Below are 57,285 nucleotides of genomic sequence, written 5' to 3'. Positions count from 1 at the left end.
TTGTCGCGCACTGCGTCCATGAAGATGGCGCCCGACATGACGAGCGCTTCCTTGTTCGCGAGCAGAATGCGCTTGCCGGCGCGCGCGGCTGCGAGGGTCGGTGCAAGCCCTGCCGCGCCGACGATCGCCGCGACGACCGTATCGCAGCCTTCGCTTGCCGACACGTCGACGAGCGCCTGCGGTCCGTGCAGCACTTCGGTATTGCAGCCCGCGGCGCGCAGTTTGCCCGCGACCTGTTGTGCGGTGGCGGCGTCGCCGACCACGGCCACTTCGGGCCTGAAGTGCAGGCATTGTTCGACGAGCTTGTCGCCGTTGCGGTGCGCGCAGAGCGCATAGACGGAAAACCGCTCGGGATGACGCGTCACCACGTCGAGCGTACTGTCTCCAATCGAGCCGGTGGAACCGAGCAGGGTCAATCGTTTCTTCATGTCTCTTTTCTCTAGCCGAGCAGCAGCATGGCGAGCGGCAGCACGGGCAACAACGCGTCGATGCGGTCGAGCACACCGCCGTGGCCCGGCAGTAGGCCGCTCGAATCCTTGACGCCTGCCTGGCGTTTCAACATCGACTCGAACAGATCGCCGACCACGCTGAACGCGACGAGCAGCGTCAGCGCAATGAACGCACGAATGGAACCGAGGTGTTCCAGCAGCGCGTAAAACAGGGTCGGCTCGAAGGCGTGGGTCAGCACCGCGAGCGCGGCCACGATCATGACTGCGAGCCAGCCGCCGATCGCCCCTTCCCAGGTCTTGCCGGGGCTGATGGCCGGTGCCAGCTTGTGCTTTCCGAAAGCCTTACCGGCGAAGTATGCGCCGATATCGGCCAGCCAGACCACCAGCAGCAGGGAAAGCACGAATGCGACGCCGGCGAGGCGCGCGGCCACAAGCGCGTGCCAGCACGCGGCAAACGCGACGATGCCCGCCACGAGCAGGAACGCGCGCCAACCGCCTTCGGCAAGCACAGGCTTACGAATCAGCACGAACGGGCCGACCAGCACCCAGAAAATCGCCGCCGCCTCGAATAGCGGCCGCGGCGCGACAAGCCCGACGCCGAGCTTCGTGCTCGCGACGAGCGCAAGCGCCGCGACGATCGCGTAGACGATCGGCCCCGCACCCGCCAGCTTCAGAAGCCGCGCCCATTCCCACGCGGCAAACACGACCACGAACGCGATCAGCGCGCCGAATGCGCCGATCGGCGCAAACAGCGTAACGGGCACGAGCACCGCCAGCAGAACGATCGCCGTGATGACACGGGTCTTCAGCATGAAAGCGAATCGGCGTTCTGCGACTGCGACGTCTGCGTCTCGAGCTGGGCGCTGGTGCGGCCGAAACGCCGCTCCCGCTCGGCATACGACGCGATTGCGCGATTCAGCGCGTCGGCGTCGAAATCCGGCCAGAACGTGTCCGTGAAGTAAAACTCGGTGTAGGCGAGCTGCCACAACAGGAAGTTCGAGACGCGCTGCTCGCCGCCCGTGCGGATAAAGAGATCCGGCTCCGGCGCGTAAGCCATCGCGAGGTGCTCGCTGAAAGCTTCCTCGCTGACTTCGACCGGACGGCCCGTGAGCGCCGCCTCGGCGACGAGCTTGCGGGTAGCTTGCATGATGTCCCAGCGGCCGCCGTAGTTCGCGGCGATCGTCAGCGTCAGGCGTGTATTGCGTGCGGTTTTAGTCTCCGCGCGGCGGATCAGATCCTGGATGCGCCGGTCGAAAGCCGACAGATCGCCGACCACGCGCAGCTTGATGCCGTTCGCATGCAGCTTGCCGATCTCGCGTTCGAGCGCCGTCACGAACAGGCGCATCAGGAACGAGACTTCGTCTTCCGGGCGCCGCCAGTTTTCGGAGCTGAATGCGAACAGCGTCAGGTATTCGACGCCGCACCGCGCGCACGCTTCGACGGTCGCGCGCACCGCGTCGACACCGCGCGAATGGCCGGCCACGCGAGGCAGCCGGCGCTGCGTCGCCCAACGGCCGTTGCCGTCCATGATGATCGCGATGTGGCGCGGCACAGCCGAGACATCAGGCACGAGAACGGTTGAGCTGGTATAGGTCATGGCCGTCGGAAGTAACTCTGCAAATAAAGAAGTGAAGAACTTGAAGGTGCCGATGCCGCGCGGCATCAGACCGTCATGATCTCGGCTTCTTTCGTCTGCACGAGCTTGTCGATTTCCGCGACGAATTTGTCCGTCAGCTTCTGCACGTCGTCACTCGCGCGACGCTCGTCGTCTTCGGAAATCTCTTTGTCTTTTACGAGCTTCTTCAGTTGCTCGTTCGCGTCGCGGCGCAGATTGCGCACTGCAACCTTGGCGGTTTCGCCTTCGCTCCTGACGACCTTCGTCAGTTCGCGGCGGCGTTCCTCGGTCAGCGCAGGCATCGGCACGCGGATCACGTCGCCTTGCGCGGCCGGATTCAGGCCGAGGTCCGATTCGCGGATGGCCTTTTCGACCACCGTGACCATCTTCTTTTCCCACGGCTGAACGCCGATCGTGCGCGCATCGACGAGCGTCAGATTCGCGACCTGCGAAATCGGTACGGGCGAGCCATAGTAGTCGACCTGGATATGGTCGAGCAGCCCCGTGTGCGCACGGCCCGTGCGGATCTTCGACAGATCGTTCCTGAACGCGTCGATCGAGCGCTGCATTTTCTGTTCAGCGCCCTTCTTGATGTCAGCCACAGACATGATTAAACCTCCGAACCTTCAAAACGATGCGAGCCGGCCAGCAGGCGAATCGCCGCGGCCTCTTCTCGCGCTCGAGCCCAGCTGATGTGACAGGGAGTTTACACGTGCACGAGGGTGCCTTCGTCTTCGCCCTGAATAATGCGCTTGAGCGCTCCGGGTTTGACGATCGAAAACACCCGGATCGGCAGCTTCTGATCGCGGCACAGCGCGAACGCGGTCGCGTCCATGACCTGCAGATTGCGGCCAATTGCCTCATCGAAGCTGATTGTCGTATAGCGCGTAGCCGACGCGTCCTTGCGCGGATCGGCCGAATAGACGCCGTCCACCTTGGTCGCCTTCAGCACGACTTCGGCGCCCACTTCCGAGCCGCGCAACGCGGCGGCCGTGTCGGTCGTGAAGAACGGGTTGCCGGTGCCGGCCGCGAAGATCACGACCTTGCCCTCTTCGAGCTGACGGATCGCGCGCGGACGGATATACGGTTCGACCACCTGATCCATGCGCAGCGCCGACTGGACGCGCGCCTCGATGCCCGCATGGCGCATCGCATCCTGCAGCGCGAGCGCGTTCATCATTGTCGCGAGCATGCCCATGTAGTCGGCGGTCGCGCGGTCCATGCCGGCCGCGCCGCCCGCGACGCCGCGGAAAATATTGCCGCCGCCGATCACGACGGCGAGCTGCGTACCGAGCCGCACCACCTCGGCCACGTCCGCCACCATTCTTTCGATCGTCGCGCGATTGATGCCGAAGGCATCGTCGCCCATCAGAGCTTCACCGGAGAGTTTCAGGAGGACGCGTTTGTAGGCAGTGGGCATAGAGATATCCAGATCGCGCAGTAGACAACAACGTGGAACTGTAGGGGTGAAATGCCGGTTCGGGCAAGCGCCGCCAAATTCATTGGCTATCCGCGCAGGACACCGGGAAGGCGCGCGGCGCGGATTGCAACGCACACCAGCCCCGATGCCGCGATTGGCCTTGCGCCGGAACCCCGCGAAGCGACGGAGACCAGGCGGTGCCCAACCGTATCGGGCGGCGCTGCCGGCCCGCGGCGGCATACTACGCTGCCGCGGGTACTACGGTGAAGCGTGAAGCAAATAAAAAATGAAACTGTCTGCTACGTGCCTGCTACCTTAGCGTTTATTGCTGCTTTGCAGCAGCCACTTGTGCCGCCACTTCGGCCGCGAAGTCGTCCTGACGCTTCTCGATGCCCTCGCCGACCACGAACAGCGCGAACTTCTGCACGCTCGTGCCCGCCGCCTTCAACATCTGCTCGATCGTCTGCTTGTCGTTCTTCACGAACGGCTGGTTCAGCAGAGACACTTCCTTCAGGTACTTCTGCACGCTGCCGTCGACCATCTTCGCGACGATTTCAGCCGGTTTGCCCGATTCGGCCGCCTTTTGTTCGGCGATGCTGCGTTCCTTCGCGATCAGATCGGCCGGCACTTCGTCTGCCGACAGCGACACCGGCTTCATGGCCGCGATGTGCATCGCGACGTCCTTGCCGACCTGCTCGTCGGCGCCCGTGTACTCGACGAGCACGCCGATACGCGTGCCATGCAGATACGAAACCAGCTTGTTCGACGTCTCGAAGCGCGCGAAGCGGCGAATCGACAGGTTTTCGCCGATCTTGCCGACGAGCGCGAGACGCACCGCGTCGACCGTTTCGCCGTTCAACGTCAGTGCCGACAGCGCCGCGACGTCAGCCGGGTTTTTCGTTGCGACCAGTTCCGCGACCTGCTTCGAGAACGCGATGAAATCGTCGTTCTTCGAGACGAAGTCGGTTTCGCAGTTCAGCTCGACGATCGCGCCCGCGTTGCCGCCGATGAACGATGCGATCACGCCTTCAGCCGTGACGCGCGATGCAGCCTTGCTGGCCTTGTTGCCGAGCTTCACGCGCAGCAGTTCTTCCGCACGCGCCATGTCGCCGTCGGCTTCGGTCAGCGCCTTCTTGCATTCCATCATCGGCGCATCGGTCTTCGCGCGCAGTTCTGCAACCATGCTTGCGGTAATTGCCGCCATCATTCGCTCCTTGAGTCTGTACCTGCCGCCGGCCGTGCTTCCCACTGCGAGCCGCACCGCCCACGGCATCGATTCGTTTCGCCCGACGCGCGCCGCTCGTGCCCGATGCGCGCCGCACTCTTCACCTGACGCCGGCTTAAAAAAAGGGGGCCTCTAGCTAGCCCCCTTTTTTGCCGGACCCAGGTCGCCTGAGCCGCCTCAGGCTTCTCCGTTGACCTCGACGAACTCGTCGCCGTCGTCACCGCCGCGCGCCGCCTGCACGACTTCGTTGACCGCGTTCGCGCGGCCTTCGAGGATCGCGTCAGCCACGCCTTGCGCGTACAGCGTCACGGCCTTGCTCGCGTCGTCGTTGCCCGGGATCACGTAATCGACGCCTTCCGGCGAGTGGTTCGTATCGACCACCGCGATAACGGGCACGCCGAGCTTGTTCGCTTCGGTGACGGCAATCTTGTGGTAGCCGACGTCCACGACGAAGATCGCGTCCGGAATGCCGCCCATATCTTTCACGCCGCCGATCGACTTCTGCAGCTTCGCGATTTCGCGTTCGAACAACAGCGCTTCCTTCTTGCTCATCTTTTCGAGCTCACCCGCCTCGACCGCCGTTTCCATGTCCTTCAGACGCTTGATCGATACCTTCAGCGTCTTGAAGTTGGTCAGCATGCCGCCGAGCCAGCGTGCGTTCACGAACGGCATGCCCGCGCGCTGCGCCGCTTCCGCGATCGTGTCGCGCGACTGGCGCTTCGTGCCGACGAACAGGATCGTGCCGCGGTTCGCTGCCAGTTGACGCACGTACTTCAGCGCGTCGTTGTACATCGGCAGCGTCTTTTCGAGGTTGATGATGTGAATCTTGTTGCGATGGCCGAAAATGAACGGGGCCATCTTGGGGTTCCAGAAGCGCGTCTGGTGACCGAAGTGGACACCGGCTTCCAGCATCTGACGCATGGTAACTGCCATGGATTGAATCTCCGCGAGGGTTGGGTCTTAAGCCGGCTGCCGTATCCGTGGCGCGAACCTTACTTCCAATACCTCGAAGAAGGACGCCGCGGACACCCTGGGTGCACCGGCTTGCGAGTTAGCCGCCTGCCTTGTTGCCTCGAGACTGCCCTTGAGGTTGCCCTAGGTTGCCTTGGGTTTGCCTTGGGTTTGCCTTGGGTTTGCCTTGGGTTTGCCTTGGGTTTGCCTTGGGTTTGCCTTGGGTTTGCCTTGAGGCTGCCATGAGGACTGCCTTGGCGAGCGACTTAGCCGAAGATTATAGCACGCGACTGTTGCACGGCTCAACCCGGCCGGCTCATTCGCGAAGCTGCGCCCTCCTCGCCCCCGCCCACCTTGCAAAAGCCTGCGGCAGCGGGAAGATGGTGCGATAATTCGCGGATAAATTCGCATTTCGGTCCCGCTTGCAGGTTCGCGCTTGCAGGTTCGAAAGACGGGCCCGGAAATGCAGGCCCAACGCCGGGTCAAGTTCCAGGTCAAATTTCAGGTCAACCCGAGGTTCACTCTGGAACAAGGCTGCCTGGCTTTCTTCAAGGCCCCATTCAATGACTATTACGCTCAGAAACGAACAGGACATCGAGCAGATGCGCGTCGCCGGCCGACTCGCAAGCGAGGTGCTCGACTACATCACGCCGTTCGTCAAGGTCGGCGTCACGACGGGCGAGCTCGACCGTTTGTGCCACGAATACATGGTGAACGTGCAAGGCACGATCCCCGCGCCGCTCAACTACCAGCCGCCCGGTTATCCGCCGTATCCGAAATCGGTTTGCACATCGGTGAACGACGTGATCTGTCACGGCATCCCCGGCGACAAGATACTCAAGAACGGCGACACGCTCAATATCGACGTCACCGTCATCAAGAACGGCTTTTTCGGCGATACGAGCCGCATGTTCGTCGTCGGCGATGGGTCGATTCTCGCGAAGCGTCTCGTGCAGACCACCTACGAATGCATGTGGCTCGGCATCGAGCAGGTGCGCGCGGGCGCCCATCTCGGCGATATCGGCCACGCCATCCAGAAGCACGCGGAATCGCAAGGCTATAGCGTCGTGCGCGAATACTGCGGGCACGGCATCGGCACCGTGTTTCACGACGAGCCGCAGGTGCTGCACTACGGTCGCCCCGGCACCGGCATCGAACTCGAAGCGGGCATGATCTTCACGATCGAGCCGATGATCAATGCAGGCCGCCGCGACATCCGCACGATGCCCGACCAGTGGACCGTCAAGACAAAAGACCGTAGCCTGTCCGCGCAATGGGAACATACGATTCTCGTCACACCGACCGGTTACGAAGTGCTGACTGTTTCCGCCGGCACGCCCGCGCGTCCGCAGATCGTCGCCGCCGCCACCGCCTGATTGCGCCCCGTCTCCCGCACCCCACCGCCTATGAGTAGCGTTGCAGCCGCCCAGTCCGAAGCCACGTCCCTGAGGGCGGACTACAAGATGGCCAAAAATCCGTTGCTGGAGCGCTTCAAGACGGCGGCCAGCGTCGACGCGCCGATGCACGCGCTCGCGCAGATCACCGACGACGCGCTCAGGAGCGCGTGGTCCGCGTGCGAGTTGTCTTCGTCGTTTGCGCTTGTCGCCGTGGGCGGCTACGGGCGCGGCGAACTCGCGCCGCACTCCGATATCGACATCCTCGTGCTGCTGCCCGACGAGCCGGTACCGGGCAGCGAAGCGTGCATCGAGAAGTTCATCGGCCTCGCGTGGGATCTCGGGCTCGAACTCGGCAGCAGCGTGCGCAGCATCTCGCAGTGTCTCGAAGAGGCCGCGAACGACGTCACCGTGCGCACCTCGCTGCTCGAAGCGCGGCGCATTTGCGGCAGCACCGCGCTGTTCGAGAACTTTGCGCTGCGCTACCACGATGCGCTCGATCCACGTGCGTTCTTCCAGGCAAAAGTGCTCGAAATGCGGCAGCGCCACGCGAAATTTCAGGACACGCCGTACGCGCTCGAACCGAATGTCAAGGAAAGCCCGGGCGGCCTGCGCGACCTGCAGCTCATCTTGTGGGTCACGCGCGCGGCGGGCTTCGGCAGCAGCTGGCGCGAACTCGAGGCACGCGGGCTCATCACCTCGCGCGAGGCGCGCGAGTTGCGCCGCAACGAAGGGTTTCTAAAGACGCTGCGTGCGCGGCTGCACGTACTCGCCGGACGCCGGCAGGACATTCTCGTTTTCGATCTGCAAACGCCGCTTGCCGAGAGCTTCGGCTACAAGGCAACCTCGACGCGCCGCGCCAGCGAACAGCTGATGCGCCACTACTACTGGGCCGCGAAGGCAGTCACGCAACTTGCGACCATCCTGATCCAGAACGTCGAAGCGCAGTTGTTCCCGAGCACGAGCGGCATCACGCGCGTCATTTCGGAGCGCTTCGTCGAAAAGCAGGGCATGCTCGAAATCGCCACCGACGACGTCTTCGAGCGCCATCCGAACGCGATTCTCGAGGCGTTCCTGCTGTATGAAGAAACACCGGGCGTGAAGGGGCTGTCGGCGCGCACGCTGCGCGCGCTCTACAACGCACGAGACAAGATGGACCAGCGCTGGCGGCGCGACCCCGAGAACCGGCGCCTCTTCATGGCAATCCTGAAGCAGCCGGCCGGCATCACGCATGCGTTTCGCCTGATGAACCAGACGAGCGTGCTCGGCCGCTACCTGCTGAATTTCCGCCGCATCGTCGGGCAGATGCAGCACGATCTGTATCACGTCTATACGGTCGACCAGCACATCCTGATGGTGCTGCGCAACCTGCGCCGTTTCGCAATTGCCGAGCACGCGCACGAGTACCCGTTCTGCAGCCAGCTGATCACGAATTTCGAGCGGCCGTGGGTGCTGTATGTGGCGGCGCTCTTTCACGACATCGCGAAGGGCCGCGGCGGCGACCACTCGAAGCTCGGCATGGCCGATGCGCGGCGCTTCTGCCGCGAGCATGGCATGGACGACGAAGACACCGCGCTCGTCGTGTGGCTCGTCGAGCAGCATCTGACGATGAGCCAGGTCGCGCAGAAGCAGGACACGAGCGACCCCGAAGTGATCAGAAGATTTGCAAAACTGGTCGACAACGAGCGGCGCCTCACTGCGCTGTACCTGCTGACGGTGGCCGATATCCGCGGCACGAGCCCGAAGGTCTGGAACACGTGGAAGGGCAAGCTGCTCGAGGACCTGTACCGCGTGACGCTGTCGGTGCTTGGCGGCGCGCGGCCCGATGCGCATGCCGAGATGCAGACGCGCAAGGACGAAGCGCTTGCGCTGCTGCGGCTCGAAACCGTGCCCGAATACGCGCATAAAGTGCTCTGGGACAAACTCGACGTCGGCTATTTCCTGCGTCACGATCCGGCCGATATCGCATGGCAGACGCGCGTGCTCTATCGCCACGTCGAAACCGAGACGCCGATCGTGCGCGCGCGGCCCTCGCCGGTCGGCGAGGCGCTGCAGGTGCTCGTCTACGTGAAGGACCGCCCTGACCTGTTCGCCGGCATCTGCGCGTACTTCGACCGCAACGGCCTGTCGGTGCTCGATGCGCGCGTGAGCACGACGCAGCACGGCTACGCGCTCGACAACTTTATCGTGGCGCACACCGAGCAGGACGTGCACTACCGCGACATCGCGAACCTCGTCGAGCAGGAACTGACGCTGCGCCTTTCCGGCGCAGCCGGCACGCTGCTGCCGGAACCGTCGAAGGGGCGGCTCTCGCGGCTGTCGCGCACGTTTCCGATCACGCCGCGCGTCGACCTTCGGGCCGACGAACGCGGCCAGTACTACATCCTGTCCGTGTCCGCGAACGACCGGCCGGGCCTTCTTTATTCGATCGCGCGCGTGCTGGCCGAGCATCGGGTCGGCGTCCACGCGGCGCGGATCAATACGCTCGGCGAACGCGTCGAGGACGTGTTCCTGCTCGATGGACACGGCCTTTCCGACAACCGGCGTCAAATCCAGGTTGAAACCGAATTGCTGCGCGCGATCGCAGTGTAAAGCGCAGCCTCCATTTTTATGCGAACCAAGTTAACAGCGAAGCATCCGCGGCCCGCTTCGGCCGAGCGCGCGCCGGTGCGGCCGGGCAGCGCAAACGCACGCAAGCCGGTGGTGCGTCAGGCACCGGTCAAAACGGACGGTAAGGCAGGCGGCAAGGGCACGTCCGATCGCGCGCGCGCGGCGGGTGCGAAATCGGGTGCGGCCGAGGGCGGCGCCCGCGCGAGCAAGCCAAGGGTCGGCGACCGGTCGTCGAACGCCACGTTTGGCGCTGCGCGGTCGACGGAACGGCCCGCGAGCGAGGCGCGGCGCGCCTCGGCGCCCGGTGCCCGTGATGCCGGCGATCGAACCGCCGGGCGTGTTCGCGGCGACTCGGAACGCACCCCGCGACGGCCGTTTTCGGAGCGCGCACCGCGTTCGGGTGCTTCGACAGCAGACGGCGCGCGACCTCGCACTCGTGGCGACGCCGAAGGTGCACCGCGACGGCCGTTTTCGGAGCGCACACCGCGCTCGGGTGCTTCAACAGCAGACGGCGCGCGCCCTCGCACTCGTGGCGACGCCGAAGGTGCGCCGCGACGGCCTCTTGCCGAACGCACGGCCCGCGGTTCATCGTCGGCTACGGCTGCGCCGCGGCGCAGCGAAGGCGGACGCGCCTTCGACAAACGCGAGACGCGCGCCATGCGCGACCGCGATGATCGCCCGCGCCGCTCATCCGACGACGCGCCGCAACGCCGGCCGTACAGCGATGCGCGTGGAGCAGGCGAAGCGGGAAGGCCGACGCGCGGAGTCGACGCGCCCAGACGCGCGCCAGGCGATCGCGGGGCGTCATCGCGCGGCGCGGACGCACCCTACCGGTCGTCATCCGATCGCGCGGCACCGTCGCGCGATCGGGCCTCGCGCGATGCCGAACGCCCGTCGACCACGCGCGGCAGGGCGGAACCGCGCGCTACCGGAACGACTGGAGCGACGGGCCGCGGCAGCGGCGAGCGCACGTTCGCGCGCCCCGTGAAAGGGAGCTATGCGGAACGGCAGGACCGCATCGAACGCATCGAACGCGACGAACGACCCCGGCGCGCGACCGCTTCACCCGGCACGCCTCGCGGCGGCAAGACCGATATGCCGCGCGGCAACAAAGCCGGCGCTCCTGCAAAAACCGCGCGAAAAGCAAATGCGTCGAGCGCGCGCGCTCCAGCAGCCGAGGTCGCGGACCACAAGCCGCGCCGCGAGCACACCGACGCGCCCGGCATGCTGCGCCTGTCGAAACTGATGTCCGAGCTCGGTCTGTGCTCGCGCCGCGAGGCCGACGAATGGATCGAGAAAGGCTGGGTGACCGTCGACGGCGAACGCATCGACACACTCGGCACGCGCGTGCGGCCTGACGTGAACATCGAGATCGACCCCGCCGCCGAGGCCGCGCAGTCGCGTCAGGTCACGATCCTGCTGCACAAGCCGGTCGGCTTTGTGTCGGGCCAGGCGGAGGACGGCTATCAGCCGGCCGTCACGCTCGTCACGCCGGCCAATCGCTGGGAAGGCGATCGCACCGACATCCGCTTTTCCGTCGCGCATCTGCGTCAGCTCGCGCCGGCTGGACGCCTCGATATCGATTCGACTGGCCTGCTCGTGCTGACGCAGGACGGCCGCGTCGCCAAACAGCTGATCGGTGGACACTCCGAGGTCGACAAGGAATACCTCGTGCGCGTGACTTACGGCGATGTCGAGACTGACGTCGAACAGCATTTTCCGCCCGAGAGCCTCGCGAAGCTGCGCCACGGCCTCGAACTCGACGGCGTCCCGCTCAAGACCGCGCAGGTCAGCTGGCAGAACGGCGAACAATTGCGTTTCGTACTACGCGAAGGCAAGAAGCGCCAGATTCGCCGGATGTGCGAACTGGTCGGGCTGCAGGTGGTGGGGTTAAAGCGCGTGCGGATGGGCAAGATCGCGCTCGGCGCACTGCCGCCGGGCCAGTGGCGGTATCTGTCGGTCGACGAGACTTTCTGAATGACAGGGAGCACGCGCGAGCGGGCCGACCGCTCGCGCGAGGTAACGCCTGTCGCTCAATCGTCGCTGCGCGGATCGAGATCCGGAAACAGGATTTCCGTGAAGCCGAATTTGGAGAAATCCGTAATCCGCATCGGGTACAGCTTGCCGATCAGGTGGTCGCACTCGTGCTGGACGACGCGCGCGTGAAAGCCTTCCGCGACACGGTCGATGGCTTTGCCGAACTGGTCGAAGCCGTGGTAACGGATCATAGAGAAACGGCTCACGACGCCGCGCAGCCCCGGCACCGACAGACACCCTTCCCAGCCTTCTTCCATGTCCTGCGACACGGGCGTGACGGTGGGATTGATCAGCACCGTTTCGGGCACCGACGGCGCATCGGGGTAGCGTTCGTTATGCCCGAAACCAAAGATCACGACTTGCAGATCGACGCCGATCTGCGGCGCGGCCAGCCCCGCGCCGTTCGCGTCGTGCATTGTTTCGAACATGTCCTTGATAAGCTCGTGCAGCTCGGGCGTATCGAAATGGTCGACGGGATTGGCAATCCGCAAGAGGCGTGGATCGCCCATTTTCAGAATTTCGCGAATCATGTTGTCTGCCTCTCCAGTAGCTTGCGCATACCCTCTTCGTCGAGTACGGGAATGCCAAGTTCCTCGGCTTTTGCGAGCTTGCTGCCCGCTTCCGTGCCCGCCACCACATAGTCCGTTTTCTTCGACACCGAACCGGCCACTTTTGCGCCGGCCGCCTCCAGCATTTCCTTCGCTTCCTCGCGCGCGAGATTCGGCAGCGTGCCCGTCAGCACGATTGTCTTGCCGGCCAGCACGCCTTGCGGCGCCTTCGGTGCCGGCGGGCCTTCCGGCCACGTTACCCTGCCGGGCGCGCGCAGTTGATCGATAACCGTAAGGTTGTGCTCTTCAGCGAAGAACTGGTGAATCGCTTCGGCGACGATCGGACCGACATCGTTGACCTCGAGCAGTTCGTCGACGCTCGCATTCATGATCGGATCGAGCGAACCGAAATGCTTCGCGAGGTCTTTTGCGGTCGATTCGCCGACATGCCGGATACCGAGCGCGTAGATAAATCGCGCGAGCGTCGTGTGCTTGGCCTTTTCGAGCGAATCGAGCAGATTCTGCGCCGACTTGTCGGCAAAACGGTCGAGCGCGGCAAGCGTCGAGAAGCCGAGATTGAAGAGGTCCGCCGGCGTGCGCACGAGGTTCTGCTCGACCAGCTGGTCGATGATCTTTTCGCCGAGCCCATCGATATCGAGCGCACGGCGCTGCGCGAAATGCCACAGCGCCTGCTTGCGCTGCGCGGGGCAGAAGAGGCCTCCGCTGCAACGCGCAATCGCCTCGTCGGGCAGGCGTTCGATGGCCGAGCCGCAGACCGGGCATGAGGTCGGCATCAGGAATTGCTTCGCGTCGGCCGGCCGCCGGTCGACGAGCGCGCCGACCACTTCGGGAATCACATCGCCCGCGCGCCGCACGATCACCGTGTCGCCGATGCGGATATCCTTGCGGCGCACTTCGTCCTCGTTGTGCAGCGTTGCATTGGTGACCGTGGCGCCGCCGACGAACACGGGCTCGAGCCGCGCGACCGGCGTAATCGCGCCGGTACGGCCGACCTGCACGTCGATCGCGACGAGTTTTGTCAGCGCCTCCTGCGCGGGAAATTTGTGCGCCAGCGCAAAACGCGGTGCGCGCGAGACGAAACCGAGCTTGTCCTGCTCGTCGCGGCGATCGACCTTGTAGACCACGCCGTCGATGTCGTACGGCAGCGCATCGCGCTTCTCGCCGATCTTGCGGAAAAAACCGAGGAGTCCTTCCGCACCCTGCACGACCGCGCGCTGGCTATTCACCGGCAGGCCCATCTCGTGATACCAGTCGAGCAGCGCGCTATGCGTGTCGGGCATCGGCATGCCGTCGAGCACGCCGATGCCATACGCGAAAAACGACAGCGGCCGCTGCGCCGTCATTTTCGGATCGAGCTGCCGCAAACTCCCGGCCGCCGCGTTGCGCGGATTGGCGAACTCGCGGTGGCCCGCCTCGCGCTGGCGTTCGTTCAGGCGCTCGAAGTCGCGCTTGAACATCAGCACTTCGCCGCGCACGTCGAGCACTTTCGGCACATGACGGCCTTTGAGCTTGAGCGGAATCGAACGGATCGTACGCACGTTTTCCGTGACGTTCTCACCGGTCGCACCATCGCCGCGCGTGGCCGCTTGCACGAATGCGCCGTCTACGTAGCGCAGCGAAATCGCGAGTCCATCGAACTTGAGTTCGCACGCGTAGTCGACCGGCGTATGCCCGAGCGCGTCGGACACGCGCTTGTCGAACGCGGCGATATCTTCATCGGCAAAGCCGTTGTTCAGCGACAGCATCGGCATGTCGTGCACGACGGGCTCGAAGCCGCTTGCGACTTCGCCGCCGACACGCTGTGTCGGGGAGTCGGGCACGATCAGATCCGGGTGCTCGCTTTCGATCTGCTCGAGTTCCTTGAAGAGCCTGTCGTACTCCGCATCGGGCAACTCCGGCTGGTCGAGCACGTAGTACGCGTAGTTCGCGCGTTCGAGCTGCTCGCGCAGCCACACCGCACGCTCGGACGGCGCGTTCGACGCGGCGGAAGCGGCGGAAGCGGCGGGACTGGAGGGCCTGGTTCGAGCCATGCTGTCAGCGTTTTCGCAGATAAGGTTCAGACGCCAGATTATCTCAGGAAGCGTCGCGCGTGACATAGGCCGAACGGCCATTTCCGTGCGCACACAAACGCGCGGATGCAGGCAACGCAGGCCGGGCATGCCGGCGCTTCGATTTTCCCTGGCCGTTCGGCTAACGCTCATGCTGAACCGTTGACAGTGCACCGCGCCAATGCGACCTTGGCAACCCTGAACATGCATCGCGCCTTTGATCTTTCGGCTCGCTGACTCCAGCTTGCCGAGCCGTCCGAAGGCACATCGCGAGGAAGATCGATGAACGCTGTCCGATGTCGGGAAGCCGCGGGCTCGCCCGCGGCTATCGCAAGCCGTGCGATTCACCGTGTAGCCGTGTGGGCTACGGTCATGCTATTGCTGATGCTCGCGAACGCCGCATGCGCAAGCGAACAGATCGTGCAGGTCGCGTTGCCGGAAAGTACGTCAGGTGCGTCAAGTACGTCTGGCGCGTCGATCGATTATCTGCTCACGCAGAAGACCGGCAGCACGCCGCGGTGGGTACTCGTGATGTTTGCCGGCAGCGAAGGCCGGCTCGATATGCACATCGGCGACGACGGCGCGCTGCACTTGCGCGAGAAAAACAACTTCCTCGTTCGCGCGCGCACGCTCTTTGTCGACAATCGGTTCGCCACCGCACTCGTCGACGCGCCGTCCGATCAACCCGGCGGCTATTCCGATGCGTTCCGCGCGTCGCCGCGTCATGCGCAGGACGTCGCGCGCATCGTCGCCGACTTGCGCACGCGCTTTCCAGCGGCAAAACTCGTCCTGATCGGCACGAGCCGCGGAACGATCTCGTCGGCGTACGTCGGTCGCGACTTGCGCGATACATGGGACGCAGTCGTCCATACGTCGACGCTTTCAAGCCCCGCGCGGGGTCAGGCCACACCGCTGCTCGGCTTCGACTACGGTTCGATTGCTGCACGGCAGCTGTTCGTGCATCACGCCGACGACGCGTGCTTTCTCTGTTCGTTCGCCGCCGCAAAGCGTATTGCCGAAAGCGGCGGCTATGCGCTGATCGCCGTGCACGGCGGCGACGTGAAGAGCGGTCCGTGCAAGGCGCTATCGCATCATGGATTCTATGGAAAGGACGAAGCCGTGGCCGCGGCAATCAAGGCGTGGATCAGTGGCGGCGCATGGCCAAAGGAGATCGAATGACAAAGCATGTCGCGCCGCCAGTGGCGTTCATACGTCCGGCGAGGGTCAGCCACGGAAGCCGCAAACCGACCCGCGCCCGTTCTCCACGTACTGCGCTTACTGGCTGAACAACCGTCGCGTCACCGGTGACCCCGCGGGGATGCCGGCCTGCTCGAGCTTCGCGTACAGCGTCATCAGCTGCTTTTCGATCGCCAGCAGAGCCGCCTCCGGCAACGGCCGCCGCTGATCGTCGACGACGCGCCCGCCGATGCGCTCGGACAGCGACTTCGCGTAGTCGCACATCAGGCGGAACGGCAGGATGTCTTCGTCGGCCACCGGCACGTCGAGCACCAGCGTGATCATCTGGCCGCCCTTGTACGTAAGGTCGTCGCGCAGGAAGTTGGTATCGCCGAACTGCAGCATGAAAACCGGGCTTTGCTTCGCGTCGAGCTTCACAAACCGCGTGCCGTCGCGCGACAGCAGCAGGCCGTCCTGCGAGGCGACCGCCTGCACGTAGTTCGCCGACCACGGTGCGCCGTCGGACAGCACGTTAATCGACAGCTGCGCGTCGCACTGCGCGGCAAAACCGTCGAGTTCGCGCGCCATCGACACGGTTTCCATCATGTCAGGGAATTCGGGCGCGCCGTCGAGCGCATCGGCGAACTGCTGCACGCCGCTCACGAACTCGGAGAACTCGAGTTCGTTCAACGGTCCATTGCGGTTTGCAAGCTGCGCGGCCGCGCGCAACTCGTCATAACGCACGCCGTTTTGCAGCAGTTCCCACGCGCCGCCGCCTTCCGGCTTGCCTTCGATATGCACGGGCTTGCTGCCCGCGCGGCGCAGCCGTTGCGCGAGCGGCAGCACCTTGTCGCCGGCCACCGGCGCACCGAGACGAATCGGCACGATGCAGTCGATGCGCCGGTCGACGACGGCGGGCGGCGCCGCGGAAATTGTCGTCGCCGCGGGCATGATCGGCTCGACCGGCTCGTCCGAAGCGGCCGCTGCACCAGGCTGACCGCCTTGCCGCGCCGCTTGCCCAGGCGCTTGCGCCAAACCTTGCACGCGCGGCCTGGCAGCCTCGCCGTCACTCTCGGGGAAGCCGTTCGGCGACGTCATCTCGGCCTGAATATCGGCCGGCGTGTCGAGCGGCGCGGTCGCGCCGAAGGTCGGCTCGACGCGCTGCGGCTCGTCCGCGCGCTCGCCCGGTGCGCCATCGCGGCGAACGGTCGGCCGTGCCGGCGCAATGAACGGGCTCTGCTCTTCGTGGTCGTCACGCGAAAGCGGATCGGCCGCGTCGCTCGGCATCGGTCTTGGCATCCGTCGCCGCACCTTCGCGCTCTGCCACGCGTTGTACACGACCACGCCCCCCACCACCACGGCGCCCGCGCCGATTAACCCGAGTGTCAACTCGTCCATGCACGCTCCATCAGCAATTCTTCTCTATGCGACGCGCTTTTCACCGTCCGGCTTCGTCTGAACCCGCCTCGAGGCCACGCTTGCAACGACACTTGCGGCCCCGGTTCGTCGCCGGGTTATCCGGCACGCGCGTCGCGGGTTCAAACGATATTCTGGGCAAAACCGGCAGCAGTTTCCATGTCGACCGCGACGATACGCGACACACCCTGCTCCTGCATCGTCACGCCGATCAGCTGCTGCGCCATTTCCATCGCAATCTTGTTGTGTGAAATAAAGAGGAACTGCGTTTTATCCGACATCGCGCGCACGAGGTTCGCAAACCGTTCGGTGTTCGCGTCGTCGAGCGGCGCGTCGACCTCGTCGAGCAGACAGAACGGCGCCGGGTTCAGCTGGAACATCGCGAACACGAGCGCCGTGGCCGTCAGCGCCTTTTCGCCGCCCGACAACAGGTGAATCGTCGAATTTTTCTTGCCCGGCGGTTGTGCCATGACCTGCACGCCGGCGTCGAGAATTTCGTCGCCGGTCATGATGAGCTTGGCCTGTCCGCCGCCGAAAAGGCGCGGGAACAGCTCACCGAAGTGATGGTTGACCTCGTCGAAGGTGCCTTGCAGCAGCGTGCGCGTTTCCTGGTCGATCTTGCGAATCGCGTCTTCGAGCGTCTCGATCGCGTTGGTCAGGTCAGCCGATTGCGCGTCGAGAAACGTCTTGCGCTCGGTCGCGGCCTTCAGTTCGTCGAGCGCGGCCATGTTCACGGGTCCGAGTGCAGTGATCGCATTGTTGATGCGCGTCACTTCGCCCTGCAGGTACGACGGCTTCAGATCCGGCGTGAGCTTCGCCTGCAGCTGCGCTTCATCGACGCCGGCCGCGGCCAGTTGCTCGATGAACTGCTCGGCGTTCAGGCGCGCCGCCTGCTCCTTCAGTTGCAGTTCCGTGATGCGGTCGCGCAACGGCTGCAGCGCGCGCTCGGCCGTCAGACGCGTTTCGTCGGCCTCGCGCAGCTTCGCCGTCAGATCGTCGAGCTCGAGACGCGCCGCATGCAGTGCCTCTTCCTTCACCGCGCGTATCGCGAGCGCGTCCTGCAGGCCCGTATGCGCGGTCTGCTCGTTGATCGTTTCGAGTTCGGCGCGCGCATCTTCGAGCGAACCGTCGACGCGCTCGCTCTGCTCGTGCGCGACCTGAATGCTGCGCTTGAGCTCTTCGATGCGGCTGGCCAGATTGCGTGCCGCAAAGCGCGCGTCGGTCGCCGCGCGGTCGAGGTCGCGCGCTTCGGCACGCGCATTCGTCAATTCCTCGTCGAGCGATTCGAACGCGAGCTGATGATCTTCGAACCGTGCCTGCAGTTCCGCAAGCTCGCCGTCGTGACGTTCGAAGTTCGTTTCCGATTCGGTGCGCAACGCGCGCTGCTCGTCGATCTGCGCGGTGATCTCTTCGAGCTCCTCGCGGATCTGCGTGCTGCGCTGCATGTAGCGCTCGTGCGCCTGCGTGAGCTTCAGCACGTCCATCTGCAGCGCGTGCACGCGCTGGGTTGCGCGCTCGGCCTGCTGGCGCGCGTCGTTCAACGTTTGCGAGGCCTGCGTGTGCGACGCCTCCGCGCGAATCGCAGCTGCCTTCGCTTCGTCGGCGAGCAGCGCCTGGGCGCGCACCTGGCGCGTCAGATTCTCGATTTCCTGCTGACGCGCGAGCATACCGGCCTGCTCGGAATCGGCCGCATACAACTGCACGCCGACGCGCGTCACGACATGCCCCGCCTTCACGACGAATGCGGCGCCTTCGGGCAACTGCGCGCGCATCTGCAGCGCCTGCGCGAGATCGTCGGCGACGAACGCGGTACCGAGCCAGTCGTTGAGCACGGCGCGCGAGCCCGCATCGTCGATGCGCACGAGCGACAGCAGCGGCCGCAGCGAGCCCGACGCCGCGGCGGGTTGACCCGCGAGCGGCGGCGAATAGAATGCGAGCTTGGCCGGCGGCGCATCGGTGGCGAATGCTTTGACCCAATCGAGATTCGACACCTCGAGCGCCGCAAGCCGTTCGCGCAACAGCGATTCGAGCGCCGTTTCCCACCCGGCTTCGACGTGCAGCTTCTTCCACAGGCGCGGCAGCGCGCCCAGTTCGTGCTTGTCGAGCCACGGCTGGATCTTGCCTTCGGTCTGCACGTTCTCCTGCAACTGCTTCAAAGCGGCAAGGCGCGCTTCGAGCTGATGAATCTGTGCACTTTCGGCGTGCACGCGCTCCTGCGCTTCGCGCCGCTCGGCGTCGAGGCGCGGCAGCGTTTCCTGCGCATCGGCCAGACGCGCCTGCGCGTCGGCAAGCACCGCTTCGTGCTCGGCAAGCTGCATACGCTGCTCTTCGAGCTGCGCTTCATCGGGCGCGTCTAACCCGCCCGCTTCGGTCTTCAGACGCTCGTGGCGCTGTTGCAGTTGCTGCAGCTGCTGGTCCGCGTTGCGCTGGTGCGCGGCTTCGAGCTTCAGCGCCTGCTCGGTTTGCGCAATGCTCGCGCGCTCCTCGTTGAGCTGCGTTTGCGCATCGCGCCAGCGCGCTTCGAGCGCGGGCAGCGCATCGTGTTTCGCCGCCGCCGTTTCTTCGGCGATCGCGGCCTTTTCGTCGCCGGCAGCGAGTTCCTCTTCGGCATCGACGAGATCGCCGCGCGCCTTCTCCGCCTGCGACTGCCACTGCTCGCGCTGTGCGGCAAGCGCCGCGATCTGCGCCTGCACGCGATTGCGCGATTCGACGATAAATTTGATTTCGGCTTCGAGACGGCTCACTTCCGCGTTCGCTTCATAGAGCGCGCCTTGTGCGCCCTGCATCGCGTCGCTCGCCGAGTAGTGCGCGACGCGCAGCGTTTCGAGTTGCGCTTCGACTTCGCGCAGCTTTGCCGTATGCGCTTCGAGGTCGATCTGCGCCTGCTCGATCGCGCGCTGCTGACGCTCGCGCTCGCTGCCCGCCTCGTTCTTGCGCAACAGCCACAGCAAGCGCTGTTTCTCTTCGCCTTCGGCCTGCAGCTCGTTGAACTTCGTCGCGACGACGGCCTGGCCTTCGAGCTTTTCGAGGTTCGCGCTCAACTCGCGCACGATGTCTTCGACGCGCGTGAGGTTCTCGCGCGTATCGTGCAGACGGTTCTCGGTTTCGCGGCGGCGTTCCTTGTACTTCGACACGCCCGCGGCTTCTTCGAGAAACACGCGCAGTTCTTCCGGCTTCGCTTCGATAATGCGCGCGATCATGCCCTGACCGATGATCGCGTACGCGCGCGGCCCAAGACCCGTGCCGAGGAAGATGTCCTGGATATCGCGCCGGCGCGCCGGCAGGTTATTGATGTAGTAGCTCGACGTGCCGTCGCGCGTCAGCACGCGCTTGACGGCGATTTCCGCATACTGGCCCCACTGGCCGGCCGCGCGGCCGTCGGCGTTGTCGAACACGAGTTCGACGCTCGCGCGGCTGCCGGGCTTGCGCGCCGTGGAGCCGTTGAAGATCACGTCCTGCATCGATTCGCCGCGTAATTCGGAGGCGCGCGATTCGCCGAGCACCCAGCGCACGGCGTCGATGATGTTGGATTTGCCGCACCCGTTAGGACCGACCACGCCGACAAGCTGGCCCGGAACCTGGAAATGCGTGGGATCGACGAATGATTTGAAGCCAGCGAGTTTGATCGATGTCAGACGCACGGCGATATCGCTGATTGAAAAGAGAAAAAGGAAACGCACCCGCGTACGCGCCGCGTTGCACCGGTGGCTTTACGCCACTGAGGCACCGCACGAGCGGCCGCTCAAGCACGCTCAAGCAGCGGCAATCATACCATCGCACGCGAGCGATTCCGGCGGTCCGGATCGCCGTCGTCGCCCGCCGCTTGTGACGCTTGTGACGCTTGTGACGCCGTCCGGCTGCGGTGCACCCGGCTCGACAATGCGGAGGCCAGCACGATGCACGCACCGCCGGCCCATTCGCGCGGCCCCGGCGCTTCGCCGGCGAGCAGCCACGCGGACAGCGCAGTCACGACGATCTCGAAGAGCATGATGATCGATGCGCGGTTCGCTGGCACGCGCGCGAGCCCATATTGCACGAGCATGTTGTTTGTGCCCAACACGATGCCGAGCGCGGCGACCAGCAAGGCAGCGGTAGCCAGATGCGCACCCTCGGGCGGCGCGGGCATCGCTTCGAAAACCGCTGCGCAGGCGCTCACGAGCGCCGAGCCGCCGAAGATCGTCGCCGTGCGCATTTCGGCCTTCATGAGCGGCAATTCGCGCACGATCTTCAGCGTCAGCACATTGCTCATCGCGAAGCCCATGCCGCCGGCGAGGCCGGCCCATTCGGCGAGGCTGCCGGGCACCGGCAAGCCGAGCCGCGGCGACCACAGCATCAGCATCGCGCCCGCGAGCGACAACGCCGCGAGCGCAGCGCCCGACCAGCGGAGCCGCTCGCGCAGCAGAAAGTGCGCAAAGAGCGCGGTCCATGCGGGCGTCAGATAGAAGAGCAGCAGCACGCGCATCACCTGGCCGTGAATCGCGCCCCAGACGAAGCCGAGGTTCGTCACGCCCGCGGCCAGTGCGAGCGCGGGCAACAGCCAATGCCAGCGGACCGTCGCGATCGAACCGCGTTTGAGCAGCAACACGAAGAGACAGCCGGCGCCGCTCGTCAACGCCGAGGCCGCCGTGCCGGTGATGCCGAGTGCCGCAAGCGTGCGCAATGGATACCAGACGACGCCCCACACCGACGCGCCGATCAGGATGGCGAGCGTCGGGCCGCCGGCAAAACCGCTGCCGCGCCGTGCGTCAGGCTGCGTCTGCATGGTATCGCTCATCGGTATTCGCTGACTTGCTCATGGGGCTTCCCTCGATTGCTGGTTCTGCTGCTCATTTGCTTGCCCATTGTTGTTGCATGAAGTTGTTGCATGAAGTTGTTGCATGAATCGCGTTTAGCCGACGCCGACGCCGCACCGCCGGTGATGACGGCCCGCGGCGCCAAGCTATAATCGTCGGCTAATGTGCCACGCCCGCGCGCCCCGCCCATCCGTTTCGTTCCGACCCGGTCCGTCAAGTGAATCCGCTACTCGACTCGCTGCAACCCTATCCGTTCGAAAAGCTGCGCCTGCTGTTCAAGGACGTCACGCCGCCCGCACACATCAAGCCGATCAGCTTTGGCATCGGCGAACCGAAACATCCGACGCCGGCGCTCGTGCGCGACGCAGTCGTCGCGTCGCTGTCCGGCCTCGCATCGTATCCGGCGACGCTCGGCTCGCAGCCGCTGCGCGAAGCGATCGCGAACTGGGCGTCGTGGCGCTACCATCTGCCGCCGCTCGATCCGGCCACCGAGGTACTGCCGGTCGCGGGCTCGCGCGAGGCGCTCTTCGCGCTCGCGCAAACCGTGATCGACCCGCGCCGCAATGGCGCCCAAGCCGCGGCCGGCGAGCCCGCGATCGTACTCTGTCCGAACCCGTTCTATCAAATCTATGAAGGCGCGGCGCTGCTCGCGGGCGCCCAGCCCTACTTCGCGAACAGCGACCCGGCGCGCAACTTTGCCTGCGACTATGCCGCCGTGCCCGCCGACATCTGGGCGCGCACGCAACTGCTCTACGTCTGCTCGCCGGGCAATCCGACTGGCGCCGTGCTCACGCTCGACGACTGGCGCGAACTGTTTGCGCTGTCGGACCGCTACGGCTTCGTGATCGCCTCCGACGAGTGCTACTCCGAAATCTACTTCGACGAAGCGAAGCCGCCGCTCGGCTGCCTCGAAGCCGCGCACCGGCTCGGCCGCGGCTACGAGCGGCTCGTCGTGCTGTCGAGCCTGTCGAAGCGCTCGAACGTGCCGGGCATGCGCTCGGGCTTCGTGGCCGGCGACGCTGCCATTCTCAGGCAGTTTCTGCTGTACCGCACCTATCACGGCGCGGCGTTGTCCACCGTCTATCAGACCGCGAGCATCGCCGCGTGGAACGACGAGGCGCATGTGCGCGAGAACCGCGCGAAGTACGCCCGGAAGTTCGCGACCGTCACACCGATGATCGCGAGCGTGCTCGACGTGCGGCTGCCCGACGCCGCGTTCTACCTGTGGACCCACGTCGCGCGCACCGGCCTGTCGGATACGGAATTCGCCCGGCGACTGTACGCCGACTATAATGTGACGGTTCTGCCCGGCTCCTATCTCGCGCGCACCGCTCGCGGCACGAACCCCGGCCGCGACTTCATCCGCATCGCGCTCGTCGCCGACGTCGACGAGTGCACCGAGGGCGCGCAGCGTATCGTCGACTTCTGCCACACGCTCAAGCGTTAAAGTCGTCCGGCGCGGAGTGCCGATGTCGGGCGCCGATGCTTCTCGATCACCTCTCCATTATTTCAACCGGTCTCGTCACTTATGTCGCAACAACTTCAGCAGATCATCGACACCGCGTGGGACAACCGCGCGGACCTTTCGCCGAAAGCCGCGAGCGCCGAAGTGCGCGATGCGGTCGCGCATGCGCTCGAACAGCTCGATAAAGGGCAGATGCGCGTCGCCGAGAAGAAAGAAGGCGCGTGGGTCGTCAATCAATGGCTGAAGAAAGCGGTGCTGCTGTCGTTCCGCCTTGAAGACAATGCGCCGATGCCGGCCGGCGGTTTCTCCCAGTTCTACGACAAGGTGCCGAGCAAATTCGCGAAGTACACGGCCGAAGACTTCGCCGCCGGCGGCTTTCGCGTCGTGCCGCCGGCCGTCGCGCGCCGCGGCTCGTTCATCGCGAAGAACGTCGTGCTGATGCCGTCGTACGTCAACATCGGCGCCTATGTCGATGAAGGCACGATGGTCGACACGTGGGCCACCGTCGGCTCGTGTGCGCAGATCGGCAAGAACGTGCATCTGTCGGGCGGCGTCGGTATCGGCGGCGTGCTCGAACCGCTGCAGGCGAACCCGGTCGTCATCGAAGACAACTGCTTTATCGGCGCGCGCTCGGAAGTGGTCGAAGGCGTGATCGTCGAAGAAAACTCGGTAATCTCGATGGGCGTCTACCTCGGCCAGAGCACGAAAATCTACGACCGCGAAACGGGCGAAGTCAGCTACGGCCGCATTCCGGCAGGCTCGGTCGTCGTGGCGGGCAACCTGCCGTCGAAGGACGGCACGCATAGCCTTTACTGCGCGGTGATCGTCAAGAAGGTCGACGCAAAAACGCGCGCGAAGGTCGGTCTGAACGAACTGCTGCGGGGCGACTGATGACAACGCGGTCAGCGGCGAAGACGATCGTCGTGTACGGCATTCCGAACTGCGACACCGTGAAGAAAGCGCGCGCGTGGCTCGAGGAACATGGCGTCGAATTCGAGTTTCACGATTTCAAGAAGGCCGGCGTGTCCGAGCCGCTCGTGCGCGACTGGCTGAAGGACGTGTCGCTCGAATCGCTCGTAAACCGGCGCGGCACGACGTGGCGCGGCCTGTCCGATACCATGAAGGCCGAAGCCGATAGCGAGGCCGGGGCGATTGCGCTGATGATCCACAAGCCTTCGGTGATCAAGCGGCCGGTGGTCGTGGTCAACGGGCGTGTGAAGGCGCTTGGCTTTGCCGCGGATCAATACGAGGCGCTGTTTGCCTGAGATTCGCCCGCGGTTCGCCTGAAGTTCGCCTGAAGTTCGCCTACCGTATGACCGAGTCTTGCTTGACGCGATACGCTTGAAGATAGTCGTTGCCGGCCCCGCCATTTTTTGTGGGCCGGCATTTTTTCATCCGCAGTTTTGAAGAGCAGTTCCGAATCCATGTCCGGTACCCTTGCCCTTACCGAAGCGCTGATTGCGCGCGCATCCGTCACCCCCGACGATCAGCATTGCCAGCGTCTGATTGTCGAGCGCCTCGCGGCGCTTGGCTTCGTCTGCGAAACGATCGAGTCGAATGGCGTGACGAATCTCTGGGCGGTCCGGCATGGCACGGACGGCGCCGACGGCAAGCTGCTCGTGTTCGCGGGCCACACCGACGTCGTGCCGACCGGCCCGCTCGACCAGTGGTCGTCGCCGCCGTTCGAGCCGACGCATCGCGACGGCAAGCTGTACGGCCGCGGCGCCGCCGATATGAAAGCGTCGCTGGCCGGCTTCGTGGTCGCAAGCGAGGAATTCGTGGCCGCGCATGCGCGGCATCGCGGCTCGATCGCCTTTCTGATCACGAGCGACGAGGAAGGCGTGGCCACCGACGGCACCGTGAAGGTCGTCGAAGCACTCGCCGCGCGCGGCGTGCGGCTCGACTATTGCGTGGTCGGCGAGCCGACCTCGAGCGCGCGCTTCGGCGACATGGTGAAAAACGGCCGGCGCGGTTCGATGTCGGGCAAGCTCATCGTCAAGGGTGTGCAGGGGCATATCGCGTATCCGCATCTCGCGAAGAACCCCGTTCATCTGCTGGCGCCGGCGCTTGCCGAACTGGTGACCGAGCGCTGGGACGACGGCAACGAATATTTCCCGCCCACCACCTGGCAGGTGTCGAACCTGCACAGTGGAACCGGCGCGACGAACGTGATTCCGGGCCACGCGGAACTGATGTTCAACTTCCGCTTCTCGACCGCGAGCACGGTCGAAGGCCTGCAAAGCCGCGTGCATGCGATTCTGGACAGGCATGGCCTCGACTACGAACTCGCATGGACCGTGAGCGGACTGCCGTTTCTCACGCCGCGCGGTGCGCTTTCCGATGCGGTCTCGGCCGCGATTCGCGCCGAAACCGGCATCACGCCGGAGCTGTCCACGACAGGCGGCACGTCCGACGGCCGTTTCATCGCGCGGATCTGCCCGCAGGTGGTCGAGTTCGGCCCGCTCAACGCGAGCATCCACAAGATCGACGAACATATCGAACTCGCCTCGATCGAACCGCTCAAGAACGTGTACCGGCGCGTACTCGAACAACTGATCGCCTGAGCGAGGAACCGCTGCGATGACCACCACCCCGTCCTATCAGGCTTCTCATCCCGCCACGCATCCATTCTCAACGGTGCGTGACGTGCTGCGCTATGCGGTGTCGCGCTTCAACCAGGCACAACTGTCGTTCGGACATGGTTCGGCGAATGCTTACGACGAAGCGGTCTATCTCGTTCTGCACACGCTGCATCTGCCGCTCGATCTGCTCGATCCGTTTCTCGACGCGCGCCTGACCGCCGACGAAGTCGACACGGTGCTGAAGGTGATCGAGCGGCGCGCGGCCGAACGTGTGCCGGCCGCCTACATCACGCAGGAAGCGTGGATGCACGGCTATCGCTTTCATGTCGACGAGCGCGTGATCGTGCCGCGGTCGTTTATCGGCGAACTGCTGCAGGATGGACTGCAGCCGTACGTCGAAGACCCGGAAGCGGTATCGGCCGTGCTCGAACTCTGCACCGGCTCCGGGTGCCTCGCGATTCTCGCCGCGCACGCGTTTCCGAATGCCGATATCGACGCGGTCGATCTGTCGCCGGGCGCCATCGAAGTCGCGACGATCAATGTGATCGACTACGAACTCGACGAACGCATTGCCGTATTCGAAGGCGATCTGTTCGCGCCGCTGCCCGAGCGCCGCTACGACGTCATCCTCGCGAATCCGCCCTATGTGAACGCAGCGTCGATGGAGGCGCTGCCTGCTGAATACCGGCACGAGCCCGAGCTCGCGCTCGCGGGTGGCGCGGACGGCATGGACATTGTGCGACGCATCGTCGGCGAGGCACGCAACTGGCTGACCGACGACGGTGTGCTCGTGGTCGAGATCGGCAACGAGCGTGCCAACGTCGAGGCCGCGTTAGGCGGGCTCGACCTTGTCTGGCTGTCGACAAGCGCCGGCGACGACAACGTCTTCCTGCTACAGGCGAGCGACTTGCCCGGTGCTTAAGACGCACCGGATACGCCGGCTCGTTAGTCGAAGAAATGCCGAGGGCCGGGTCAAGATGCTGCGCATTGAGTGTTCAGCATTGATCCGCATCAAGAACCGCTTCTCCCAGCGCGCAGCCAGGGCACGTATGATGCCGATTCGTGTGGACAATACGCTTGTCCACACGCAAGATCGGGCCAACCGGCGTGGCCGGCTTGCGCTTCGGTAAGATGGGGTGGCATCGAGCCTGGCGCCCCTGCTTCGATCGCATCCGCATGCGCGCGAACCGCGCGTCGAACGATCCTTCGTACGCTTATGCAATTCGATCTGCTTCACATCGGCACGCTGGTATTTCTCTGCCACCTGCTCGGCCTGGTTGCCGCGTGCCATGCGATCCTGCATACCCGCACGTCGCAAGGCGCGATCGCATGGGCGGTATCGCTCGTCGCGATGCCGTATCTGACGCTGGTTCCGTATCTGTTTCTCGGCCGCAGCAAGTTCGCGGGCTATGTCGATGCGCGGCGCTTCGGCAACGAACTGTTGCGCACGCGCGCGCATCCTCCCGAATGGGAAACTCAGGCGTCGTCGTACGAGCGGCCCGCGCAAGCGCTCGGCGAACATCTCGTACGCTCGCTCACGCGGCTCTCCGGCATGCCGTTTCTGCCCGGCAATACGGTACGCACGCTCGTCAACGGCGAAGCGACGTTCGCGGCCATCCTCGAGGCGATCGAAAGCGCACGCAGCTATGTGATCGTGCAGTTCTTTATCGTGCGCGCCGATGCGCTCGGCGAACTGATCAAGGACACGCTGATCAGGAAAGTCGAGCAAGGCGTGCGCGCGTACGTGCTGTACGACAGCATCGGCAGCTTCGATCTGCCGCATCGCTATATCGCGGCGATGCGCGCGGGCGGCGTCGAGATGCATCCGTTCGCGACGAACCGGCGCTTCGTCAACCGCTTCCAGCTGAATTTCCGCAACCACCGGAAAATCGTCGTGGTCGACGGCGAGTGCGCGTTCGTCGGCGGCCACAATATCGGCGTCGAATATCTGGGCGCGAAGCCTCCCCTTTCGCCGTGGCGCGACACGCATATCGAAGTGCGCGGGCCCGCCGTGGCCAGCGTCCAGTTCGTGTTCACCGAAGACTGGTACTGGGCCACGCAGCAATTGCCGCCGCTCGAGCCGCCGCCGCGCGTGCCTGCGACCGCCGCCGCGCCGCCGGTGCCGGCGCGCGCCACGGCTGCGGCGCCGGCGCCCGTGCCGGCTTCGGTGGCAGCTTCGGTGACCGCTTCGATGAGCGCTTCCGGGTCCGCCACGGTCCACCCGGTTGTCGGCGCGTCCGCGGCCGAATCGGTGCGCGTGGCGCTGGCCGCGGCGGCTGCACCGCTGCCGGACGAGGGCGCATCCGACACTGCACCGGACCCGGCGCCGGACACGCTTCTGCCGATCAGGACGCTGCCGCCGCCGACTGCACTATCGGGCGCGGGTCCGGTACCGGTGCCCGCGCGCGCCGGCGTATCGGCAAATGCGCCGGCCCCGGCGGATCACGCCGGCGACATGCACTGCCTCGTGGTGCCGTCGGGCCCCGCCGACAAGCAGGAAACGTGTTCGCTGTTCTTCGTCGAAGCGATCAGCGCCGCTCGCAAGCGCATCTGGATCACGACGCCGTACCTCGTTCCCGACGAAGCCGTGTTCTCCGCGCTGCGGCTCGCGGCATTGCGCGGCGTGGACGTGCGCATCCTGATTCCGAGCCGGCGCGATCATATTGTCGTGTTCGAAGCCTCGCGGCTCTATGCTCACGACTCGATCCGCGCCGGCGTGCGCGTGTTTCGCTACCGGCCGGGCTTTCTGCATCAGAAGGTCGTGCTGATCGACGACGAGGCCGCGGCGGTGGGTAGCGCGAACCTCGACAACCGGTCGTTTCGCCTGAACTTCGAGATCATGGTGCTGACGATCGACCGCGGCTTCGCCGCCGAGGTCGAAGCGATGCTCGTGCGCGATTTCGCCGAATCGTACGAGATCGATCGCAGCGAATACCGGAAGTCGCCGCCGTGGCGCCGCATGGCGATGCATGTGGCGCGGCTCTTCGCGCCGATCCTGTAGTGCGTGTCCTATCGTGCGTCTCTGCCGCGCCGGTCCTGTGGCCGGCTGTCCGGTGTCACCTGCCCTGTGTCACCTTCACCTGCCCTGTGTCACCTGCGCCGAGCGCCGATCCTGTCCCGGTCGCATGGCGCCGGCCCGAACCGCGCGCTACAGCACCTTCTCGATATCGACGGCGATCTCGTCGGGCTTTGTCGGCGGCCCGTAGCGCTTGAGCACCTTGCCGTCACGGTCGACGAGAAACTTCGTAAAGTTCCATTTGATCCGGTCGAAGCCGAGCAGCCCCGGCGCCTCCGTCTTCAGATACTTGAAAAGCGGATGCGTATTCGCGCCATTCACTTCGATCTTCTCGAACAGCTGGAACGACACGCCGAAGTTCTTTTCGCAGAAGCTGCCGATCTGCGCTGCGTCGCCGGGCTCCTGCTTGCCGAACTGGTTGCACGGAAAGCCGAGCACTTCGAGCCCGCGCGCCGCGTATTGCTGATAAAGCGCCTGCAAGCCTTTGTATTGCGGCGTGAAACCGCATTCGCTGGCCGTGTTGACGATCAGCAAAGCCCGGCCGCGATAGCGTTCGAAACTGATCTCCTCGCCGTTCAACGCGCGGGCCGAGAACGAATAGATGGAGGTCGATGTGTGGTTGGTCTTTGCCATATGCGCTCCCGAAGAAAGTCATCAGTTTACGTACGCGGAGCTTTCGCGCCAGTCGGCCGAACGGACGATGCCTGGCAATGCGCGGCACAGTCTAAAATAGCGTTTTCCTCAAGCCCGGCCATGTTGTGATCCGCTTCAACCAGTTCAGTCTCGCGCGCGGCACCAAACCGCTTTTCGAACAGACCTCGTTCACGCTGAACCCCGGCGAAAAAGCCGGGCTGGTGGGCGCGAACGGCGCGGGCAAGTCCACGCTCTTTTCCGTCCTGCGCGGCGAACTGCACGCGGACGCCGGCGATTTTTCATTGCCGCCGTCCTGGCAGATCGCGCATGTCGCGCAGGAAACGCCAGCCGCCGACAAAAGCGCGCTCGAATACACGCTCGATGGCGACGCCGCGTTGCGCGCGATCGAAGCGCGCATCGCCGCCGCCTCGGCCGCGCACGACGGTAGCGCGGAAGCCGAAGCGCACGCGTCGTTCGCGGACGCCGACGGCTACACCGCGCCGGCGCGCGCCGAAGCGTTGCTGCTCGGCCTCGGCTTCACGCTCGAGCAGACACGGGCGAGCGTCGGCAGCTTCTCGGGCGGCTGGCGCATGCGTCTCAATCTCGCGCAAGCGCTGATGTGCCGTTCCGATCTGCTGCTGCTCGACGAGCCGACGAACCACCTCGACCTCGACGCGATCGTCTGGCTCGAAGACTGGCTGCATCGCTATCCGGGTACGCTCGTCGTGATCTCGCACGACCGCGAGTTCCTCGATTCGGTGTGCAATGTTACGCTGCATCTCGAGAACCGGCAGATCAAGCGCTACGGCGGCAACTACTCGCAGTTCGAAGTTCTGCGCGCGCAGCAACTGGCGCTGCAGCAAAGCGCTTACGAGAAGCAGCAGAAAACGGTCGAGCATCTGCAGAGCTTTATCAACCGCTTCAAGGCAAAGGCCACCAAGGCGCGTCAGGCGCAAAGCCGGATGAAGGCGCTCGAGAAGATGGAGCTGATCGCGCCCGCGCATGCCGCCTCGCCGTTTACGTTCGAATTTCGCGCACCCGACGCCGCGCCGAATCCGATGATGGTAATGGACGGCGTGCGGTGCGGCTATCGTGCCGACGACGGCGGCGAGATACCGATCGTCGATGCGGTCACGCTGTCTATCCAGAACGGCCAGCGCATCGGCCTGCTCGGCGCGAACGGCCAGGGCAAGTCGACGCTGATCAAAACGCTCGCCGGCACGCTCGACGCGTTGAGCGGCCATATGCATCAAGGCAAGGGGCTGCGCATCGGCTATTTCGCGCAACATCAGCTCGAAACGCTGCGCCCCGACGATTCCCCTTTGCAGCATCTCGCGCGCCTCGCGCCTGACACCCGCGAGCAGGAGCTGCGCGACTTCCTCGGCGGCTTCAACTTCTCGGGCGAGATGGCCACTGCGCGCATCGCGCCGTTTTCGGGGGGCGAGAAAGCGCGCCTTGCGCTGGCGCTGATCATCTGGCAAAAGCCCAATCTGCTTCTGCTCGACGAGCCGACCAACCATCTCGACCTCGAAACGCGCCACGCCCTGACAATGGCGCTCGCGCAGTTCGACGGCACGTTGATCCTCGTCTCGCATGACCGGCATCTGTTGCGCGCCACGACGGATCAGTTCATGCTCGTCGCGAAACACCGGCTGCAGCCGTTCGACGGCGACCTCGACGACTATCGCGAGTGGCTCTTGCAGCATGCGGCCGAGCAGCGCGCGGCGCTGAAGGCGGGTGAGGCGGCGAAGCCCGACAACTCGCGAAGCGATGGCACGGGCAGCACGGACAGCAGTGCCGGCATTGGCGGCGATGCCGCGCTGAACCGTAAGGAACAGCGGCGCCAGGAAGCCGAAACGCGCCAGAAGCTCGCGCACCTGAAAAAGCCGCTGCAAACACGCATTACGAAGATCGAGAAGGAAATGGACGCGCTGAACGCCGAGAAGGCCGTGCTCGATGCGTATGTCGCGGACCCGGCCAGCTACAACGCCGAACTCAAGGCAAAGCTGACCGACGCGCTGCGCCGGCAAGCCGATGTCACCGCGCAGCTCGAGACGCTCGAAGCACAGTGGCTCGAAGCGCACGAGGAACTCGAGCAAATCGGTTGACCGTTTTCAATTGCGGAATCGGCAAATGCAGGACCAGCCATTGCGCGTGCATGACGCGCGGGCACCATCAACGACCGGAGGGTAACCGTGTCTTCTGCTGATGCACTAAAAGGCTTGCGCGTGATCGACCTCACGCGCATTCTGCCGGGCCCCGTCGCGACGCTACGGCTTGCGGAAATGGGCGCCGACGTGCTGAAGATCGAAGCGCCCGGCGATGGCGATGCATCGCGCGTCATGTTGCAAAGCGAGACGGACCGGCTCGAAGGCCGTCCAGGCGTGCTCTATCAGATAGTCAACCGCGGCAAGCGCGTGACCCGGCTCGATCTGAAGACGGAGGCGGGCAATACGGTGCTGCGCGCGCTCGCGCGCGAAGCCGATGTGATCGTCGAGAGTTTTCGGCCCGGCGTGATGGAGCGTCTAGGACTCGGCTACGAGACGCTGCGCGAACTGAACCCGAAGCTTGTATATTGCGCGATTACCGGTTACGGCTCGACCGGAGTTTACTCGACCATTGCCGGCCACGATCTGAACTTCATCGCTTATTCGGGCGTGCTCGATCAGCTCGCATCGCGCGACGGCACGCCGATCGTGCCGAACTTCCAGATCGGCGATATGCTCGGCGGCGCATTGAGCGCAATCACGCAAATTCTCGCCGCGCTATGGCATGTCGCGCGCGGCGGCGAAGGCCGCTTCGTCGATGTATCGATGACGCATGCCACGCATGCGCACAACGTGGTCGCGCATGTCGGGCTCGTCAACGACGGCACGGCGCCCGCCCCCGGCGTTGGACTTCTGAACGGCGGCGCACCCTGCTACAACCTGTACCGCACGCGCGACGGCCGCTGGCTCGCCATTGCGGCACTCGAACTCAAATTCTGGGAAACGCTTTGCACGGCGCTGAACCGGCCCGATTGGGCCAAGCGCCACTGGAGCCTCGGGCAAGCGCTGGGCGGCCCCGATGCCGTAGCGTTGACGCAGGAATTGATGGCCGTGATCGAGACGCGCACGCTTGCCGGGTGGGTCGAACTGCTCGAGCCGCTGAACTGCTGCGTGGCGCCCGTGCTGACACCGGCCGAGGCGGCGCAGCATCCGTTGTTCGCTCCCGAGTTGTACGCGGCGGCCGGACAGGACGACCACGCCGATAGTCCCGGCGACGGCATGATGCCGCAAGCATGGGGCGCAAACGCGGTGAAAGGATATGAAGAAGGCTGATGCGCGGCGCGCGGACCGGGACGCAGACGAGCGACGGAACTGGCCGGGCGGGAGCAGCGGTGCGGAACCAGCCGAGCGGGACTACCTGAGCGCGACTAACTGAGCGCGACTAACTGAGCGGAATCAACTGAGCGGAATCAACTGAGCGCGCCGCGTTCAGCTTCAGTCGCAACGGAAGCCGGCCGCCCCTCCACTTCATTTATCGCCTCGGCAAGGTCTGCCTCGGCTGCCGCTCGTCGTCGACGAGCACGTGTTTGCGTCCCTGGACATGCCGGCGAATCATGGCTCGCACTTCGTCGGGCGTGATGTCTTCAGCGACCACGCGGCGAGAAATCTGTCCGCCCGTATCGATCCATTCGATGATCCGGCAACTGTCGCCCCACGGTTGGGGAATCGGCGGCGATACGCGGCAACCGCGCAGGTTCGCGAGCCGATCCGCTTCGGGTTCACGAGTCTGTTTCAAGACGCATCCTTTTCCGTTTATGACGGATTGCCTATGCGCCAAAGAATAGGGAAATCGTGTGGATTCTGGGTTACAGCCGCCCGCATGATATTTACGGCGGATTACGCCGCGCACCATGTGCGTGCGTGATAGGCAAAGCCGGCGTCGCGCCCGAGGCCGCAATCCGGGTCGCCGCAGGCGGCCCGCGGATAGCCAGCGGGCGACCCATGAACAGCCCTCGCACTGCCGTCGGATTGTCATCGGATCGCCGCCACGAAACACTCGCCGCCCCGATCGCAACGATGCGGCGTCACTCGAGCGTGCGCACGCGGTCGATTGCCTGCTCGATACGCTCGACCGCAATCACCTGCAGCCCGTCGATCGCCTGCTTCGGCGCATTCGCCTTCGGAATCAGCGCGACTGAAAAACCAAGCTTCGCGGCTTCCTTGAGGCGCTCCTGGCCGCGCGGCGACGGCCGGATCTCGCCCGCGAGCCCCACCTCGCCGAACACGATGAGCCCCTTCGGCAGCGGCTTGTTGCGCATCGACGAATGGATCGCGAGCAGCACCGCGAGATCGGCGGCGGGCTCGGTGATCTTCACGCCGCCGACTGCATTCAGAAAAACATCCTGATCGAAACACGCGATGCCCGCGTGCCGGTGCAGCACCGCGAGCAGCATCGCGAGCCGGTTCTGTTCGAGACCGACCGCGAGACGCCGCGGATTCGGCACGTTCGCGGTATCGACCAGGGCCTGCACTTCGACGAGCAGCGGCCGCGTGCCTTCCTGTGTGACGAGCACGCACGAGCCCGGCACGATCTGTTCGTGCTGCGACAGAAAGAGCGCGGACGGATTCGCGACGCCGCGCAACCCGCGTTCGGTCATTGCAAACACACCGAGTTCGTTCACAGCGCCGAAGCGATTCTTGAATGCGCGCACGAGGCGGAACGACGAATGCGTATCGCCTTCGAAATAGAGCACTGTGTCGACGATATGTTCGAGTACGCGCGGGCCGGCGAGATTGCCTTCCTTCGTGACGTGGCCGACCATAATGATCGCCGTGCCCGACTGCTTCGCAACGCGTGTCAGTTGCGCCGCGCATTCGCGCACCTGCGCAACCGAGCCGGGCGCCGACGTCAGCGCCTCCGAATAGACGGTCTGGATCGAATCGATGACGGCGACGTCGGGCCGCTCTTCGGCAATCGTCGCCTGGATTTTCTCGAGTTGAATCTCGGCGAGCAGCTTCAGTTCGTTCGCGTTCGAGCCCGGTTCGAGCAGCGACAGACGTTGCGCGCGCAATGCAATCTGCGCGGCCGATTCCTCGCCGCTCACATAGAGCGCGCGCCGCTCGCTCGCGATCTGCGCGAGCGACTGCAACAGTAATGTGGATTTGCCGATGCCCGGGTCGCCGCCGATCAGCACGACGCCGCCCGCGACGAGGCCGCCGCCGAGCACACGATCGAATTCGCCGACGCCCGTTGAAAAGCGCGGCACATCGGACGCTTCGATGTCGGCGAGGCGCTGCACCGGCGCGCTCTTCGCGAGCGACTGAAAGCGATGCGCGGAGGCCGATTCGGCCACTGTCTCGACCAGCGTATTCCACGCATGGCACGACGGACACTGCCCTTGCCACTTCGGCGACGACGCGCCGCATTCGGTGCAGGTGTACAACGTTTTCTGTTTAGCCACGCAGACCTTGCCTGATTCGTATTGTCATAGGTTAGGAAAAGCGGCAGGCCGCTTTTCTCATCGCGTGCACCGCGCGGTCGCTTCTTTCGCTCATGCTTTCGCCAGGACCTATTCCGCGCGGACCGGCACGCGCATCGCGACTGCGCACATGAGCTCGTAGCCGATCGTGCCGCACGCCTGCGCGACGTCGTCGATCGGCAATGCGTTGCCCCAGAGTTCGACACGCGAGCCGACACCGGCCTGCGGACACGGCGTCAGATCGACGGTGATCATGTCCATCGACACGCGCCCGACGATGCGCGTGCGAATGCCGTCGACGACGATGGGGGTGCCTTCGGGCGCAACGCGCGGGTAACCGTCTGCATAACCGCAGGCGACGACGCCGATGCGCATGCCCGCACGCGCCTTGAAGGTCGAACCGTAGCCGATCGTCTCGCCTTCGGGCAGCGTCTGCACGGCGATCAGTTCCGACGCGAGCGTCATGGCCGGCTGAAGCCCGGTGCTGCGAACATCGGAATGCACGCCCGACGGCGACGCCCCGTACAGCATGATGCCGGGGCGCACCCAGTCGAAATGGGACTTCGGATGCCACAGCGTCGCCGCCGAATTCGCAAGGCTGCGCGCGCCGGCGATGCCCTTCGCGCCGCGCTCGAACGCTTCCATCTGATGCTCGATGCCGCGCTCGCTGTCGGCGTCGGAAAAGTGGGTCATCAGCGTGATCTGGCCGACACCGGGGCACGCGCGCGCGCGCTCCCAGGCGGCGCGGAACCTGTCAGGCGTATAGCCGAGGCGGTTCATGCCGCTGTTCATCTTGAGCTGGATATTGACCGGCTTGGACAACCGCGCCATTTCGAGCATGCGCAGCTGCTCGTCCGAGTGCAGCGCCGTGGTGAGGCTGTAGCGGTCGATCAGATCGATATCGGTCGGACGAAAGAATCCTTCGAGCAACAAAATCGGGCCCGCCCAGCCCAATTCGCGCAACTTCACCGCTTCTTCGAGGTCCAGCAACCCAAAGCCGTCCGTTGCGCGCAACCCCGGGAACGCACGCGCAAGCCCGTGGCCATACGCATTCGCCTTGACGATGGCCCAGATTTTGGACTTCGGCGCGTAGCGTCGAACCACGGCGAGATTGTTGGCGAGAGCGGCGGTATGGATCGTGGCAAGGAGCGGGCGCGGCATGGGAATTTTACGTAAAGACACTTTCGAATCAGCGGCTTACATCGCGTTTTCAGCGCCACGAAGCCCGCTGCGACTGGACGATCAAGGATTTTGCTAGTCAGTATCCAGCTATTTTCATGATATAAAGCCGTGCGCACAACCCATTTCGAACGGAATAAGCCCGAACGTCATATCCACGGTCTTGCCCGCCAGACCGTCGCGAGGACAGCATCGCATCAGATGAAAAAAGGTTTTTACACGATCATGGCCGCGCAGTTCTTCTCGTCGCTGGCCGACAATGCGCTGCTGATCGCTGCCATCGCACTGCTGAAAGACCTTCATGCCCCCAATTGGATGACGCCGCTGCTCAAGCTGTTCTTTGTGCTGTCGTACGTCGTGCTGGCCGCCTTCGTCGGCGCGTTCGCCGACTCGCGGCCCAAGGGGCGCGTGATGTTCGTGACGAACACGATCAAGGTGATTGGCTGCGTCACGATGCTCGCCGGCGCGCATCCGCTCATTGCATACGGCATCGTCGGCTTCGGCGCCGCGGCCTATTCGCCGGCCAAGTACGGCATACTCACCGAACTGCTGCCGCCTGACCGGCTCGTCGCGGCCAACGGCTGGATAGAAGGCACGACGGTCGGCTCGATCATCCTTGGCACGGTGCTCGGCGGCGCGCTGATCAGCCCGCATATCGCCTCGCACATCATTAAACACACGCCCCCCGCGATTCACACGCCCGCCGAGGCGGCGATGCTCATCATCATCGTCATCTATGTCGTCGCGGCGCTCTTCAATCTGCGCATCCCCGACACCGGCGCGCGCTATCCGAAACAGGAGCGCGGGCCGCTCAAGCTCATCACCGACTTCGCCGACTGTTTCAACGTGCTCTGGCACGACAAGCTCGGCCAGATCTCGCTCGCGGTTACGACCCTATTCTGGGGCGCGGGCGCGACGCTGCAGTTCATCGTGCTGAAATGGGCCGAAGTGTCGCTCGGCATGTCGCTGTCGGAGGGCGCGATCCTGCAGGCCGTGGTCGCGGTCGGCGTCGCGGGGGGCGCAATGATCGCCGCAGCGCGCGTGCCGCTGAAGAAATCGCTGTCGGTGCTGCCGGTCGGCATCATCATGGGCATCGCGGTGATGCTGATGGCGTTCTACACGCGGCACCTGTTTCCGCCGCATTGGGGCATCTATTTCGGCCGCATGCATATCGGCGGCTACCTGATCTTCGCGTATCTGTTCCTGATGGTGGTCGGCGCGCTTTCGGGCTTTTTTGTCGTGCCGATGAATGCGCTGCTGCAGCATCGCGGCCACGTGCTGCTGTCGGCCGGCCACTCGATCGCGGTGCAGAATTTCAACGAAAACCTGTCCGTGCTCGTCATGCTGTGCCTCTACGCGGTGCTCGTCTGGCTCGACGTGCCGATCACGATCGTGATCGTGCTGTTCGGCACCTTCGTCTGCGTGATGATGTGGCTCGTGATGCGGCGCCACCAGGCGAATCAGCGAGCATTCGATTCGGTCGCGCTGATCGGCGAAGCGCGGCACTGACCGCGCGCCACGGGTTCGACCGCCCTGCCTTCCCCGTTCTTTCATGACCCAAGTCATTCCCAATGTCCTGACGATCGCCGGCTCCGATTCCGGCGGCGGCGCCGGCATCCAGGCCGATCTGAAGGCGTTTTCGGCGCTCGGCGCGTACGGCGCGAGCGTGATTACCGCGCTGACCGCGCAAAATACGCGCGGCGTGACCGCGATTCACACGCCCGACCCGGGTTTCGTCACGGCGCAACTCGACGCTGTGTTCGACGATATCCGCATCGACGCGGTGAAGATCGGCATGCTCGCGAACGCGCAGATCGTGCGCGCGGTCGCCGAGGCGCTGCGGCGCTACCGGCCGTCGCATGTCGTGCTCGACACGGTGATGATTTCGAAGAGCAACCATGCGCTGCTTGCACCCGATGCGGTCGACGCGTTGCGCGACGAATTGCTGCCGCTCGCCGATCTGTTGACGCCGAATCTGCCCGAGGCAGCGGCGTTGCTCGGCACGGCAGCGGCTAGCGACGAAAGCGCGATGGTAAGCCAGGGCGAAGCGCTGCGTGCGCTCGGCGCACACGCAGTGCTGATGAAAGGCGGCCATCTCGCGGCCGCCGACAGCCCCGACTGGCTCATCGAGGCAGGCGGCACGCTGCGCGTGGGCGGCGCGCGCGTGCCGGTGCGCAATACGCATGGCACCGGATGCACGTTGTCCTCGGCAGTTGCAGCGTTATTGCCGCAGCGGCGCGATCTCGCCAGCGCGGTCGTCGATGCGAAGCAATATCTGACCGGTGCGCTCGAGCAGAGCGCGCGACTCGACGTCGGTCGCGGCGTCGGTCCTGTGCACCATTTTCATCGGTGGTGGTGAGCGCGGGCGGGTCTATCGATCAACCGCGACTAACCGGCCCAGACCGACCACGCGGCGAGGCAGCCAGGCGGTGAAACGGCGAAACGGCCAACCAGTCAAGCAGCCCGCGCTGCGCCTAAGCGCGCGCGAACGCGAGCGCCTGCGCGGGCCACGCATCCGGCACGACAAAACCGCGCGACGTCTCGCGCCAGCCGCCCTGTTCGTCATCGGCGGCAAACGTCGCGACCATCGTGGGGCCGCTATGCTGCGCGAGTTGTGCGCTCAAGGCCCGTATGCCGAAAAGGTTCGCGGCGTTTGCATTGCCGCTGCGGCGCCGCCGCGATAGCCATTGAAGTCGCGGCAGAACGGACCATGCGTCGCCCAGCGCGGCGGCAAACGACGGCCAGTCCGCTCGCGTCGTCCACCAGCCACGCGCATGGTCCGGATCGATCTCGGACGGTTCGGTGGGCGTGCCGCCATCGCGATAGAACAACCAGCCCTTGACGAACATTTGCGCGTCCCACGGTCCGACGTGACCAAGCGACGCGAATTCGGCGCGCGCGCTCAACGGCAGTTGATGATCGAGCAAACGGCGTAGCTTCACGTCGAAACGATCCTGCAGATTCGGTCCGACATAGTCCGCGAGCTGGGCGCGGCTTTCGCCTGCATGCAGATAGCATTTGACCGCGAGCTCCCAATGCAGCCGCCGGCTCGTCCGGGTTTGAACGAGGAAGTCGCATTCGCCGAGCGTGAGGCCATTGCGCCGCAACGCCACGTTCGCGGCCACGAGGCGCGCGGCCGGCCCATGCTGCAACGACCACGCGAGCAGGCACTCCGCGTAACGGCCAAGGCGCGTCACACGCGCGGCGGCGATATGACGATGCAGCGCAGCGGGGTCGGCATATTCGGCAACGAGCCAGTCGAGCGTCGCGGCTGCTTCCTCGGCCGACTCGAACGGCTCGGCCAGCACGCCGGCAGGCGGTTGCGCGCGCAACAGGTCCGGACTGAACAGCAGCCACGCGAGATCGCGCACCGCCGGGTCGGACAGCCTCTCAAGCCGCGCGGCACCACGCGGCGCTAATCCGGCAGACAGGCTGTCGGCCGCCATCAGTCGGCCACGGGACGGGTTGCGGCATCGGCAGCGGAACACGCGCTCGCGCCCGCCTTGCGCCACGTCTCGCGCGCAAGACACAGGTCCTGCCACGCCTTGGCCTTGTCGTGCAGACTGCGCAGCAGATACGCGGGGTGATAGGTGACGATCACGGGCACACCTTCGTACGTATGCACGCGTCCACGCAGCGACGAAATGCTCGCATCGGTCTTCAGCAGGCTTTGCGCGGCGAAGCGGCCGAGCGCGACGATCAGCTTCGGTTTGACGAGCGCGACCTGGCGCTGCAGATACGGTTCGCAGCGCGCAACCTCCTCGGGCTCGGGATTGCGGTTACCCGGCGGCCGGCACTTGAGCACGTTCGCGATATAAACATTCGCGCCGCGCGCCAGCGACAACGAATGCAGCATGTTGTCGAGCAGCTTGCCGGCCTGGCCGACGAACGGCTCACCCTGACGGTCCTCGTTTTCGCCCGGCGCTTCGCCGATCAGCATCCAGTCCGCGTCGCGGTCGCCGACGCCGAAGACCGTCTGCGTGCGCTTCTCGCAGAGACGGCAGCGTTCGCAGCCGGCCACGCGCTGCGCGAGCGCGTCCCAGTCGAGCGAGGCGACCGGCGGCAGCGACGATTCAGTGCCGGGATCGTCGCTCGCGAAGTCCGCGGGACGGTCGGGCGTCGGCGGGCGCGCGCGCGACGACGGCTGCGCGGGAAGCTCGTCGAACCATGCGAAGTCGTCGTCGGGCGATGTTGATTGCGCCGTTGGTTGCGCTGGCGGAGTGGGCTCCGGACGCGTTGCGAAGGGTCTGCGTCCCGCTTCCGGCGACTCGCTTCGCGACGTCGATTCGCTCGGCGCGGTGCGCTGCGCGGGCACCGCAACATCGGACAACGGAACGTCGGCGCGCCTGGTCGCCGCGCCGGCCTCACCGCGCGCGATCGCCGCGGCAACGGGCGCCTGCCCGCCACACGCGGCATCGGGCAATACGTTCGCCTGCGCATGCGCCGATACGGCGTCCCGCGCGTGCGCGACATCGGCGCTCGCGCGGCCTTCCGCGTCCCCGGGCGCCGCCGGTGCATTCGCGCTACCGCGCCTCACCCACAGCGGCGCGAGGCCGAGTTCTTCCAGCGCGGACTCATGCAACGCCATCGGCGCCCTCCTTCTCAAAAGAAAATCGCATCACGATTGCGTCTTCCCGGCTGCGGTGCCGCGCCGGATAGTAGTTCTTGCGCCGGCCGATCGACGCAAAGCCGAAGCGCTCGTATAGCCGGATCGCGCGATGGTTCGACGGCCGCACTTCGAGCAGCAGCCCCGTCAGCTTTTCCGCATGCGTGATGCGCACCGCTTCGCGCAGCAGCGCGAGCCCCGCGCCCGCATGCTGCGCCGGCGGTGCGACGCATAGATTCAGCAGATGCATCTCGTCGACGACCGGCATCAGCACGCAGTAACCGATCAGCGTCCCCGTTACGTGCCGCAGACAGATGCCGAAATAGCCGTTGCGCAGCGAGTCTTCGAAATTGCCGCGCGACCACGGAAACTCGTAGGCGAGCCGTTCGACGATGGCGACTTCGTCAAGGTCGCCCTCGGTCATCGGCGACATGTAGCGGTCCGCGAGCAATACGCCGCTCATTGTGGAGGCTCGCCGACGTGGTTGCGCGACGGGCCGCCCGCCTGGCCTTGCGCCGCTTTCACGGCAAGCCGTTCGGCCGTGGTCAGTGCGACCTTGTCGCGCACGTATTCGGGTGCCGCCTGATCGGCCGGCACTGTGCGCCCCGCGCGCCATGCGCGCAACGCGGCGAACGCGATCGGCAACGCATGCGGCAGCGCCTCGCCGTCGATCGCGCGCGCGCCGGCAGCAATCGCGAGCCGCGCGCCGAACACCGCAGCCGCGTTGCCGGCAAGCGTGTACGGCACGTCGGGCGCGACGATCCGTTCGGGCGCATCGAGCGCGGCGGCGCGCACCGCGTGCCAGTCTTGCAGCGCATCGTCCCATGCGTAGTCGGCCCAATAGACTTCGTCCATCCGCGCATCGAGTGCGGCGAGCACGCGCGTGGCCGACGGATCGCGCCGACGTGCGCTTTCCGCACACGCGGCAAGCGTGCCGATCGGCACGACCGGGCAGCCGAGCCCAAACGCGAGCCCTTGCGCGACACCGGTTGCGGTACGCAAGCCGGTGAACGAGCCCGGGCCCGCGCCGAACGCGATCGCGTTGCAGGCGCGTAGCGCGTAACCGGCTTCGTCGAACAGCTCGCGAATGGCAGGCAGGAGGCGCGTGCTGGACACCGCGCCGGTCGACTCGTGGCGCGACCAGACCCGTGGCTCGCCGGATGCGCCGTCCGATAAACCGTCCGACAGAGCTTCGACCGGCGAACCGCCGGCCAAACCACGGGCCGGCGAACCACGCGCCGGCGAATCATCGCCCGGTAAACGCAAGGACGAACCCGCGGGCGGATTCGCAACGGCAAGCAACGCGACCGAGCAGAATTCGGTCGATGTATCGAGGGCAAGCAGCACAGTGTCGGTCATGGTCGATATTGTAATGCGCGACCTTCGCGCGTCGGTCGCGAAGCCGACCCGGCGCCACACGTCTGCGGTTCGCACTTGTGCCGCTGTGCTTGTTATGATCGTCAGCCGATCCGACCTTTTGCGGAGTCATCGATGAGCGACGTCGATTCACGCTTCAACCAGGCAGTCAACGATGTAAAGCAGTTGCCTGAACGACCGGGCGACCTCACGTTGCTGCGTCTTTATGGACTTTACAAGCAGGCAACCGCGGGCGACGCGCCCGAGGAACGGCCAGGCTTCGCGGATATCGCCGGCAAATACAAACACGACGCATGGGCGGCGTTGAAAGGCATGGCACCCGAAACCGCCAGGCAGGAATACGTCGAGCTCGTCGAATCGCTGAAAAGCGGCGCTTGATTCACACGACTGCACGGGCCGTGCACGTTTCGGACTGTCCGGACAAACGCGCATGTGCCATTGGTCTGGGCCGTGACCGTTTCATGTCAAATAAGTGGCGCAGTGCAGCAAAGTTAGCTATAATCGCCGCTGCACTTGCAAACGCGGGTGCAACAAAGCGTTTTGCTCCAATCCAGTTTAGAACCTGTCACCTCCCTGCCACGTGCCCTGCTTTTCTACGGGCCACCACGTAAGGCTGGCGGTAAGCCCTCCCGGCGCACCGCATCCGATACAGCTTCTAACGAAAAGCTCGCCTTTATTGTCGCGAGCTGCCCCCGTTTTACGGTTTGCTCGCTGCTGTCTGCTCGCTGAATCCGACAACTTGGGTAATGCCGATTGGCGCCGACGTTTCATCCCCTGGTTTCATCCAAGGGGTTCGTTCCCATGCTTCAAGGATTTTCATGACTTCGAGCAACACCACCAGCCCGTTGAACGCAATCGCCGATGCCGCCCTCGGTCTTGACACGCCCTCCACCGCCGAAGCAACGGCGGCGCGTGCCGACGCACCGGTCGACGCAACGAATGCAGCGGACGCAGCCGGCGCCGATCAAGGACCGACCTTCGCCTCGCTCGGGCTTTCGGAGGAGATTCTTTCCGCACTGACCGCGGCCGGCTACAAAGCGCCGACGCCGGTTCAGCAGCGCGCCATTCCGGCGGGCATCGCCGGGCGCGATCTGCTCGTCTCGAGCCCGACCGGTTCGGGCAAGACGGCCGCATTCATGCTGCCGGCCATCGAGCGTTTCGCCCAGCTGCAAAAAACCCAGGCTCAGCAGCCGCGCCCGTCGGGCGATCCGCGCAGCGCCGATCGCCGCACGCGCCGTCCGCAGCCGGTCGCGCGCCCGGGTCTGCTCGTGCTCACGCCGACGCGCGAACTCGCGATGCAGGTCACCACGGCCGCGTCGACCTACGGCAAGCACCTGCGCCGGCTGCGCACGGTCAGCATTCTGGGCGGCGTCGCCTACGGTCAGCAGTTGATGCTGCTTGCGAAGAACCCTGAAATTCTCGTCGCGACGCCGGGTCGTCTGCTCGACCATCTCGAGCGCGGCCGCATCGATCTGTCGGAACTGCAGATGCTCGTGCTCGACGAAGCCGATCGCATGCTCGACATGGGCTTTATCGACGACATCGAAACGATCGTCGCCGCAACGCCTGCTTCGCGCCAGACCATGCTGTTCTCGGCAACGCTCGACGGCAAGATCGGCTCGCTGACGAGTCGCCTGCTGAGAGACCCCGAGCGCATCGAAATCACGCAACGCATCGAGCAGCGCGACAATATCGCGCAAACCGTGCATTACGTCGACGACCGTGACCATAAGGATCGCCTGCTCGATCATCTGTTGCGCGACGCGGGCCTCGATCAGGCCATCGTCTTCACGGCAACGAAGAGCGACGCGGACCAGCTTGCCGGCCGTCTTGCGGACGCGGGCTTCCAGTCCGCCGCGTTGCACGGCGACCTGCCGCAAGGCGCGCGCAACCGTACGATTCGCGCGCTGCGCGAGCGCCGCGTGCGCGTGCTCGTCGCAACCGATGTCGCGGCGCGCGGCATCGATATCCCCGGCATCACGCACGTGTTCAACTACGATCTGCCGAAATTCGCGGAAGACTACGTGCACCGTATCGGCCGCACGGGCCGCGCGGGTCGCTCGGGTATCGCGGTGAGCCTCGTGCATCACGCGGAACAGGGTGCGTTAAAGCGCATCGAGCGTTTCGTGCGTGCGCCGCTGCCTGTCAACGTCATCGAAGGCTTCGAACCGCGCAAAGCGCCGCCTGCAGGTGGCCGCGGCGGTTTCGGCGGCGGACGCGGCCGTCCCGGCGGCAATGGCGGCGGCCGGCGCTTCGGCGGCAAGCCGGGCGGCAGCGGCAGCTATGGCGGCTCGCGCGAAGGCGGCGGCTACGGTGGTGGCAATGGCGGCGGCGGTCGCGGCTGGAGCGGCAAGTCGTCCAGCGGCGGCGGTCGCGACGGCTACGGCGCATCGCGCGGCGAAGGCGGCAGCAGCTATGCCGGTTCGCGCGACGGTGGCTTTGGCGCACGCCGCGGCGACGGTCCGCGCAATCCGCGTCGCGGCAGCTAACTGCCCGACCTCGTCACAAACCAGCGAAGCGTTAGAGCAGCAAACGCAATCTCGCAAAGCCCGCCTCGGCGGGCTTTTTTTTGGCCCATCCGCAAATTTCACAATATGGAAAAATTTTTTGAGTCGTAAAAAATCGTGCTGCAAGGCACAACCGACGACATTGCAACATGGAAAAAGACCTTCCATGATGCGAAAAGTATTCTCTAATTCATTGATTTTAATAAATTAAATTACCATAAAAAACGTTCGCTACCGCCTGTTGCCGCTTCCGCCACGCGCCTAGACTCTTATATAAGACTTCGCGCTCCGGAGACATCGCAAGCCTGTCGTCCGCCTACCGAGTCCCGCCATTCCACTGTTCAAAACCGGTCTTTATCGAAAGGGAGCACACCATGTCACGCGAACAACAGGTTCAACAGCTGCAGCAGCAATGGAACAGCGACGCGCGCTGGAAAGGCATCAAGCGTAGCTATACCGCCGAGGATGTCGTGCGGCTGCGCGGTTCGGTCGCGGTCGAGCACACGCTCGCCAGGCGCGGCGCGGAAAAACTATGGACCGCGATGCAATCGGAGCCGTTCGTCAACGCGCTCGGCGCGCTGACCGGCAACCAGGCGATGCAGCAGGTCAAGGCCGGCCTCAAAGCGATCTACCTGTCCGGATGGCAAGTCGCGGGCGATGCGAACGTGGCCGGCGAAATGTATCCGGACCAGTCGCTGTATCCGGCCAACTCGGTACCGCTCGTCGTCAAGCGCATCAACAACACGCTGATGCGCGCCGACCAGATCCAGTGGTCGGAAGGCAAGAATCCGGGCGACGAGGGCTATCTCGACTATTTCGCGCCGATCGTGGCCGATGCGGAAGCGGGCTTCGGCGGCGTGCTGAACGCGTTCGAACTGATGAAGTCGATGATCGAAGCGGGCGCGGCCGGCGTGCACTTCGAAGACCAGCTCGCGTCAGTGAAGAAATGCGGCCACATGGGCGGCAAAGTGCTCGTGCCGACGCGCGAAAATGTCGCCAAGCTGACCGCCGCGCGTCTTGCGGCCGATATCTGCGGCACGCCGACCATTCTGCTTGCGCGCACCGACGCCGAAGCCGCCGACCTCATCACCTCCGACATCGACGAAAACGACAAGCCGTTCCTGACCGGCGAGCGCACCGTCGAAGGCTTTTTCCGCACGAAGCCGGGACTTGCGCAAGCGGTGTCGCGCGGCCTTGCGTATGCGCCCTACGCGGACCTGATCTGGTGCGAGACCGGCAAACCCGATCTCGAATTCGCGAAGAAATTCGCCGAAGCGATTCACAAGCAGTTCCCGGACAAGATGCTGTCGTACAACTGCTCGCCGTCGTTCAACTGGAAGAAGAACCTCGACGACGCAACGATCGCGAAGTTCCAGAAGGAGCTCGGCGCGATGGGCTACAAGTTCCAGTTCATCACGCTCGCGGGCTTCCACGCGCTCAACTACTCGATGTTCCATCTCGCGCACGGTTATGCACGCACGCAGATGAGCGCGTTCGTCGAAATGCAGCAGGCCGAATTCGCCGCCGCCGAAAAGGGCTTTACGGCCGTCAAGCATCAGCGCGAAGTCGGTACCGGCTATTTCGATGCGGTCACGCAAACGGTCGAGCGCGAAGCATCGACGACCGCACTGCATGGGTCGACCGAAGACGAACAGTTCTTCGAGAAGCCGGCCACGCTCGACAAGAAGGTCGCTTAACGAGGCTGGCGGCCGGGCGCATCGTCGCGCCGCGGGTCGGGCGAACCGGGCGGGCACGCTCAAGCGGCCCCGCCTGGCCCGGGCCGCCGCCAGCGCGGCGATATGAGCCGCGCGCGGCGCGCGCACCGGAGGCCCACGCGTGACCGGAACGCAACCGGGGACACAACCCGGAACGCACCGGGAACACACCGGCAACGCAATGCGGCGCGCGGGCTGCCGCGCCAAACCATCGGTGCCTTCACCGATAAACGATCACCGGGATCTTCGTATGCGTGAGCACGCGTTGCGTCTCGCTGCCGATCAGCAAACTACCGAGGCCGCGCCGTCCGTGCGATGCCATGAAGATCACATCGCAGCCGCCCTGCTCGGCCGCTTCGATAATGCCGAGGTACGGCGACGGATGCACGCTCGTGTGGCTCGTGCACGCGACGCCCGCGCCGCGCGCCGCCTCTTCGACTTCGCGCAGATGGTCGCGCGCCTCGCGCTCGCTGCGGCCCTGGAACTCGACCGGCGGCTCGACCACGACTTCGGAAAACGGCGAATACGGATACTGCGGCAGACACGCGTAAGCGGTGACGCGCGCGCCGACCGCTTGCGCAAGATCGATCGCGCCGTCGATCGCTTTCTTCGACAGTTCCGAACCATCGGTCGGTACGAGGATATGCTTGAACATGGTGCTCTCCGTCGTCGACTGCGGGTGCACGCGGGGCCTCGCGCGCCACGATACGAACGGCGCCCGCACCGGCGCGGTGGCGGCGGCAGGCATGCTGAGACGATTGTAGTGCGCCAGAATTCTCCGCACGCGGCGTTTGAGGGTCAGTCCGAATATCGGAAACCCGCGCGGCGTATGCGCCGATGCATGCCGCAAAACTCCGCAGGACAGCGAACCTCCACGTTTCGTTGCGCGTTACTGCCAGTAGCTGGGTTCAGCGTAGGTCTGCTTGAGCAAGTCGAGAAAGAGACGCACCCGCAGCGGCAAATGGCGGCGCTGCGCGAATACCGCGTAAATGCCGATCGGCGGCGCGGCGAACGCATCGAGCACGGTGACGAGGCGCCCCGCTGCGAGATCGGCGCCGACTTCCCACCACGACCGCCACGCGAGCCCGTAGCCGGCGAGACACCACTCGTGCAGCACGGCGCCATCCGAACATTCCATCGTGCCCGACACCTTGATCGTGGCGATCTTGCCGTCGTGCTCGAACATCCAGCCGCGCTGCTGGTTCGCGCTTGCCGCGAGCGCGAGACAGTTGTGATGCGCAAGGTCGGCAAGCGTCTGCGGGGTACCGCGCCGCGTCAGATACAGCGGCGCCGCGACGCAGACGCGCCGATTCTCTCCGAGGCGCAGCGACACGAGCGACGAATCGGGCAGTTCGCCGAGGCGCACCGCGCAGTCGAACCCTTCGTTGACGAGGTCGACGAGCCGGTCGGACAGATCGAGCGTAACCGTGACATCGGCATGCGCCGCCGTAAACGCGGCGACGAGCGGTGCGACGTGCAGCCGGCCGAAACCGGCGGGCGCCGAGACGCGCAGATGACCGCTCGCTTTCACGCCGCCCGCGGACACGCTCGCTTCCGCGTTGTTCATATCGTTGAGGATGCGCTGACAGTCTTCGAGAAACGCCGACCCTTCGAACGTCAAAGTAATGCGGCGCGTCGTGCGCACCAGCAGCTTGACGCCAAGCCGCTCCTCGAGCGCATCGATGCGGCGGCCGATGATGGCGGGCGCCACGCCTTCGGCCTGCGCAGCCGCCGTCAGACTGCCGCGCGCGGCGACAGTCGCAAAAGTTTCGATCTGCTTGAAGCGGTCCATGGCGATGTGGAACGGAGTCTGAGGCGGACTGTGATACGGGCGGTACGCGCCCCGTGACGAAGAAACGTCCAGAAATGACGAATCGCCCCACATTAGATATATAAAAGTAAAAGATCAAGTGACGAATGCGATCTTTTCAAGCCGATACAGTCATTAATAAAATTATCTTCTGAATCCGAAGCCTGACCGACCAAGGAGAAAATCATGGCGAACCCGCTGCCGCTCCCGCACGGGATGAAGATCACCGGTGACATCAAAGCCGGTTTCGAAACGGTTCTGACACCTGACGCGCTCGAACTCGTCGCGCAACTGCATCGTGCGTTCGAACCGCGCCGCCGCGAATTGCTGAAGGCACGCGCCGAACGCGTCAGACGGCTCGACGCCGGCGAGCGCCCCGACTTTCTCGCGCAAACGAAATCGATCCGCGACGCGGACTGGACGATCGCACCGCTGCCGAAAGATCTCGCATGCCGCCGCGTCGAAATCACCGGTCCCGTCGAACGCAAGATGGTCATCAACGCGCTGAATTCGGGTGCCGATTCTTATATGACCGACTTTGAAGATTCGAACGCGCCGAGCTGGGACAACCTGATCACCGGCCACATCAATCTGAAGGACGCGGTGCGCCGTACGATCACGCTCGAGCAGAACGGCAAGACGTATCGGCTCAACGACAAGGTGGCGACGCTGATCGTGCGTCCGCGCGGCTGGCATCTCGACGAGAAACACGTGAGCGTCGACGGCGAGCGCGTGTCGGGCGGCATCTTCGTGATCTGCGCGCGGTCGGCCAGACAGAAGTCCTGATCGTTCCTGAACTTCTTGATCGCCGAAAAGATGTAGTCCCAGCGGCCCGCGTTGAGGCCCGAACTGTGCTCGCGCAGCTCATACAGGATCTCGTCCATTTCGAACGCCGCGAGAATCGTCTCGACCAGCACGGTGGCGCGAATCGAACCGCGCGGCACGCCGACTGCTTCCTGCGCGGCGACGAAGATATCGTTCCACAGCCGCGCCTCGAGATGGTTCTCGAGCTTCGGCAAGTAGAAATACGGGCCGCTGCCGCGTGCGAGCAATTCCTTCGCGTTATGGAACAGGAACAGCCAATGCGCCGGCGATCGGCGGCATGAGCGCACTGATCCCGATCAAAAACGACGCGGCGGCCAATGCGGCGGTGACAGGTCTTCAGCAATTCGAGCGCATAGGCGCGCATGAACGGCACGGTCATGGTGAGAAAGCCATGGCCGGCGTACGGTCGGACAAGGCGCGCGACGCGACCGACGGCTACGACGGCGGCTGGGTCGCTCATCCGGGGCTCGTACCGATCGCAATGGATGAATTCGTCAAGGTGCTCGGCGACCGGCCGAACCAGATCGGCAAACAGCGCCCGGACGTCAACGTGACGGCGACCGACCTGCTCGACTTCCGCCCCGAAGCGCCGATCACCGAAGCGGGCTTGCGCAACAACATCAACGTCGGCATTCATTACCTCGGATCGTGGCTCGCCGGGAACGGCTGCGTGCCGATTCACAATCTGATGGAAGATGCGGCGACGGCCGAGATTTCGCGTTCGCAGGTGTGGCAGTGGATCCGCTCGTCGAAGGGCGTGCTCGACGATGGACGCAAGGTGACCGCGCAGCTCGTGCGCGATCTGACGGTGCAGGAACTCGAGAAGGTCAAACAGGTGGTCGGCGGCGACACGAAGACATACGATCGCGCGGCGCAGATTTTCGGCGAGATGTCGACGTCGGCGAACTTCACCGAGTTCCTGACGCTGCCGCTCTATGAGGAGCTTTGACGCACCGACGGCTTCCAATCAATGTTGAATCAACGTTGCGTCAGCGCATTGGAGAAGCGCGTTGAATAAGCGGCGTCGCGGACACTCGCTGCCCGCGGCGCCGTTTGTCTTTGTCGTCGGTGTCGATATCGGCGCGGCTTATTTCCGTGTGCGCCGGTACGCAACCCAATCGCCCGAACCGATTTCCGGCAGCCCTTCCACCGCATGCCGTTGCACCGGATAGTAAAGGCAAGGCAGCGCGGCGCCGTTGACGTCGATCGTCACCTCGTGCGGCATGAAGAGGCCCGTCTCGCCCGGATAGACCTGCTCGATCTCGTCGAGCACGGACACGAGACGCTCGTCGATCTGATAGACGTCGCCCTTTACGTGAATGCCGTCATCGTCGGGCACGAGGCCCGGGTAGCTGCCGAAGTCGAACAGCCGGCCGCGCACCGATCCCTCGCCGACCAGAATCGGCATCGCCAACGCGCTGCTCGCCGCGGCCTTGCCGATATCGTTGACTTCTCCGGCGCGCAAGGTGCCGTACACGAACACGTATCGCATGGACTCAGGTTCCTTCGTCATCAGATCGACACTGCAATGAATGCCGGGTAACGCCGCGCCGAGGTTGGCGACTCATTAGCCACTCGGTCAACTCGTTGGCCGCTCGGCGATCAGCGAACCGGCAGCCATTATGCCTCGCCGCGCGCATCCGCATCGACGATCCGGGCCGTGTCCTTGCATCTGCAATCCGCCGCCATCGCCGCGGTGTTTCAGGCTCGGCATATCGAGCCTCTACAATGTGCGCTACGACAAGGCGGCCCACGCCTTTTGCTCGTGCCCATCGCATTGCGTTCACCATGATCGAGCCCATCCAGCCTACCCTGTCGAATCGCGTCGACTTCGCCGACATCCCGCCCGAATTCGCGCCGACGCGGCAGCATCCGATCCGCGTACGATCGCGGCCGATGCCGGCCGGCGTGCGCGTCGCGCGCCATACGCATGCGTGGGCGCAAGTCGCCTACGCATCGCGCGGCGTGTTGCGCATGACGACGGTCGGTACGACATGGATGGTGCCGCCGTCGCGCGCGATCTGGGTTCCGCCGCATGTGCTGCACGAAGTGACGATCGTCGAAGAGGCGTTTCTGCGCACGCTCTATGTCTACGAAGATGCGGTGCCGCCCGCGCTCGATACGTGCCGTGTGCTCGAGGTGTCGGGACTGCTGCGCGAGGTGATCGCGGCGCTCGATACACCGGGGCTCGCGCCCGCGCGCGAACAGCTGCTCGGCTCGCTCGCACTCGACGAAATCATTCGCTCGGAGCCGTTGCCGCTCGCGGTTCCGATGCCGGCTGAAAAGCGCTTGCGCGCGCTATGCGAAGCGGTGCTCGCCGATCCGGCCGCCACCGATTCGCTCGAGCGTTCCGCCTCGGCCGTGGGCGCGAGCACACGCACGATCGCGCGGCTTTTTCGGCAGGAGCTCGGCGTGAGCTTTTCGCAATGGCGCCAGCAAGCCGTGCTTGCGCGCGCGATCCCGCTGTTGAGCCAGGGGCGGCCGTTGGCGCAGGTCGCGCAGGCGCTCGGCTATCAGAGTCAGAGCGCGTTTTCGGCGATGTTCCGGCGGCAGTTCGGCGAAAGCCCGCGCGCGTTCATCGTGCGCGGCGCCGAGCACCGCGATGCGAACAACGACGAGGAGTCGGACACGCAGCGGATGTTTGCGGACGACGAAACGGATGGCGCTGCGCTGCGCGCTCGCGCGCAAAGCTGATCAGACGCGGCGCGCCATATGGCGAATCGACCCGAGCTGCGCGAGGCGTGGGCCAGCCAGCCGATAGCCCATCCGCTGATAGAGCCGCGCGGCCGGATTATCGACGAACACGCGCAGCTGCAATTCGCGCAAGCCGCGCGCGCGAAAGTCGGAGGCCAAGCGGTCTTAGGAAGACAAAACATTCTACCAACTCCTTGGCTCACAGAACGACATGGCTACGATCCGACTTGCAGCGAGTCGCCCTCTTCGGTAATACGCAGGACGCCGATGCGTTCCCCGTCGGCTTCGAGAATGAAATTTTCCGATTCGCGCCAGCTTGCGAGAAACAGATCGCCGCGCCAGACCAGATGATGACGACGGTAGTAGCCACCCATGTTGTTGCGCGTAAGGGCCTCCGCGAACGGGAAGTCGTCCATGCTGGCCTCGCGCAACTGGAACGGGCACGGTTCTTCGGTTGGGTCGAGCATTCTCGCGGCAATCGGGTGGATTCGGCAGGGTGCGATCACGTTAAGATACGCCGGGCCGGCTGACAATGGCTGATTGCCCGACGCACGCCCGGCGCTCGGGCCGCAGGGCGCGAATAAACATCGATGCCGCAAAGCAAAAAGCCCGCTGACGGATCAGCGGGCTTTCACTTGTCTGGCGGAGCGGACGGGACTCGAACCCGCGACCCCCGGCGTGACAGGCCGGTATTCTAACCAACTGAACTACCGCTCCAGTACTGCTCTTTGCCCCGCGAAAGTGGGTATTTCCGCGGTCGATGTCTGGCGTCCCCTAGGGGATTCGAACCCCTGTACTCACCGTGAAAGGGTGATGTCCTAGGCCTCTAGACGAAGGGGACATACTCGTACTGCAACTACGCTTACACCTTTAATGAAAAAGCCCGTTGAGGCGCTCCTTCGACGCGCACCCTAACGGGCTCTAACCCTAATGGGCTTTCACCTTTTGCCTAAACCCACATGGTTTCAAGCTGGCGGAGTGGACGGGACTCGAACCCGCGACCCCCGGCGTGACAGGCCGGTATTCTAACCGACTGAACTACCACTCCAATCTTTCTATCCTGCCTGCGGGCGTCGGTTAATTCCCGCAAGTTGCGTTGCCTGCAATATAGGCGCTGCACCGCCCTTACCGCAAACCACGCCGATATTCTGGCGTCCCCTAGGGGATTCGAACCCCTGTACTCACCGTGAAAGGGTGATGTCCTAGGCCTCTAGACGAAGGGGACATAATCTTTGCAGATTTGTCACGCACCATCTGCTACAAACTGCGCCGGCTTGACTGCTACCACCGGCTTTCGACGCGATTTGCTGCTAACTTCCGGATAACTTCCGACTGCAAATCAGCGAAGAACGCTATTCTAACTGGCTCAGAATGCTTTGTGAAGCGCTTTTTACTACAAGTTCCGCGACATTTAAGCGACTTTCACCGGTGGAGCGCGCTTTGACTTCACAAAGTTCTGCCGCATCAGCGAAGCTTGCGATTATACGCAGCAGACTCGCCGCCAGGCAAGCGTTTTTGACAGCATTCTCAACGTTACATGCCGACCCGCACGCTCGTCGTGCCGAGCGCAGTTTTCGCCGCGATGCCATCGTCAGTCAATTAACCTGACGAACCAGGAACACTGCCCGCCGTCTCACCTCGCTAAGCTTCGATTCAATCAGCATTGAAGCCGGCGCAATGGGGCCGGCGGTGACTGCGCGGAACAGCAATGGCAAACGGACCGACGGAATCGACCCAACCGGCGAAGGTGGACAATGCGACCGCACGCCGGATCGACGCACGCCAGCTCACCGGCCTCGAGCTTGCAAAAGACGGTGCCTGCTTTGCGCTGCAAGGCGTCGACGACAGCGGCGCCGATTGGGCGCTGCATCTGCCGAGCCACTGTCTGCAGCAGCTGGTTCTCACGCTGCCGAACCTCGCGCTGAAGGCGTTGCGCGCGCAACACAACGATGACACCCTGCGCATCGTCTACCCTGCGCACGCATGCACGGTCGAACTCGCGAGCGACCAGCGGACCTTCATCATGACGCTGCGTACCGAAGACGGTTTCCACGTATCGTTCGGACTTTCGGCCGAGCAATGCGAAACGATCGGCGACAGCCCGCGCCGCGCGAAATTGATATCGAACCGGCTGAGCCGGCCTTCGTAGTCCGCAATACCGCCGTGGCAGTGGCGCGATAGTGCCGTCATAGCACGCCGCGTTATGCGCTCCGCGTTTTCCCTCAGTTGACGCACCCGAACGAGCCGCGCAGACTGCATCTCAAGAAGTGTGATCACAGGTCACACATCGCAACTGATCCGCATAGGATGCGCCGGAGGAAGCCGTGACTACCCGCGTAGCGACGAAAGAACTGCCGCCGCTCGAGCTCGTGGCAAGAGAAACGATGGCGGGCCGCGTCTACGCGCAATTGCGCGAAGCGATCATGACCGGCCGCTTTGCGCCGGGTCAGTTGCTGAGCCTGCGCGGCGTCGCCGATGCGGTCGGTTCGTCGACGATGCCGGTGCGCGCCGCGCTCACGCGTCTGCAAGCGGAAGGCGCGCTGATCGACGGGCCCGGCCGCGCGCTGATGGTGCCGCCAATGACGCTCGATCTGCTCGAAGAGCTGCGCGACGTGCGCATCGCGCTCGAAGGCTGCGTCGCCGCACGCGCCGCGACGCGCATGTCGAAGGCGCATCTCGCCGCGCTGCAGGACGTATTCGACGCAATGGACGCACATGTCGAAGCCGGCGACGTCGCCGCCTACCTCAGCAGCAATTTCGAGTTTCACGTAGCGATCTACACGCATGGCGCGAGCGAAGTGACGCTCGCGACGATCCAGAACCTGTGGATGCGCATCGGCCCGTTCCTCAATCTTGTCGCGCCCGACATTCCGCATATGCGGCGCTCGATGGAGGCACACCGCAAGATCGTCGAAGCGCTATGGCACGGCGACGGCGAAGGCGCGCGCGCGGGCATCGCGCAGGACATCGGCGAAGCGGCCGCGGATTTGCGCGAGCGGCTGATCGAACAGCAGGAGGCAAGCGCCTGACGGATGGCGCGCACGGCGGCGTGAACTGAACACGCCGCCGCGCCGGTTCGCAGCACGTTCGTACCGAAGTCGAAGTATCGCGTAGTAGCCCGAATCGTTGCAAGGAACCGCTGTACACGAACGTGCTACGACGGAAAGGCAACGGGCTCATCACTCATACGAATAACGACGGAGACGACAGCATGACCGTTCTATCAATGTTGACGCCGCGCGCGGGCCTGCGCGTGCTGGTGACCGGAGGCGCATCGGGCATCGGCCTTGCCATTGCGCAGGCATTCGTCGAAACCGGCGCGCGCGTACATGTGTGCGACGCAAGCGAGCATACGATCGACGCGCTGCGCCGTTCGCAGGAACAGGCGTCCGGCAGCAACAAACACACACCTATTACCGCCGCACTCGCGGACGTCGCGGACCGCGACGCCGTCGAAGGCGTCTTCGACGACGTCGCAAAACAGCTCGGCGGCCTCGACGTGCTTGTCAACAACGCGGGCATCGCCGGCCCGACCGGCGGCGTCGACGAGATCGACGTCGGCGAATGGGAACAGACCGTCGATATCAACCTGAACGCGCAGTTCTACTTCGCGCGCCGCGCGGTGCCGCTGCTGCGCGAGGCGCCCGAAGGCGGCTCGATCGTCGCGCTTTCGTCGGTGGCGGGACGGCTCGGCTACGCGTATCGCACGCCCTACTCCGCCACCAAATGGGCGATCGTCGGCCTGACGAAAAGCCTTGCCATCGAGCTCGGGCCGTCCGGCATCCGCGTCAATACGATCCAGCCTGGCATCGTCAAAGGGCCGCGCATCGAGCGCGTGATCGCCGCGCGCGCGCAGCAGCTCAATCTGTCATACGAAGAAATGGAACGGCGCTACCTCGACAAGATCTCGCTGCGTCGGATGACGACCCCCGAGGAAGTCGCCGCCACCGCGCTCTTTTTATGTTCGCCCGCCGGCAAGGGCATCTCCGGCCAGGCGATTTCGGTCTGCGGCAACGTCGAAGTCCTGTAACGCCCGTTTCTCTTTCGCACGCCGCATCCGCGGCGAACGCCGCAGCGAAAACGCCCACGACACACAGCAACGAAGCCCGACGAAACACGAGGACAACATGGCATCCAAGCGTAAAGTCATCATTACCTGCGCGCCGACCGGCGCGATCCACACGCCGTCGATGTCGCCGTATCTGCCGGTGACGCCGAACGAAATCGCCGATGCCGCGCTTGCCGCGGCAAAAGAAGGCGCGGCGATTCTGCACCTGCATGCGCGCGACCCGCAAGATGGCCATCCGACGCAAGACCCGGCCGTGTTCCAGGAATTCCTGCCGCGCATCAAGGCCGAAACCGACGCGGTGATCAATCTCACGACGGGCGGCAGCCCGCATATGACGGTCGCCGAACGGCTGCGTCCCGCGCACCATTTCAAGCCCGAGGTGGCATCGCTGAACATGGGTTCGATGAATTTCGGCCTGTACCCCATGCTTGCGCGCTACAAGGATCTCAAGCACGACTGGGAACGCCAGCACCTCGAAAAGAGCCGCGACCTCGTGTTCAAGAACACGTTCGCCGACATCGAATACATCCTGACTTCGTGTACCGACAACGGCACGCGCTTCGAGCACGAGTGCTACGACATTTCGCACCTGTACAACCTCGCGCATTTCGTCGACCGCGGACTCGTCAAACCGCCGTTCTTCGTGCAAAGCGTATTCGGCCTGCTGGGCGGCATCGGCGCCCATCCGGAAGACCTCGCGCATATGCGCCGCACGGCCGACCGTCTGTTCGGCAACGACTATGTATGGTCGATTCTCGGTGCTGGCCGCAATCAGATCCCGCTCGCGTCGATGGGCGTCGCGCAGGGCTCGCATGCACGCGTCGGCCTCGAAGACTCGCTGTGGATCGAACCCGGCAAGCTCGCCGAATCGAGCGCCGCGCAAGTGCTGAAAATCCGTCAGGTGATCGAAGGCCTGTCGCTCGAGGTCGCGACACCGGCCGAGGCGCGCGAAATGCTGAAGCTGAAAGGCGCGAACGAAGTCAATTTCTGATTGCGGAGACGAGCGTGGCTACTCCCGAACTCAAGGTCGTCGCGATGCCGACCGGCTGGCTCACGGTCGATCACTCGTCGCTGGTCTATGCACGCCATTACGGCCAGCAGATTCGCATTCCCGTATGGTCGACCGCGATCGTCGGTGCGGAGAAAAAGATCGTCGTCGATACCGGCATTCACGATCCGGCCTGGGTCAGCAGCTTTATCTGCCCGTGCGACCAGGCACCCGAAGAGCGGCTCGAGCGCGCGTTGAAGGAATACGTCGGCTGGCGCGCCGACGATGTCGATATCGTGATCAACACGCATCTGCACTACGACCACTCGGGCGGCAACACGCTGTTCCGCAATGCGCGCTTCATCGTCCAGCAGATCGAATGGGAATACGCGGGACGGCCCCTGCCGACGCAAGCGTCGTTCTACCAGGAATTCCTGATCGGCCGCGAGCCGCTCGCGTGGTTTCGCTGGCAGTTCGTCAACGGCATCGCCGACATCGTGCCCGGCGTGCGCGTGATCCCGACGCCCGGCCATACGCCCGGCCATCAGTCGATTGCGGTGAACACCGCGGAAGGCAAGTCGGATCGTAGCCATGTCGTTCTGTGAGCCAAGGAGTTGGTAGAATGTTTTGTCTTCCTAAGACCGCTTGG

General features: G+C 64.6%; 46 protein-coding genes, 4 tRNA genes and 5 pseudogenes (1 of these 55 only partly in view). 25 read left to right on the top strand and 30 right to left on the bottom strand.

Annotation, left to right across the window (positions count from 1 at the left end):
• From QYH69_RS29885 to rpsB, 7 genes are all read right to left on the bottom strand, one after another.
• Positions 1-428, bottom strand: the beginning of a protein-coding gene (locus QYH69_RS29885) for a 1-deoxy-D-xylulose-5-phosphate reductoisomerase (RefSeq protein ID WP_308835289.1). It extends 778 nt beyond the left edge of the window; only the first 428 of its 1,206 coding nucleotides appear in the window; it begins with the start codon at positions 426-428; the stop codon falls past the left edge of the window.
• An 11-nt stretch (positions 429-439) separates the two neighbouring features.
• Positions 440-1,261 carry a phosphatidate cytidylyltransferase gene (locus QYH69_RS29880; RefSeq protein WP_308835288.1) on the bottom strand — a complete coding sequence of 274 codons (822 nt, stop codon included), beginning with the start codon at positions 1,259-1,261 and terminating at the stop codon, positions 440-442.
• Complete coding sequence (gene uppS, locus QYH69_RS29875) at positions 1,255-2,046, bottom strand: polyprenyl diphosphate synthase (RefSeq protein WP_308835287.1); 792 nt, start codon at positions 2,044-2,046, stop codon at positions 1,255-1,257. The genes QYH69_RS29880 and uppS overlap by 7 nt, the downstream gene beginning before the upstream one ends.
• A 65-nt stretch (positions 2,047-2,111) precedes the next feature.
• The gene (gene frr / locus QYH69_RS29870) at positions 2,112-2,672 is read right to left on the bottom strand and encodes a ribosome recycling factor (RefSeq protein WP_308835286.1); all 561 of its coding nucleotides are present in this window, start codon (positions 2,670-2,672) and stop codon (positions 2,112-2,114) included.
• Between the two features lie 98 nt (positions 2,673-2,770).
• Positions 2,771-3,484: a UMP kinase gene (gene pyrH / locus QYH69_RS29865; RefSeq protein ID WP_075156870.1), complete on the bottom strand. Its 714-nt coding sequence runs from the start codon at positions 3,482-3,484 to the stop codon at positions 2,771-2,773.
• A gap of 322 nt (positions 3,485-3,806) precedes the next feature.
• A complete protein-coding gene (gene tsf / locus QYH69_RS29860) occupies positions 3,807-4,688 on the bottom strand; it encodes a translation elongation factor Ts (RefSeq protein ID WP_075158743.1) in 882 nt (293 codons plus the stop codon).
• Positions 4,689-4,886: 198 nt separating this feature from the next.
• Positions 4,887-5,642, bottom strand: a complete 756-nt coding sequence (gene rpsB, locus QYH69_RS29855; RefSeq protein ID WP_308835285.1) for a 30S ribosomal protein S2 — start codon at positions 5,640-5,642, stop codon at positions 4,887-4,889.
• 581 nt (positions 5,643-6,223) lie between these two features.
• On the opposite strand from rpsB, the gene map reads away from it, so the two are divergent.
• The 3 genes from map (at position 6,224) to QYH69_RS29840 (ending at position 11,641) form a co-directional block, all read left to right on the top strand.
• On the top strand, positions 6,224-7,036 hold the full coding sequence (gene map / locus QYH69_RS29850; protein WP_308835284.1) for a type I methionyl aminopeptidase: 813 nt from the start codon (positions 6,224-6,226) through the stop codon (positions 7,034-7,036).
• Positions 7,037-7,066: 30 nt separating this feature from the next.
• A complete protein-coding gene (locus QYH69_RS29845; protein WP_308835283.1) occupies positions 7,067-9,646 on the top strand; it encodes a [protein-PII] uridylyltransferase in 2,580 nt (859 codons plus the stop codon).
• A 1,002-nt stretch (positions 9,647-10,648) separates the two neighbouring features.
• Positions 10,649-11,641: a pseudouridine synthase gene (locus QYH69_RS29840; protein ID WP_308835282.1), complete on the top strand. Its 993-nt coding sequence runs from the start codon at positions 10,649-10,651 to the stop codon at positions 11,639-11,641.
• 56 nt (positions 11,642-11,697) lie between these two features.
• Here QYH69_RS29840 and def read toward each other — a convergent pair whose 3' ends face one another.
• Together def and ligA are read right to left on the bottom strand one after the other, a co-directional pair.
• A complete protein-coding gene (gene def, locus QYH69_RS29835; protein ID WP_075156865.1) occupies positions 11,698-12,231 on the bottom strand; it encodes a peptide deformylase in 534 nt (177 codons plus the stop codon).
• A complete protein-coding gene (gene ligA, locus QYH69_RS29830) occupies positions 12,228-14,300 on the bottom strand; it encodes an NAD-dependent DNA ligase LigA (RefSeq protein ID WP_308835281.1) in 2,073 nt (690 codons plus the stop codon). The genes def and ligA overlap by 4 nt, the downstream gene beginning before the upstream one ends.
• A 300-nt stretch (positions 14,301-14,600) precedes the next feature.
• Here ligA and QYH69_RS29825 point away from each other — a divergent pair, with 300 nt between their 5' ends.
• Positions 14,601-15,497 (top strand): hypothetical protein, encoded by an 897-nt coding sequence (locus tag QYH69_RS29825; protein ID WP_308835280.1) that lies wholly within the window; start codon positions 14,601-14,603, stop codon positions 15,495-15,497.
• 96 nt (positions 15,498-15,593) lie between these two features.
• Here QYH69_RS29825 and QYH69_RS29820 read toward each other — a convergent pair whose 3' ends face one another.
• From QYH69_RS29820 to QYH69_RS29810, 3 genes are all read right to left on the bottom strand, one after another.
• A complete protein-coding gene (locus tag QYH69_RS29820) occupies positions 15,594-16,892 on the bottom strand; it encodes a cell division protein ZipA C-terminal FtsZ-binding domain-containing protein (protein ID WP_308835279.1) in 1,299 nt (432 codons plus the stop codon).
• A 140-nt stretch (positions 16,893-17,032) separates the two neighbouring features.
• Positions 17,033-20,551, bottom strand: a complete 3,519-nt coding sequence (smc, locus tag QYH69_RS29815; protein WP_308835278.1) for a chromosome segregation protein SMC — start codon at positions 20,549-20,551, stop codon at positions 17,033-17,035.
• A gap of 125 nt (positions 20,552-20,676) precedes the next feature.
• Complete coding sequence (locus tag QYH69_RS29810; RefSeq protein ID WP_308835276.1) at positions 20,677-21,684, bottom strand: DMT family transporter; 1,008 nt, start codon at positions 21,682-21,684, stop codon at positions 20,677-20,679.
• A gap of 236 nt (positions 21,685-21,920) precedes the next feature.
• On the opposite strand from QYH69_RS29810, the gene dapC reads away from it, so the two are divergent.
• The 6 genes from dapC (at position 21,921) to QYH69_RS29780 (ending at position 28,751) form a co-directional block, all read left to right on the top strand.
• On the top strand, positions 21,921-23,150 hold the full coding sequence (gene dapC / locus QYH69_RS29805; RefSeq protein WP_308835275.1) for a succinyldiaminopimelate transaminase: 1,230 nt from the start codon (positions 21,921-21,923) through the stop codon (positions 23,148-23,150).
• Between the two features lie 81 nt (positions 23,151-23,231).
• On the top strand, positions 23,232-24,059 hold the full coding sequence (gene dapD, locus QYH69_RS29800; protein WP_308835274.1) for a 2,3,4,5-tetrahydropyridine-2,6-dicarboxylate N-succinyltransferase: 828 nt from the start codon (positions 23,232-23,234) through the stop codon (positions 24,057-24,059).
• Positions 24,059-24,433 (top strand): ArsC family reductase, encoded by a 375-nt coding sequence (locus QYH69_RS29795; protein WP_308835273.1) that lies wholly within the window; start codon positions 24,059-24,061, stop codon positions 24,431-24,433. The genes dapD and QYH69_RS29795 overlap by 1 nt, the downstream gene beginning before the upstream one ends.
• Positions 24,434-24,592: 159 nt before the next feature.
• Positions 24,593-25,732, top strand: a complete 1,140-nt coding sequence (gene dapE, locus QYH69_RS29790; RefSeq protein ID WP_308835272.1) for a succinyl-diaminopimelate desuccinylase — start codon at positions 24,593-24,595, stop codon at positions 25,730-25,732.
• Positions 25,733-25,748: 16 nt separating this feature from the next.
• Positions 25,749-26,672 (top strand): 50S ribosomal protein L3 N(5)-glutamine methyltransferase, encoded by a 924-nt coding sequence (gene prmB / locus QYH69_RS29785; protein WP_308835271.1) that lies wholly within the window; start codon positions 25,749-25,751, stop codon positions 26,670-26,672.
• Positions 26,673-26,966: 294 nt separating this feature from the next.
• The gene (locus tag QYH69_RS29780) at positions 26,967-28,751 is read left to right on the top strand and encodes a cardiolipin synthase (protein ID WP_308835270.1); all 1,785 of its coding nucleotides are present in this window, start codon (positions 26,967-26,969) and stop codon (positions 28,749-28,751) included.
• A gap of 147 nt (positions 28,752-28,898) precedes the next feature.
• Here the strand turns inward: QYH69_RS29780 and QYH69_RS29775 are convergent, their stop codons facing one another.
• Positions 28,899-29,399 (bottom strand): glutathione peroxidase, encoded by a 501-nt coding sequence (locus tag QYH69_RS29775; RefSeq protein WP_308835269.1) that lies wholly within the window; start codon positions 29,397-29,399, stop codon positions 28,899-28,901.
• A 125-nt stretch (positions 29,400-29,524) separates the two neighbouring features.
• Between QYH69_RS29775 and QYH69_RS29770 the strand changes: the two genes are divergently transcribed.
• Both QYH69_RS29770 and QYH69_RS29765 read left to right on the top strand, forming a co-directional pair.
• Entirely contained in the window at positions 29,525-31,507 is a 1,983-nt protein-coding gene (locus QYH69_RS29770) for an ATP-binding cassette domain-containing protein (RefSeq protein WP_308835268.1), read from the top strand.
• Between the two features lie 87 nt (positions 31,508-31,594).
• Complete coding sequence (locus tag QYH69_RS29765) at positions 31,595-32,719, top strand: CaiB/BaiF CoA-transferase family protein (RefSeq protein WP_308835267.1); 1,125 nt, start codon at positions 31,595-31,597, stop codon at positions 32,717-32,719.
• Positions 32,720-32,918: 199 nt separating this feature from the next.
• On the opposite strand, the gene QYH69_RS29760 is transcribed toward QYH69_RS29765, so the two are convergent.
• The 3 genes from QYH69_RS29760 to alr all read right to left on the bottom strand — a co-directional run bounded on the left by QYH69_RS29760 (position 32,919) and on the right by alr (position 36,027).
• Positions 32,919-33,182 (bottom strand): DUF2866 domain-containing protein, encoded by a 264-nt coding sequence (locus QYH69_RS29760; protein ID WP_308835266.1) that lies wholly within the window; start codon positions 33,180-33,182, stop codon positions 32,919-32,921.
• 289 nt (positions 33,183-33,471) lie between these two features.
• Positions 33,472-34,848: a DNA repair protein RadA gene (gene radA, locus QYH69_RS29755; protein ID WP_075156853.1), complete on the bottom strand. Its 1,377-nt coding sequence runs from the start codon at positions 34,846-34,848 to the stop codon at positions 33,472-33,474.
• 108 nt (positions 34,849-34,956) lie between these two features.
• Entirely contained in the window at positions 34,957-36,027 is a 1,071-nt protein-coding gene (gene alr / locus QYH69_RS29750; protein ID WP_308835265.1) for an alanine racemase, read from the bottom strand.
• Positions 36,028-36,246: 219 nt separating this feature from the next.
• Between alr and lplT the strand changes: the two genes are divergently transcribed.
• Together lplT and thiD are read left to right on the top strand one after the other, a co-directional pair.
• Positions 36,247-37,554, top strand: a complete 1,308-nt coding sequence (gene lplT, locus QYH69_RS29745; protein WP_308835264.1) for a lysophospholipid transporter LplT — start codon at positions 36,247-36,249, stop codon at positions 37,552-37,554.
• A 43-nt stretch (positions 37,555-37,597) separates the two neighbouring features.
• Complete coding sequence (thiD, locus tag QYH69_RS29740) at positions 37,598-38,404, top strand: bifunctional hydroxymethylpyrimidine kinase/phosphomethylpyrimidine kinase (protein WP_308835263.1); 807 nt, start codon at positions 37,598-37,600, stop codon at positions 38,402-38,404.
• Between the two features lie 115 nt (positions 38,405-38,519).
• Here thiD and QYH69_RS29735 read toward each other — a convergent pair whose 3' ends face one another.
• The 4 genes from QYH69_RS29735 to tsaB are packed head-to-tail and all read right to left on the bottom strand — an operon-like array spanning position 38,520 to position 42,010.
• Positions 38,520-39,491, bottom strand: a complete 972-nt coding sequence (locus tag QYH69_RS29735; protein ID WP_308835262.1) for a DUF1853 family protein — start codon at positions 39,489-39,491, stop codon at positions 38,520-38,522.
• Complete coding sequence (locus tag QYH69_RS29730) at positions 39,491-40,633, bottom strand: uracil-DNA glycosylase family protein (protein ID WP_308835261.1); 1,143 nt, start codon at positions 40,631-40,633, stop codon at positions 39,491-39,493. The genes QYH69_RS29735 and QYH69_RS29730 overlap by 1 nt, the downstream gene beginning before the upstream one ends.
• Entirely contained in the window at positions 40,620-41,114 is a 495-nt protein-coding gene (gene rimI / locus QYH69_RS29725) for a ribosomal protein S18-alanine N-acetyltransferase (protein WP_075156847.1), read from the bottom strand. Before rimI ends, QYH69_RS29730 begins: the two co-directional genes overlap by 14 nt.
• Positions 41,111-42,010 (bottom strand): tRNA (adenosine(37)-N6)-threonylcarbamoyltransferase complex dimerization subunit type 1 TsaB, encoded by a 900-nt coding sequence (gene tsaB / locus QYH69_RS29720; RefSeq protein ID WP_308835260.1) that lies wholly within the window; start codon positions 42,008-42,010, stop codon positions 41,111-41,113. The genes rimI and tsaB overlap by 4 nt, the downstream gene beginning before the upstream one ends.
• Positions 42,011-42,142: 132 nt before the next feature.
• Here tsaB and QYH69_RS29715 point away from each other — a divergent pair, with 132 nt between their 5' ends.
• The 3 genes from QYH69_RS29715 to aceA all read left to right on the top strand — a co-directional run bounded on the left by QYH69_RS29715 (position 42,143) and on the right by aceA (position 46,232).
• On the top strand, positions 42,143-42,406 hold the full coding sequence (locus QYH69_RS29715) for an acyl-CoA-binding protein (protein ID WP_308835259.1): 264 nt from the start codon (positions 42,143-42,145) through the stop codon (positions 42,404-42,406).
• Between the two features lie 440 nt (positions 42,407-42,846).
• Complete coding sequence (locus tag QYH69_RS29710; RefSeq protein WP_308835258.1) at positions 42,847-44,517, top strand: DEAD/DEAH box helicase; 1,671 nt, start codon at positions 42,847-42,849, stop codon at positions 44,515-44,517.
• Between the two features lie 392 nt (positions 44,518-44,909).
• Positions 44,910-46,232 (top strand): isocitrate lyase, encoded by a 1,323-nt coding sequence (aceA, locus tag QYH69_RS29705; protein ID WP_308835257.1) that lies wholly within the window; start codon positions 44,910-44,912, stop codon positions 46,230-46,232.
• A gap of 238 nt (positions 46,233-46,470) precedes the next feature.
• Here aceA and QYH69_RS29700 read toward each other — a convergent pair whose 3' ends face one another.
• Both QYH69_RS29700 and QYH69_RS29695 read right to left on the bottom strand, forming a co-directional pair.
• Positions 46,471-46,905, bottom strand: a complete 435-nt coding sequence (locus QYH69_RS29700; RefSeq protein WP_308835256.1) for a universal stress protein — start codon at positions 46,903-46,905, stop codon at positions 46,471-46,473.
• A gap of 234 nt (positions 46,906-47,139) precedes the next feature.
• Entirely contained in the window at positions 47,140-48,042 is a 903-nt protein-coding gene (locus tag QYH69_RS29695) for a LysR family transcriptional regulator (RefSeq protein WP_308835255.1), read from the bottom strand.
• Between the two features lie 204 nt (positions 48,043-48,246).
• On the opposite strand from QYH69_RS29695, the pseudogene QYH69_RS29690 reads away from it, so the two are divergent.
• Positions 48,247-48,815: pseudogene (locus QYH69_RS29690) on the top strand (malate synthase A); the annotation flags it as partial.
• A gap of 42 nt (positions 48,816-48,857) precedes the next feature.
• Here QYH69_RS29690 and QYH69_RS29685 read toward each other — a convergent pair.
• Positions 48,858-49,172: pseudogene (locus tag QYH69_RS29685) on the bottom strand (hypothetical protein); the annotation flags it as partial.
• Here QYH69_RS29685 and QYH69_RS29680 point away from each other — a divergent pair.
• Positions 49,139-49,834: pseudogene (locus QYH69_RS29680) on the top strand (malate synthase A); the annotation flags it as partial. The pseudogenes QYH69_RS29685 and QYH69_RS29680 overlap by 34 nt on opposite strands.
• A gap of 138 nt (positions 49,835-49,972) precedes the next feature.
• Here the strand turns inward: QYH69_RS29680 and QYH69_RS29675 are convergent.
• The gene (locus QYH69_RS29675; RefSeq protein WP_308835254.1) at positions 49,973-50,377 is read right to left on the bottom strand and encodes a gamma-glutamylcyclotransferase family protein; all 405 of its coding nucleotides are present in this window, start codon (positions 50,375-50,377) and stop codon (positions 49,973-49,975) included.
• 296 nt (positions 50,378-50,673) lie between these two features.
• Here QYH69_RS29675 and QYH69_RS29670 point away from each other — a divergent pair, with 296 nt between their 5' ends.
• A complete protein-coding gene (locus tag QYH69_RS29670; protein ID WP_308835253.1) occupies positions 50,674-51,579 on the top strand; it encodes a helix-turn-helix transcriptional regulator in 906 nt (301 codons plus the stop codon).
• On the opposite strand, the pseudogene QYH69_RS36165 reads toward QYH69_RS29670, so the two are convergent.
• The 6 genes and pseudogenes from QYH69_RS36165 to QYH69_RS29645 all read right to left on the bottom strand — a co-directional run.
• A pseudogene (locus tag QYH69_RS36165) lies at positions 51,580-51,723 on the bottom strand (GNAT family N-acetyltransferase); the annotation flags it as partial.
• An 82-nt stretch (positions 51,724-51,805) separates the two neighbouring features.
• Positions 51,806-52,046, bottom strand: a pseudogene (locus QYH69_RS36160) (GNAT family N-acetyltransferase); the annotation flags it as partial.
• Between the two features lie 173 nt (positions 52,047-52,219).
• Positions 52,220-52,296, bottom strand: a tRNA-Asp gene (locus QYH69_RS29660).
• 48 nt (positions 52,297-52,344) lie between these two features.
• A tRNA-Glu gene (locus tag QYH69_RS29655) sits at positions 52,345-52,420 on the bottom strand.
• 130 nt (positions 52,421-52,550) lie between these two features.
• Positions 52,551-52,627: transfer RNA gene (locus QYH69_RS29650), tRNA-Asp, on the bottom strand.
• A gap of 101 nt (positions 52,628-52,728) precedes the next feature.
• Positions 52,729-52,804 (bottom strand) — tRNA-Glu (locus tag QYH69_RS29645).
• A gap of 483 nt (positions 52,805-53,287) precedes the next feature.
• Here QYH69_RS29645 and QYH69_RS29640 point away from each other — a divergent pair.
• The 5 genes from QYH69_RS29640 to QYH69_RS29620 all read left to right on the top strand — a co-directional run bounded on the left by QYH69_RS29640 (position 53,288) and on the right by QYH69_RS29620 (position 57,241).
• The gene (locus tag QYH69_RS29640; protein WP_308835252.1) at positions 53,288-53,728 is read left to right on the top strand and encodes a hypothetical protein; all 441 of its coding nucleotides are present in this window, start codon (positions 53,288-53,290) and stop codon (positions 53,726-53,728) included.
• Between the two features lie 235 nt (positions 53,729-53,963).
• A complete protein-coding gene (locus tag QYH69_RS29635; RefSeq protein WP_308835305.1) occupies positions 53,964-54,608 on the top strand; it encodes a GntR family transcriptional regulator in 645 nt (214 codons plus the stop codon).
• 182 nt (positions 54,609-54,790) lie between these two features.
• Positions 54,791-55,609, top strand: coding sequence for an SDR family oxidoreductase (locus tag QYH69_RS29630; protein ID WP_308835251.1), 819 nt, complete (start codon positions 54,791-54,793; stop codon positions 55,607-55,609).
• A 97-nt stretch (positions 55,610-55,706) separates the two neighbouring features.
• Positions 55,707-56,639 (top strand): 3-keto-5-aminohexanoate cleavage protein, encoded by a 933-nt coding sequence (locus QYH69_RS29625; protein ID WP_075156836.1) that lies wholly within the window; start codon positions 55,707-55,709, stop codon positions 56,637-56,639.
• A 14-nt stretch (positions 56,640-56,653) separates the two neighbouring features.
• Positions 56,654-57,241 (top strand): N-acyl homoserine lactonase family protein, encoded by a 588-nt coding sequence (locus tag QYH69_RS29620; RefSeq protein ID WP_308835250.1) that lies wholly within the window; start codon positions 56,654-56,656, stop codon positions 57,239-57,241.
• The last annotated feature ends 44 nt before the right edge of the window (positions 57,242-57,285 follow it).

Source organism: Paraburkholderia sp. SARCC-3016 (assembly GCF_031119615.1).
Lineage (GTDB): Bacteria > Pseudomonadota > Gammaproteobacteria > Burkholderiales > Burkholderiaceae > Paraburkholderia.
This window is presented reverse-complemented; position numbering and strand designations above follow the sequence as displayed.

Coding starts and splice junctions, on each gene's coding strand:
- QYH69_RS29880 (WP_308835288.1), bottom strand. CDS start 1,261: ATGCTGAAGACCCGTGTCATCACGGCGATCGTTCTGCTGGCGGTGCTC.
- uppS (WP_308835287.1), bottom strand. CDS start 2,046: ATGACCTATACCAGCTCAACCGTTCTCGTGCCTGATGTCTCGGCTGTG.
- frr (WP_308835286.1), bottom strand. CDS start 2,672: ATGTCTGTGGCTGACATCAAGAAGGGCGCTGAACAGAAAATGCAGCGC.
- pyrH (WP_075156870.1), bottom strand. CDS start 3,484: ATGCCCACTGCCTACAAACGCGTCCTCCTGAAACTCTCCGGTGAAGCT.
- tsf (WP_075158743.1), bottom strand. CDS start 4,688: ATGGCGGCAATTACCGCAAGCATGGTTGCAGAACTGCGCGCGAAGACC.
- rpsB (WP_308835285.1), bottom strand. CDS start 5,642: ATGGCAGTTACCATGCGTCAGATGCTGGAAGCCGGTGTCCACTTCGGT.
- map (WP_308835284.1), top strand. CDS start 6,224: ATGACTATTACGCTCAGAAACGAACAGGACATCGAGCAGATGCGCGTC.
- QYH69_RS29845 (WP_308835283.1), top strand. CDS start 7,067: ATGAGTAGCGTTGCAGCCGCCCAGTCCGAAGCCACGTCCCTGAGGGCG.
- def (WP_075156865.1), bottom strand. CDS start 12,231: ATGATTCGCGAAATTCTGAAAATGGGCGATCCACGCCTCTTGCGGATT.
- ligA (WP_308835281.1), bottom strand. CDS start 14,300: ATGGCTCGAACCAGGCCCTCCAGTCCCGCCGCTTCCGCCGCTTCCGCC.
- QYH69_RS29825 (WP_308835280.1), top strand. CDS start 14,601: ATGAACGCTGTCCGATGTCGGGAAGCCGCGGGCTCGCCCGCGGCTATC.
- QYH69_RS29820 (WP_308835279.1), bottom strand. CDS start 16,892: ATGGACGAGTTGACACTCGGGTTAATCGGCGCGGGCGCCGTGGTGGTG.
- QYH69_RS29810 (WP_308835276.1), bottom strand. CDS start 21,684: ATGAGCGATACCATGCAGACGCAGCCTGACGCACGGCGCGGCAGCGGT.
- dapD (WP_308835274.1), top strand. CDS start 23,232: ATGTCGCAACAACTTCAGCAGATCATCGACACCGCGTGGGACAACCGC.
- QYH69_RS29795 (WP_308835273.1), top strand. CDS start 24,059: ATGACAACGCGGTCAGCGGCGAAGACGATCGTCGTGTACGGCATTCCG.
- dapE (WP_308835272.1), top strand. CDS start 24,593: ATGTCCGGTACCCTTGCCCTTACCGAAGCGCTGATTGCGCGCGCATCC.
- prmB (WP_308835271.1), top strand. CDS start 25,749: ATGACCACCACCCCGTCCTATCAGGCTTCTCATCCCGCCACGCATCCA.
- QYH69_RS29780 (WP_308835270.1), top strand. CDS start 26,967: ATGCAATTCGATCTGCTTCACATCGGCACGCTGGTATTTCTCTGCCAC.
- QYH69_RS29775 (WP_308835269.1), bottom strand. CDS start 29,399: ATGGCAAAGACCAACCACACATCGACCTCCATCTATTCGTTCTCGGCC.
- alr (WP_308835265.1), bottom strand. CDS start 36,027: ATGCCGCGCCCGCTCCTTGCCACGATCCATACCGCCGCTCTCGCCAAC.
- lplT (WP_308835264.1), top strand. CDS start 36,247: ATGAAAAAAGGTTTTTACACGATCATGGCCGCGCAGTTCTTCTCGTCG.
- thiD (WP_308835263.1), top strand. CDS start 37,598: ATGACCCAAGTCATTCCCAATGTCCTGACGATCGCCGGCTCCGATTCC.
- QYH69_RS29735 (WP_308835262.1), bottom strand. CDS start 39,491: ATGGCGGCCGACAGCCTGTCTGCCGGATTAGCGCCGCGTGGTGCCGCG.
- QYH69_RS29730 (WP_308835261.1), bottom strand. CDS start 40,633: ATGGCGTTGCATGAGTCCGCGCTGGAAGAACTCGGCCTCGCGCCGCTG.
- rimI (WP_075156847.1), bottom strand. CDS start 41,114: ATGAGCGGCGTATTGCTCGCGGACCGCTACATGTCGCCGATGACCGAG.
- tsaB (WP_308835260.1), bottom strand. CDS start 42,010: ATGACCGACACTGTGCTGCTTGCCCTCGATACATCGACCGAATTCTGC.
- QYH69_RS29715 (WP_308835259.1), top strand. CDS start 42,143: ATGAGCGACGTCGATTCACGCTTCAACCAGGCAGTCAACGATGTAAAG.
- QYH69_RS29710 (WP_308835258.1), top strand. CDS start 42,847: ATGACTTCGAGCAACACCACCAGCCCGTTGAACGCAATCGCCGATGCC.
- aceA (WP_308835257.1), top strand. CDS start 44,910: ATGTCACGCGAACAACAGGTTCAACAGCTGCAGCAGCAATGGAACAGC.
- QYH69_RS29700 (WP_308835256.1), bottom strand. CDS start 46,905: ATGTTCAAGCATATCCTCGTACCGACCGATGGTTCGGAACTGTCGAAG.
- QYH69_RS29695 (WP_308835255.1), bottom strand. CDS start 48,042: ATGGACCGCTTCAAGCAGATCGAAACTTTTGCGACTGTCGCCGCGCGC.
- QYH69_RS29675 (WP_308835254.1), bottom strand. CDS start 50,377: ATGCGATACGTGTTCGTGTACGGCACCTTGCGCGCCGGAGAAGTCAAC.
- QYH69_RS29670 (WP_308835253.1), top strand. CDS start 50,674: ATGATCGAGCCCATCCAGCCTACCCTGTCGAATCGCGTCGACTTCGCC.
- QYH69_RS29640 (WP_308835252.1), top strand. CDS start 53,288: ATGGCAAACGGACCGACGGAATCGACCCAACCGGCGAAGGTGGACAAT.
- QYH69_RS29635 (WP_308835305.1), top strand. CDS start 53,964: ATGGCGGGCCGCGTCTACGCGCAATTGCGCGAAGCGATCATGACCGGC.
- QYH69_RS29630 (WP_308835251.1), top strand. CDS start 54,791: ATGACCGTTCTATCAATGTTGACGCCGCGCGCGGGCCTGCGCGTGCTG.
- QYH69_RS29625 (WP_075156836.1), top strand. CDS start 55,707: ATGGCATCCAAGCGTAAAGTCATCATTACCTGCGCGCCGACCGGCGCG.